Origin of the sequence: Paenibacillus massiliensis 2301065 = DSM 16942, from assembly GCF_000377505.1 — a bacterium.
GTDB classification, from domain to species: Bacteria; Bacillota; Bacilli; order Paenibacillales; family Paenibacillaceae; genus Paenibacillus; species Paenibacillus massiliensis.
In genome coordinates this window covers 230,687-288,357 of sequence record NZ_KB898187.1, presented here as the reverse complement: position 1 = coordinate 288,357, position 57,671 = coordinate 230,687, and the positions used below count along the sequence as shown (strand labels likewise).

Below are 57,671 nucleotides of genomic sequence, written 5' to 3'. Positions count from 1 at the left end.
TATGGCTCAACCCCGATGGCTCCATACAAAGACCTATTGTAAGATTAAAACCCAATAGGCCGTCGGATTATCTATCGGCTAAGGATTATGATGTATCTTTAGGAGAGAGCATATCATTTATCATCGACCGCAACACAGCGGTGAAATTTAATTCGGATAAAGAACAACTCGAGTTTGTATTTAACAGGGAATCGAAAAATATTAGATTTATGGAAGAACTAGACGAGCAACCGCTTATCCAAAGTGCTGCTGTACTGTTACCCTTTGGCGGCAAAGATGGAGGAACGTTCCGGTTTACCGTCGAAATTGCGTCGGAAGAATTGAATAGCAAGTTTAACTTAGGTTTGAAATACTTTTATCTCAAAAAGGATCAACCAACCCCAACCGTCCCCGAGCAGTTCTATCCCGTATTTGAGCCGACGCCGGGATTGAAATTATTATTCCGCGTATCCTTGGATCCGACCGACCCGTATAACCGTGAATTTGCTCGGACTCCGCATGCCGGCCTTCGCTCATACATGGCATTTGATCGTACGAAAGATTCAATAATCCCCCTGTTACCCAGTCACTTCCGCACCTCTTTCGGGCATAAGATCATGCTTCTTCCGCAACTTGAGTTTGACAATCAATCCATATCCGAGGAGCCTCGCCCCTTGGCAGACAGCGCCTTACTGGTATTTTCCCACGATTACAAACAAACAGCCTATACAATTCCGCAAGGGCATTTCTCCTTATCCATTGAAAAGTCCGTTCAATCAACAAATCTGCTCTGCGGCACCACAGGAACCGAGTCCGTAATTTTCAATCCCGCTTTCGGTGCTTATGCGGGCGATCGTATGTTGTTTGTGCCTGGCTGCGCTGCCTATTGGCCTGCCGATCCGGCACATTCCGGGGAGTTGTTGTCGGTTCCCGAATTAGAGAACTCCGCTTCTACCGCCTGGATATCGATTAGGCCAAGCGAGAACAGGCTGCCGGAATCGCCGCCGATCGTTTATTCCTCACAGCCAGAAGAAGAGCCCCATCATCGGCCTCTAACGGATGGAGTGAGCAGGTTTCATGAGCCCAAACTATTTGATTGGATGAAAGAGGTCCATAGTGTGCCTCTAGTCCCATTTCAAGGAATCCGGAGGGAAAATGCCCCGGATATGGAGGCGGCATTGTCCTTTGAGCGGTTGGCCATCGCTCCTAACCGAAAACGGCTCATGGACCGTTTTTCCGAGTCCGCAAGCGCCACGCGTACGGCGAATTCATCTTCGGAAAACGGCTGGTCCGCAACTCCGCAAGGGTTGCTCGTCAGCGAATCGGCGGGCTCATGGGATACTCTTGTGCTTGGCCAGAATGACAGGAATCCCGATTCGTCAAAACTTGGACCGGAGAGGGAAAGAGTTGAATTCATGGGGCTATCGAATACTTTTCGCAACACTATGCTGTCCAGCCGCCTCTTTCTTGTGATGTCCATAAACAGCAAGACGCACTGGAATCAGTTTAATAATAAAATCTCTATTTCGGATTGGCCGTTTCAAATAAATATTCCGGAATCTCTTCCGGGAGATCCCGAGAACCGCGATAACCGTAACATTGTAATTATGAAATATGCCCCTGGAAAGCTGGCCGAATGGCTGAAGAAACCCGCCCTCTGGGGAAATCCGGAACAATTTAACAAACAACATCTGGACAAGCTTTCCGATGCGCTGATAAGTTATTGCCGAGTGGACGAAGAAGAGGATCGACTGCCGCCGGAGCTTATTCCCTTTCACCGCCTATGCCATAAACCGGATTGGACAGGCATATTGGCATTGAATGTGGATATTAGAAAAGAAGATATGCCGAATGAGCTTATTGGATTGCTTGGCGGCATCAATCCGCAGAAACCGTTCAAGGCTCATCACATCGGCCTGAATGGCGGCAGGGTCGAATGGAAAGATGACGGATTAAGCATGGACAAGCTAAGTTCTTGGTTTGGGTATATCCACTATCAAGATGATGCCAATGTTTGGGGGAGCCAACCGTTGGGATTTCAGGTAACCGAACTAAAAGCACGTTTTGAAAACTCCAATATCGAAACCTTCGAGTCAAAAATGCAGCTTCTCATTCGGAAGTTATATGAAACCGAGATGTTTATCGGGGATCCAACCCAAGAACCGGTTGTGACATTAACCGGCTCTATCGAAAGGCACGAAGGAGTCCCTTCCTATGTTTTTCAAACAGACAGTGCAACTATTGCCAAAATGAAAGGTACTCACCCGATTTTAGAAGCTATAAAGATGATCAAGGTCAGCTTTCAAACTACGGATGCCACAGATAAAAAGAATATTAAATCGCGATTCTCGATCTGGGGCTGGAAGTCCTTTATCGAAAAATTAATCGGTCCCATTCACGCCATGGACATATTGGGATATGGGAAGGGCGATAACGGTTTATTGTTCAATAATTTGGGAATCACCATGGAATTTAATGTAAGTGATCCTTTTACTCCACCGACCTTTGACTTTGATCCGTTTCAGATCGAACTCGATCCTGACAAAAGCGCTCAGCGCATTAATAGCCTGGGTGATCATTTCCCGCTACGCCTGCGCAAGTTAATGGTTGCAAAAAACATAGATGAATGGAAGCAAGCTGGGTATATGGAAATAAAACTAGACGGTGTAGGCAGTTCTCATCATCATGAGAACTGGTACGGGCTTGAATATGCCATCGATTTGGGAACCTTGGGAAAGTTGGTACCGGAAGGGGCATTAGTCGGCAGCTTCCTTATTGGATGGAATGCACATGAAGAAGTCTATTGCGGGATAAAGATCCCCGGAGTAGATCCCAGCCGCGGGATGATAGCATTGCAGGAAATGCTGAATTTGGTCATGCCGAATGCCTTCAAATTGTCGGTGAGTGAAAATAATACTTACCGTATGGTGACTGAAGCTTCCGTAAATTTGTTCGGAAGAAACTACAGTTTCAATTTTGGATTCTATGAAGATCCTCAAAATAAGAAGCGACTTGGTTGGTACGCAACGACAAATATTTAAGCAGAGAGGAGTGCAAGGCCGTGAAAGAAGAATTTGCAGCGCTTGGGCAGTTTATTACTTCAGATGAGCTGGATGAATCCCACTCTGTCGAAGCTACGGTTGATAAGATGGAGGAAGTATTTGGACCTGCCGGTGACTCTTTCCCGGATAATCTAAAGTATGACCCCAACAGCGGATGGATTGCCGGGCTTAAGTTTAAACCCCTTCGTTATATCCACTTGGCCGCATTGTTCCAGGATCTGCATAATCGCTACGGGCTTTTTATCGGACTCGATAATGATGGAATGGCTGGTCCGTTCAAGGGCCTGCAGGCAGAAGTGCAATATGAGAAAAGAGAAGGGGCCCCAGGCCGTTTTTCCGGAGCAATTCAACTTCCCGACGCGCAACGTTCAACCGATATGGGAGCCGTAAAAATAGTCATTCCGGAGGTTTCCTTCGATTTGTACCGTAACGGGGACTTTAAGATAGATATCGGATTCCCGGCAGGCCTTGATTTTTCGCGGTCTCTTTGCATTGAAGCGCCTCCGTATATCGGCTGGGGAGGAATTTACTTTTCTCGCAAGAGTAATGAAACCTCGGCATATGCCAATGTCCCCGAGGTTAAAGAAGATGTAGGCCGCTTTGAATCCATCATTGAAGCGGGAATAGCCGTAAAGCTCGGTTACGGTAAGTCATTCGGACAAGGGATTCTGGAAGCGGGTTTAAGTATTACTGGAATTGGCATTCTTGAGGGGGCTATCGCCACATTTAGATCAGCTGGTGACATTTCGAAACACGACAAATTTAACTGGTACAAGGGCGTGCTTGGACTGGCGGGGAATATTTTTGGGCGAGTGGATTTGGAGGTCTTAACGGCGGAAATCGATTGTGAGGTAAGCACCACCGCCAATTTAATCATGGAGGCCTACAGAAGCTCAGATATTGTTTTTGATTTCAATGTGGACGCTTCGGGGGAAATTGAAGTCAACTTCGGATTCACTAAAGGAAAGATAACGAAAGAGTTTCATGAACATTTTGAAATGGACTTTACGATGGGCGAAGATCGGCCCGAAGACGCTCCTTGGTATAGTCCTGCTCTATTGTTGGATGCACCGGAATTTCAAGATGAAGATAAATTGGTCTGGAAGCGGGTTTTCCCGAAAAGCGGAAAAGAGAAAATTTCGCTGTACTTCTTGCCGCATCTGTCTATTCGAGACGAAGGGGGGAACAAAGATGCTCAGTGCGCAGCTATGCTATATATGTCTGCTCCGGGCTCCGAGGCAACAGATCCTTCTTTTTCGAAGTGGATCGAGGGATTATTTCTATGGGCGGTGAATGCGTATTTATTAGGCAGGGACACGAATTATGACGAATTAATGAGTCAGAACATCAGTGGACAGCAGCTGAAGAATATTCAAGATTTATTAATTAAGGACGGGATTTCGCAATCTCCAATTGATTATGAACAACATATCGTCCCTTTTCTAAATGATTATTTCGAATTTCATGTATGTCCCCCCGAGGCAGATGACTGTACGGAAGACCCTGAGGCAGAGATACAATCGTTCGTATTTTTCCCAATGCTTCCTGATTTTAAGTTGACCCTGGAAAAAACGAAGAATGATGGAACGATTGAAGATGACAAGTGGGATTATGACAAAAAAATGCCCCGTTCGAAACAAAACATCCAAAAAATAAAGAACTATATGTACAAAAACATGGCGGATCAACGAACGAATTCCCAGCGGAGATATGACGAATCTCTTCTACAGCCAAGCACGAGTGTATCAGCCCGTTCAAAGACGATGTGTGTGCACTGGATGCAAGACGCGGTAACCCTGGTCATTAAGTCAATCATTAACTTTGCTGTGAGAACCATCGGCGATAAAACGGAGCGTATAGAAGTATTTATCAAAGAATTATTGGAAGCTAAAACGAATGATAATAAGACGACTCTCGTATCCAATCTGGCCGCCATGAAATCTCGGTTTGCGCTGTTTGGACTGCGCGTCACAGAGGGGGGTACCCAAAACTCCATTTACTCCGAAATCGGACAATTATTTGCAATCCAACCGGATGAAATCTCGAAATTAAAGTTTACCCTTGAGAAGGGAAACAAACTAGCGGTAAAAATGAATACATGTACGGAACCTCCTGGAGATGAAGATAAGCTGGAGGTCACTTTCCCGGATTGCGAACTCCAACGTATGCGGGATCTGTTGGATGTGGCAGTTCCATCGCCCGATCAAGAATGGCCCTGTATTCGACCGCTTCGGCCTTATGCCGAAGTCCCGCAATCCTTCCCGGCCAAGCCGGGAGCTAACTGGAGTATTTACTCCAGACAAAGTAAGGGTCTCCATGTATTCTCGGCCGCGCTGGGACGCAGGCTTATAAGTAACGACCCTCCTTTACTAAAGTTGTGCCGCAGAGATCAATTAGAATGTAAGGAAATACAACGCTCGGAATATGATTTGGCAACCTTCGTGGAAGTCAAGCTGGTCAAGACACAGTATGACAACCTTTACGAATTGCGCGGTGCAACCGGCTATGGACAAAAGCTTCTCGAACGACTGGCTCGAAAACTTCCGACAGGTCACTTTCCGGCGGATGAAGTACACTTGAAAAGCGTTCATATCCTGCATTGCGACAGCCAGACAAGCGAATGGGTTTCCCATGATGAGCCCGTGATGATTTTCCGGAGCAATCTGACGACGTTCAGTGAGCCAAAAGATAGTGAAGGACTAACTCTAACCAATAGTAATAATGTACTGGATATCTTTTCCTCTTCGCTATATAAAAGCGGAACCGTAAATTCCGGCGGGTTTTATTTAAAATATATATGCAGCGAGTGGTCCAATTACGGGAACGGCGATGTCTTCGAGGCTCAGCTCCTATTGAGCTACAGCTCGCTTGCGACGCTCGCCCCTTACATGAATGCAGTAGTTACATCCGAACCTGTAACGGACAAGCCGGCCAGTTATTTTTTCCTGGATGAGTTGTTATACCAAAAGGTGCCTATACTCCAGCCCGGTCATGTAGGTTTGGAAGTATATCGTCCGCATCCTGCTCCAACTCCGCAGGGTTCGTTCGATCCGGCCACCTATCTCCGCCGGATGTTTCATTTGATCGGTACGAAAGTAGAAGGAAACGGAGTATTTGACGATCAGGATGCTGCAGATGTACCCATTGCGCCTGTGTCCGTCGTTAATGTACTCCCATGTCCCGCGAATACAAATTCCGCCGAACCGGAGGAATGGCGGAAGTACCGTTCCGTGCTGCGCATTGAGAATATACCGCCTGTATCTGGCCCAGTAGTTGATTGTCAGGAACCCGAATATGATCCGTATTCCCATATCGGGGAGAACTTGCGCCTTAAGCTTACTCCCCGGGACGGATTCGGGAATGTGCTTGATAGCTGGAGTACGCATTATGAAATGCCCATTCTGTACCGGGATTTTGTCGTTCCGGTTCATCAATGGCCGGGAACAACGATGGCATACCGTTTGGAGAAAGGCATGTCGTTAAGCATCAGCCTCCATTTCGATCCGCGGGAGCTGACGGACCCGGAAGTGGCCCAAGATATTTATGCTACGGCATATCATCATATATCGCGCACTGATGTGCAGGCATATATAAGTTCCTCGATCGGTAATCATCAAGTCACGGTAACGACGGATTTGAAACAATATGCTCTGGAATGTTGGTGCAGCCTGAGGTCAATAACGGCCCCAAGCCCAATTACAACAGTATTATCTGCAACAATTGACGTGAATTGGGACATTAAAGAGCCCGTTTTTGAATTCAGCGTGGATCTGTCGATCAAACGAACCGAAGCGAAGCTAATCGATCCGGAGCTCATGAGCATTCCTGAAGCGAAAAACGGATACAGCCGAATTGCTCACGAATCCGTAACCCAATTGACCGCCCAGCCCGGTCAACCTGGAGCTTATGTTCAAGACAAGCAAACTTTGAAGCAACTGGCCGATGTGATAGAGGAGAACCAAAAATACAAATTAGCCCGGGGAGCATGGATTGAGGGGGAGGATGCCAATCGTTTGTGGATAGTCGGCATCGGTGAGCACGGCAACATCAAAATTGAGCTGCAAACCGATACGTTCCTTTACGCGGCGGCCCCTTTAGAAACCGTGAAACATAAACGAAGCTTTCTTGTACAAAACTATGATTCATTCGCGGAGCCGGGAGAATCCGTTAGTGATCCTACCCTTTTTGCCGAGCAAGAGGCAGATTTGGACCAATGGACATTGGAAACGTTTGAGTTTATCGATGAAATGCTTCGACCGCCATTTCTTCAGGTTATCGGGGAGATCGATCAGGGTCTCACTTTAGAATCAATTCTAAAATGCAAGGAAAAAAACGCAAATTCGTTCACAAGTAATGTCAACCACCTAGGGAAGTTATTAAAAGAGTCAAATTCCAGTCAAGATGACTTAGCTGCCGCCCGGAAACGTTATTTGGACGCCATGCTCGTTCAACTATCCGCTTCTTACGATCAAGACACGATTATACAGCAGCCGGTACGTGTCGAATTAGAGAGCGGAGATCCCGAACTGATGGAATCCATTGGATTTTACGGCTTGATTGCGGCGAATGTTACCGGGATAGAGGAGAATCCAGAGCAACCAAGTAACACAAAGGTACAGGCTTCTTTTTCTAAAGCCAAGCTGCCCCTGTCGGCAGGGATGAACCTGTTGTCGTACTTGTTCAATGTCAAAGATGCCGGAGGATATTCCAAGTATATGGCGGAAGGAATTACTTACAAGGTGAGTCATATCGAACATGTCGCAACGGATGAGAAGAGGTTCAAGTCCTCTGCCTGGATTAAGTTAGTCAATCCTTATGAACTCAAATTGGGGGATCGAATGATAATTGTTATGCTTAAAGGACATCCCGTCCCTCCTGAATTAACGCGGCACGAATGGTCCGCTCCGGAGGACTCGAGTAATTTGGAAGAAGTCAGAAAATGGGACTATACCTTTGGCTACAAATTAGGACACGACGCACCTGCCCAGGACGAAATGAAATACGAAATCGAATGGAATGAAGACGACTCGCCGGTTCACTTTACTGCGGATGACAATCTTGCGCAAGCGATGGCCCAGCTTCGGCATATAATGAAAGATATCCGAACCCATATGCTTCTTGACACGGGCAAAGAAAAAGCAGCCGCTTGTTTGCTTAAGGCAGTTCAAGGTATCGCGGACAGCTGGTTGTCAAGGTCAAAGCGACTTCCTAAGACCAAATCGTCCGGTTTGATCACTACATTTCATACATGGTCACGAATTGTTGATCAAGCCGAGGCGGAGGATGGGAATTCAACATTGGAAATAGTACTTGACTCCGTAACCGGGCCTATCCCGGCCTCGGATATCCAGATTCGGCTTGCCGGATATCAGTCCGAAATAACATCGAAATCTGATGATCGTTCGATATTCCGATTTTTCGTCGAAGAGACGTTAAACGACGCGACAGTCAAGCGGTATTTAACGAATAAGGAAAAGCTTTATCTGGCGGACATAGAACAGACAGTTACGATTACCGGGATCGATATTCTTAGCATTCGGAGCGCTCGCGCTTCTTTGTATAAGACTCGGAACGAGTTGTTGCTTAAAGGCAGTTCCACCTACCAAGAGGCTACGGCAGAAGCGTTTGTGTATCGTACTCCCAAAGTGATGCCTGCTGATCCTGTAGCCCCTGTTATTAAAAGCAATGCCGGCATTGATATTTCGGCGTTAAAGTCAAATACATCGATCCGAACGGTGGAGGCCCACATTCAAACGCTGCTCCAGGAATTGTTCAAACCCGGGTCGAATGAGATTTATCCTTGTACGCTTGTTTGCTCGGCCGTTTATCGATACCCGTATTTATGGGTACAAACAACCCGCCCCTTAATGGATGAAGGAGATGAGGCGGAGGTATCTATCCCGATTTGCTTGAAGCACCCGTTCCTTTACACGGATGATGATGTTTCCGTAAAAGCATTTTGCAGCGAGCTTGAGTATTGTATGAATAGGGAGGACGGACCAATCGGGGAACAAGGAAAGTTCGTAATCAATCTCAAGGTTTACCCTCACCAACAAGAGGCTACCAATACGAAGTCCGTTCTGTCCTTGGGTAGGCTTGAGCTCCCATTGAATAAAATTAACTTAAATTAAATGAACATTTTAGATCTGAAAATAAGGTGATTAATGAGATGCTGATGTCCTCTGAAGGGCATCAGCATCTCATTTAATGTATTATTTAAATTGTCGAGGACAAGAACATAGTCCTAGTGCTGGCTAAATATTAGTCTAAGTAAAACTAACAAGATCTAATGCAGATTGCCACAAAAGTATCATTTATAGAAATCCTTAAGACATTATCGTCAAAATAAGGGGTCATTTGCCTAGATTCATAACAGTTGTAGAGTGACATAAATCCCCCCTTCTAATCAACGATAGGGTGGATCGTCTACACTTAGTTGGACAGTTAAAAAAAGGCTTGTAGAATTAACCTATCGAGTTAATGATCGGATCTCCGCAATCCTGAAACGTCAACGAAATACGTTTACAATCGAGTTCAGAAAAAAATGGTGCAGCTTTATGAAAACAGGGAATCTTCCCCAATACAGAACATCTCAATTTGAAAATTATTAGACTCAAAGATGTTGAGTTCTTTATTTGTCAAGCGTTTGATCTAGGGTGGACCCCGAAAGTTAAAGAAAAATCGGAAAATTATGCTGCTGATAGCCGTAAAAATATAGGTTTAGAAACTCTGGAGAAATTGACGGTCAGGGAGATTGAGAATTTTCTATCTTTTCTCGAATATCAGTTGAACAACTCCAGTCATACGATAAACCGCAAATTATCGGCTCTCAAATCATTGTTTGATTATCTACAAAACAAAGCAGAAACCTCTGAGTTGAAGCCATATATATTGCGTAATGTTATGGCGAAATTGGTATTCAACACTGTAAAAGAGACTCAAGAAACCATTGCGAATCGGATTGAAGGGAAAATCCTTAGAGAAGATGACTTTGAGATTTTCCGACAATTTGTTGCTCATGACTATGGTGTAATTAACAAAGAAAACAAACGACTTAAACATTTTCATGAATTTAATCGTGAACGTGACACGGCTATCGTCTCTTTAATCTTGGGATCAGGTTTACGATTGTCAGAAGTCGCTGGCATAAATATAGAAGATCTAGACATCGTTAAAGGTCAAGTTCAAGTATTGCGAAAAGGTAACAAAGAACAGTATGTGTATTTTAGCAAGCAAGCATTGTGGGATTTAGAAAATTTCCTTAAGGTCCGAGAAGAACGATACAAAGCAGAGAAAAACGACAATTATTTGTTTATGGCAGCACCAGTTGGTCGTAAAGGAAAAAGCCGACGATTAACAGCTAGGTCTATTGAGAAGTTGATTGAAAAGTATGCCACAGCCTTTGGGAAACCGTCTTTAACAGTTCATTCATTGAGACATTCGTTTGCTACAAGATATCACATGGAGAATAATGATGTTCCAAGATTGAAGAATCAATTAGGGCATTCATCCATACAAACAACAATGATTTATACACATTTAACAAATGAAGAAATGCGAAATGCAGTTAATAATATGGATAAATAAGACACAAAGCATAAAGGAGTGTGAACTATCAGACTAGAATAGAAGAGCTTTTGACACAAATTCCCCCTTGTATTAAGCGTTAGTGACACAAAACCCCCATTATAATCGGCGGAATGATACAAACCTAACCCAGTGAATGTAAATTCGATCAAATAAATGATATCATGTTCTGTAACGCTGTTAATAAGGGGAAGTTTGTGTCAATAATAAGGGGGGAGGTTTGTGTCAATTTAGAAAGGGGAAGTGAACTCTTAAAAGGCTCTGTGCCAATCTTAATACATATGTACAAAATACGAGTTTTGTGAAGAAGTAGTAAAAAAAAGCACAGTCCAGAATTCTTTCTGCACATTTGTCTGCTTAATTTCAACTTATTGCATTATTGAACTTAAGGTTATTTAAATCCATTTTATTGACCCCGCTTTGCTGTCTTCAAATCGTCATCTGATAAATTTTTGTTGAATAGTATATATCATCGTTGTTTGTGCTATGTGAATGAACTAGTTGATCCTTCAGTTTTGGAACATCATTGGTAGCCTTAATAAGGCTATCTCTTTTGACTGGCTGCGATATTAACTTGCAACTATAAACCAATCGGTTTATACTAATACAAACGGTATAGAAAGTGAGGAAATTTAATGAACAAGCCCCCCATTCATGTTTCTGAGCCAGACTAGCGCCTCACATTATTACAAGTGTGCTGATCTCCTAATAATCACTTCAAACGGAAGTGATTGGGTTAAATTGACAATTGGAAATTGCATATGTAAAATTTAAACGAAAATATAAATGTTAACGGAGGGATTTCCATGGCTAAAGTAAATGTAGGCGAAGAGAATGCGCAACCAATTGAACTGTATTATGAAGATCATGGTGCGGGAAAACCCATCATCCTGATTCATGGCTGGCCTTTGAGTGGACGATCTTGGGAGAAGCAAGTTCCTGCCCTGATCGAAGCGGGCTACCGTGTTATCACATATGACCGTCGTGGATTTGGTCAGTCCTCCCAACCTTGGGATGGTTATGACTATGATACCTTCGCTTCAGATTTACATAAATTGATTTTGCACCTTGATCTACGCGATGCCACACTAGTCGGATTCTCTATGGGTGGCGGCGAAGTAGCACGTTATGTGGGAACATACGGAACAGAACGCGTGTCCAAAGCCGTATTTGCAGGAGCAGTTCCTCCTTATCTCTATATAACCGAAGATAATCCTCAAGGAGGATTGGATGATGCAACGGTTGCAGAATTCCAAAATGGGGTAAAAACGGATCGTCTAGCATTCCTGGATGGTTTCACAAACAACTTTTTCGCTGCAGGAGAACGTACAGACCTCGTAAGCGAACCATTCCGTATATATAACCGGGATATTGCAGCTCTGGCTTCTCCTAAAGGTACATTGGATTGTATTGCTGCCTTTGCCCTTACCGATTTCCGTCAGGATCTGGAGAAATTCAATATTCCAACGCTGGTTATCCATGGTGATTCGGATGCCATCGTGCCTTTGGAGGTGAGTGGACAACGTACTCATGAATCCATTCCTGGCAGCCGTCTGGTGGTTGTCGAAGGTGGACCACACGGCTTTAATGCCACCCACCCTGATCAATTTAATGCAGCATTGATTGAATTTTTGCAGGGTTAAGTTTATTTGCAGGGTTAAGTTTAACTGAACTCAAAATTTATCAAACAGCACAAAGTGAAAAGAGCAGAACGCCCCTCCTTCATATGGGGCGTTCTGCTCTTTTCATTATTACATATGATCTGTTTACATAAAATGTATGTAGGGCCCCAATTAGAGTAACTAAAATTCTACAATTCATGCATAAGAGGCATCGAATCCCTAATGATCGTTGATATACAAAAAGATCCACTATGCATAAGATAGTAGCTACTTGGTACATTATGAATATGAACCGATTCGACTTTTGAGAGAATCCTTAAAAGAAATGGTTTAAAGTTCTGAAGGAATAACCTTTTGTACTGGACTTGGAATATTAACTTGCACTTATAAACCGATCGGTTTATACTAATACAAACGGTACAGAAAGCGAGGAAATTTAATGAACAATTTAACTCCCCCATTCACTCTTGAAACGGCAATCCAAAAAACCCGTATGGCAGAAGACAGCTGGAATAGCCGAGACCCTCAGCGCGTCTCACTTGTATATACTGAGGATTGTTATTGGAGAAATCGGAGCGAATTTATCACAGGCCGCCAAGAAATTGTCTCTTTACTAACTAGAAAATGGGCCAAAGAACTGGACTACCGACTTATCAAGGAACTTTGGTCATTTACGGATAACCGTATTGCTGTAAGATTCGCATATGAATGGCATGATGATAGCGGTAATTGGTTCAGATCGTATGGGAACGAGAATTGGGAATTCGCTGACGACGGCTTGATGCAGCGTAGATTTGCTTCGATTAATGACATGCCCATCAAGGAAGAGGAACGGAAATTTCATTGGCCTCTCGGCTCGCGTCCCGCTGAACATCCAAGCCTAAGCGATTTAAACCTGTAACCTGCACTGTTTTTGAAAAATCTGACGTAACTCCTCTCGTTACTGAGGTCTTTCGTGAGTAGGTTATGAAGGTGCATCCTTTAATAAAGTGACTTTATGGGAGGTTCAAAATCTTGAGTAATTTTGTGGTAGATCAATTGGGATTTGTTCGCCGTCAAGCAGTTGATTATGTGAGGAGCATAAGTGAGTCTGCCGCGGAAATTATTCCAGCAGGATTGAAAAACAATATAAAATGGAATCTAGGCCACATGTATGTTGTACATGAGAAGTTCGCTTTCCAACTTACTGGGGAAGAAACTAGATATCCTACTAATTTTAGCAAGTTGTTTGATCCAGGAACTAAACCTTCTGACTGGGATATAGACTCTCCAACGATGTCTCAAATAACTGACTTGTTAATTGAACAAATAGAACGGGTTGAATCGGTACTTTCAAGCAAATTGAAAGAAGAAATCAAACCTCATTACAAGTCGTCTACAGGACTTACCTATACAACGGTAGAACAGTTACTGGGTTTTCTGATTTATCATGAGGCAATGCACTTTGCGACAATTAAAAATATCAAGAGCATAATTAACAGTTAGGATTAGTAGTGCTATCCCCATTTCTTTCTTTTATGTATGCTTGCCATGGGTGCTATCCGATAGAGCTCAAGTAATGGAAGCAATCGGTACAATTCTTGTCCTTGGGTTGGAACAAGAATTTGTACCGATAAAATAAAAAAACCGCTATAATAGCGACTTCAATGGGAACATGTTGGAATCATTCATTTCTATTTTCTTTCACCGCTTTGTTCCGAATGGTCTGCGGAGTGGCTCCGTAAGCCTGTTTGAACTTTTTATAAAAAAAGCTCATGCTTTCATATCCAACTTGTTTAAAGATAGCTTCAAACGACAGCTGCGTATTTACGACTAATGAATAAGCTGCGTTCAGTCTGATGTTCGCGATCATTTGCGTGTACGTTAGACCGGTTACTTTTTTCAACTTATTACTCAAGTACGTACTGTTATAGTTAAATTGATCCGATAATTGCTGCAAGCTCAGGTCCCTGTAGTGCTCTTCCATGTAATTTAGAATGGCCGTTATGTTGCTTTCCTGTTCATTCAATCGAATGTTGTGCTCGCTCTTCAATACGCGAACCAATTCTCCAAACACAATCTGTAAGTATGACTTCACCAATTCCATCGAATCATCATGCTCTGAAAAGTATTCTATCAAAATTCTTCGCAAAATGTATTGCAGGTTCTCGTGACCCTGTGAATTGAAAATAATGAAATGATCATGGTGTTGATGCTGCAGCACTGAGTTGGCTAGAAATTCACCGATTACGCTTTTTTTCTTCGACAACCGTTGCAGGAACAGCGAAGAAATCGTTTCCCTTTGCAATAAAATATTGATGAGGATATCGTTCTCTCCTAGAGGGGCGATGCTATGAGGTACATCCCGATCCAGAACGCACATCTGGCCTTCCTCAAGCCGAACTTCCCTCCCTGCTATGATCTGGTTGCATGTCCCGGAATATACATAGTTCAACTCGATGAATTCGTGCATGTGCTCCAACATCGGAGCGAAGCGGTTGTGCTTGTTGATGAAAATATCGTGTTTATCAAAGAAAAACGATGCTGGCATGCGATAAATGTTTCGCTGCATGTCGAAATATCGTTCATCCTCCGATTTTGCAGAAAGGTCATTGAAGACCTCATTGTTCTGTTGTTGCAGCAGTTCAATTTCTGTTTTGGTTCGCAGCAACTGATCCAGATCTTGAAGCTCCACTGATGTCCCTCCTACGACGATAATGAAAAAACGGGCAGCACCGGTCCGCCCGTTGATGAATGTAATTTTTAAATGATGCCTAGTCTCTCCTCTAGTTTACGCGATTTAGCTTAAGGATGCACGTCTGGGATGCTGAACCTGCTGTTGGTACTTATAATTGAATTCGTATTGGCCGGAACCTACCGTAAATGACAATGCGTGCTCTCCACTTTCTTGGAAAATTTTATCGTTCCCATCAGCCCCCATTGTACTCGCCAACTCCAGCGGAATGCTTACTGGCGGGTTCGCAATCGAAGGATATTGCTTAGCAATGGTCCGCTCCAATTCGTCTCTATCCACTACACCTGGTAGCGTGATGTGAGCTGTTGTATTGTGAGGGATATGAACCCTACACCGCATTTCTTCATTCTCAATTTGCCAATGAACCTTAAGGGCTCCATACGGTGTTTCCAATTCACCATTAGCTGACGTTAAGTTCACGGGTGGTTTGGGTGCTATACGTGATTTTTTGTAGCCTGCTTCAATCAGGTCAATTCCCGTAATGTTCCGGTACATGAAATCGCCGACTGAACCATATGAATAGTGGTTGAAAGAGTTCATCGCCGTGCTCCAAAACGATCCGTCCTCCTTGATGCTGTCCCAGTGCTCCCACATCGTTGTTGCTCCCCGTTCAACTTGATAAAGCCATGAAGGGTAATCATTTTGGAACAATAGTGTATAGGCTACATCTGCATAGCCATGATCGGATAAAACCAAGCAAAGATACGGAGTACCGACAAAACCGGTATCCAGATGCATATTTTTCTTTTCAATAAGACTGACAAGCTCTTGAATGACCTGCTTTTTATACGGTTCAGGCACCAGATCGAAATACAAGGCGATAACCTGCGCAGTCTGTGTATTCGAAGTGAGCTGGCCTGCATCATTAAAATATCGGGTGATAAAAGCAGCTTTAATGCCTGCATGTAACGATTGATAGCTTTTGTAGTCGCTATAACGATTGAGCAGCTTCGCCGTTTGAGCTACGATCTGCGTTGAATACGCAAAGTATGCCGTCGCAATCAATGTTCCGTCCGTTGCTCCGAAATAGCTTCCTTCCTCACTGTCCAATGCCAGCCAGTCCCCAAGCTGTAATCCGGTGTCCCACAGATACTCTTCGCTTCCTTGTGTACGAATATAATCAACCCAAGCTCTCATACTATCGTATTGCTGGGCCAAAATCTGTTTATCCCCATAACACTGATAGATCGTCCAAGGACAAATGACGGCCGCATCGCCCCAAGCTGCTGTCGTTCTACTTATGCTATCTGCAAAGGTTCCCTTGAGAACGTCTGGAACAACAAAAGGAACTGCCCCGTCTTCCATCTGATTGTAAGCCAGATCTCTTAGCCATTTGCGAAAGAAGGACGTTGTATTCATGTTGAAGCTGGCCGTTCTCGCAAAAATTTGCGCATCCCCCGTCCAGCCCAGCCTTTCGTCGCGCTGCGGGCAATCCGTTGGTACATCTAGGAAGTTCCCTTTTTGTCCCCACACGATGTTATGCTGCAGCTGATTGAGCTTCGGGCTGGATGTCTCGAACGTGCCAATTGCCTCCATGCCGGAATGCAGGACAACACCAGTGAAATCTTCAATGCTGATCTCGTCCGGGAAGCCCTCAAGCTTCACGTATTGAAAGCCTTGGAACGTAAAATGCGGGCGATACGTCTCCGTGCCTTTTCCATTACAAATATAGGTAATCTGCTGTGCTGCATCCCGAATGTTATCCCGATAGAAGTTACCGTCCTGATCCAGCACCTCGCCGTGAACCAGATTCAACACCGTACCGGCTGGTGCCTTAACTTTAAATTCCAGCCATCCCACCATATTTTGGCCCACATCAAGTACCCGTTCACCTTTAGGGGTTCGAATGAGCTCAACGGGCTTGAGACGATTCATAATCCGCACCGGCTCGTTCTCCTGAGCGACGAGATGACTCAAAGGAAATGATAAGACTTTCATCTTTTTCCGTTCCATTGTCCGTTCGTTGGTGGGATAATCTTCCTCTTCCAATAGTTCTAGCCTCGCATCATAGATTTCACCGTTATAAATATCCGACATGAGTATCGCAGAGCCCGTTTCCTCCCATGTGGCATCTGAGCAGATCCATTCAGTACGACCATCTTCATAGCTGATTTTCATTTGCAGCAGCAAGGCATTCGTATCCCCGTAAGTATCTTTACGTTTTTGCCACCCCAGATAACCACTGTACCAGCCCTCACCCACCGTCGCCGTAATTCGGTTATGCTGCTGACCCATGAGATCCGTAACGTCGTACGTCTGCACCTGGACACGATTATTATAGTCCGTCCATCCCGGGGTGAAGTACACATCGCCCACTCTTTGCCCATTCAACTGCAATTCATACAACCCGAGGCTAGTCGCATACATGACGGCTTTGCTAACCCTGCCCTCTACCGAGAAACTTTTCGTTGTTGCAAATGGTGCCCGCGCCTGAAAGCCCTCATGTATGCTTCGCTCCTGGACAGTGATCCATTGTGCTTTCCAATCCCGCTCATACAATAAACCCATTTCCCAAAATGCTGCATCACTCCACGCCGACTCTTCCGGCTCCGCGTCCCCCGCCCCTTGGGCCCACACTTTGACCCGATAATAATATCGTTGCCCAGATTCCAATGGGGGCCCTTCATATGGAACAAGAACGGATTGCTCCGAATAAGTGAAATGGTTCCAGAGCAGCGAATCGAATTCACTATCTAAAGACACCTGTAGCTGAAACCGTTTTTGGGTGACATACATCTTATCCGATTCGATATGCCAGCTTAATCGTGGCTGCAGGCAGCCTAGTCCAATTGGGTTGTTGAAATGTTCGCATCGAAGCATATTCACGTTTAGCATGGTAACGACCTCCCCATAGTTCTCTTGCTTAGCTATCTTAATTAAAACGTTTCCAAACGAGGGAGGTCAATGTTCTATCTCTGCATGTTTAGTGCTTGATTTACAGGTAAGGTGAAGCTTCTATAGGCTTTTGAGGGATTTTAAGGGTTCTAAAGGCTTCTAAAAAGCTTCTAAAGGCCTTCATATAAAGGGAATTTTGACGTCATTTCCTGTACACGCCCCGCTACATTCTCTTTATTCTTCAAGCTTTTTGGATTTTTAAAAACAAGACTGATTAATTGTGCGACCTCTTTCATCTCCTGGGCTCCAAATCCTCTAGATGTCATGGCGGGGGTACCAAAACGAATACCACTCGTTACTAATGGGCTTGCTGTATCATGAGGTATTGCATTTTTATTAGCAGTGATCCCTATTTCATCAAGTAAAGTTTCTGCTTCCTTCCCAGTCAATCCAGTAGGACGTAAATCAACCAATACCATGTGGTTGTCTGTTCCACCTGATACCACGGTCAGCCCTTCAGCTATTAGTGTGTCAGCCAATACTTTTGCATTCTCTAGGACTTGCTCCATATACGTTTTGAAATCCGGCTGCGAGGCTTCACCTAACGCCACTGCTTTTCCAGCGATGACATGCAGCAGCGGACCACCTTGTGACCCGGGGAATATCGCTTTATCAATGGCTTTTGCCCATGGTTCCTGACATAAGATGATTCCTCCTCTAGGGCCACGCAGTGTTTTATGTGTTGTTGTTGTGACGAATTGCGCGTGTGGTACTGGATTAGGATGCAGTCCGGCTGCCACAATACCGGCAATGTGAGCCATGTCTACAAAAAACAGAGCCCCGACTTCGTTCGCGATTTCTGCGATTCTTTCAAATTCGATGATTCGCGGATAGGCACTTGCACCTGCGACGATCATCCGTGGTCGATGCTGAAAGGCACTTTTTCGAACCTGGTCATAATCAATATATCCCGTTTGTTCATCAACCCCGTAAGGCACAAAGTTATAGAATACTCCTGAAAAATTCACTGGACTTCCATGTGTAAGATGACCGCCATGAGATAGATTCATACCTAAGATGGTATCTCCTTCCTTAACTGAAGAGAGATATACGGCCATGTTCGCCTGAGAACCTGAATGTGGCTGCACATTAGCATGATCTGCACCAAAGAGCGATTTCGCACGTTGGATGGCAAGCAGCTCCACCTGATCAACATAGTCACATCCGCCATAATACCTTTTACCAGGATAACCCTCAGCATATTTGTTAGTCAGGACACTGCCTGTAGCCTCCATAACGGCTCGGCTCACGAAATTCTCAGATGCTATAAGTTCAATTTTATTCCGTTGTCGTCCAAGCTCTTTTTGGATCGCCTGAGCTATTATTGCATCCTGTTGCTCCAAATGGTTCATATGTAACTTCCTCTCCGTTCCTTTTTTGAAAAGCTTCAGCCCTTGACACCCCTCTGAATATAGATTCAGTTGTGTTGCTACAGCTTGATGCCGTTGCGGATGTAATGATCGCTATGCTAGTATATCAATCAATGGATTGGCAATGAACATCCATAATTCATCTCTTCAAGCAATCCATAAATCCATGAAGCAACCGGTGGTGACAAAATGCTCAAAGTAAATCGTGATGATAAACGCCCCATTTGGCAGCAACTCCTGGATCAAGCTATTCATAATATTACTACTGGAAAGTGGCCTCCTGGCGAATTGCTACTCCCCTCTCGTGAGCTTGCACAGCTAATTGGTGTGTCACGTTCCACCATACAGATTGTGTATGAGGAATTATTTAGCCGTGGATACACAGTCACCTCGCGTCGAGGTGGCACTAGAGTAAATGAATCAATCTATACCGCCCCTTTCTCAAAGGGAACAGAATTGAATGAACCTGCTTCACCCGAATTGCCATCCTTAACATTTTCTATTGACCATCTGCACAGCTGGTTTGGTAATAAAGAAAAGCTAGAAACAGATATTGATTTCAATCCCCACGAGCCTTATGTAGATGATCCATTTCAAAAGAATTGGCGGCAATCCTTCTTACATGCTTCAACAAAAGCAGATGTAAGCATTTGGTCTTATGGTGATCCAAAAGGTTTTTTGCAGCTTCGCAAACAAATTCAAAGATACCTGTCTCTTGAGAGAGGTATTGACGTACATGTTGATCAAATTTTGTTAACTTCTGGAGCCCAACATAGTATTGATTTAATTTCTCAAGCCCTTTTGCAGAAAGGTGATACGGTTACGGTTGAAGATCCGGGATTTCCTGCTGCATGGATGACCATGAATTATCGACAAATGATCATTGAACCAGCCCCAGTCGATGAATACGGTCTTTGTGTCGATCAGATTCATCCCCAATCAAAGCTTGTGTTCGTAACGCCATCTCACCAATGCGCTGCAGGAGTAATTATGTCGGAGCCTCGTCGTCAGCAATTGATCCATCTGGCCGCACAATCTCAATTTTGGATCGTAGAAGATGATTACGACAGCGAATTTCGGTACCGTGGAGACCCACTCCCTACTTTATTTAGCCAGCGGCCCCAGAATACGCTGTACATGATGAGCTTTTCCAAGATGATCGCTCCTGGCATTAGAATATCTGCGGTCATCGGTCCGCATGAAGCTATTCATCGAATGACTCAGGTCCAGGAATTGACCTACCGCCACCTTCCTATTATGGAGCAACTCACGCTTGCCCATTTTATCGAGACAGGCCACTTTATGCGTCATATGAGGCGAGTACGAAATGTGTACCGACGTAGGCACGAAGCCTTGTCTAAAGCCATAACCACAACGGGATTAAGCGAACATTTTAAGCTAAGTGGAGTAGAAACTGGACTGCACATGCTTCTAGAGGCAGATCCGTCTTTTGATGAAAAAGCAGTTACACAATTAGCTATGGAGGATGGTATTCGTATTTATCCACTCAGCAAATACTGTTATACAAGTGACCGAAAAGGGTGGGTCCTCGGATTTGCTAAAGTAGATGAGGCTACCATTGAGGAAGGAATTAAACGTCTGGCAAGGATACTTATTCCGTAAGTACCTTGCCATGTAAGTGTAAAACAACACAAGCTATGCCTGCCATATTACGCTTCGAAGAGTTCTCATGCGCAGCTTTCTCTATAAAATTGCAGCTGTAATGGCTGCTCCCTAATCCAGCCGTTGGATATTCTCATTCCAATAGTAGCCGTCCGGTAAATATCGCTGGCCGAACACACTTGTCCCTACTCTGATCATCGTGGCTCCCTCTTCAATGGCCACTTTAAAATCAGCAGACATACCCATCGAAAGAATATCCATGTTCACCTTCGGCATATTTTTTTCTTTAATCTGTGCTTGTATATTTTTAAGCAATCGAAAACAACGCCGGGTTTCTTCGTCAGTGGCATTAAATTTGCCAATGGTCATCAAGCCTTTTATGTTTAATGTGTCGAATTGGGACAACTGTTCTACCAGTTCAACGGCTGTCTCGGGAGCAGCTCCAAATTTACTTTCCTCATAGGAGGTGTTGACTTGCACTAATATATCCATGCTTTTATTTTCCTTCATGAGCTGATGGTGCAGAGCCTGGCCCAGCTTCAAACGATCTACTGAATGAATGAGCGTCACATACTTCACTACATCCTTCACTTTGTTCGTTTGCAGGTGACCAATAAAATGCCATTCTAGTTGTTCATGTTGCTGCATAAGTGGGAACTTGTCCCTTAACTCCTGAACCTTATTTTCACCAAATAAAGTTTCACCAGCCCGTATAGCCTGTTGCAGCTTTTCTAGTGGAACTGTCTTCGTGGCCAATAACAATGTCACATCCTCAATTTGGCGACCAGATGTGCGACAAGCCAGCTCCATTTGCTGTCTGACGGTTATGAGGTTCTCCTCTACAAGTTGGTCCATGCTCTTCTACCCTCTTTCAGATATTAAATACGTCAATCCCTGTGCCAGTATATCAATAAGTGGATGGGTGAGACATATCCAAAAACAGAAAAAAGAACAGTCCAAAAAGGAAAGGAACTATAAGGCGATTAATGAAACCATAGTGCGATGAATGAGGGTTTACATAAATACTTCTAGTAAATTCTACTTCTCCTGCTCCTTTATGACCTGCTCAATTCCGAGCAAAATCAGCTTCAAGCCAAATTCGAACGCACCATCGCTCCCCATCACCTTGAATAGCCCGCTCCTGTAGATGCTTCGGAACAATCCTGCTTCCGACTCACTCATCGAATCCAGCAGACCGTCCATCTCCCCGATCGGAACCACACCCTGCTCCGTTAGGATCGCAGTTATATTGCGCTCATGCTGATAATTGTCCAGAACGAAATAGAAAACATAGTTCACAAGCGTAAGAACCGCCTGCAACTTCTGCTCTTGCTCAAGTGGTGTCGATTCCATGCAGAGTAGCATACGGTTGGTGAACCGGATCATGTCAGGCTCGTGAGGCAGCGTCATCATCATCAGTTGCGTGGAGCACGGATACCGACCAAGCACACTCCTTACCGTTACAGCCAGCCCCGCCATCTGCTCCTTCCAGTCTCCATCGGAGTGGAACTCCTCCAGTATTATTTTCGATATTTGATTGGCCAGGCGCTGATAGAGATTCTGCTTACTTTTGAAGTACCAGTACAAAGACGGGGCCTGAATTCCCAGACGGTCGGCCAATCGTCTCATGCTGAATTTCTCGATGCCATCCTCCCCAAGAAGCTCCCAGGAAGCTTCCAAAATTTTATCCTCCGAAATCTGTGGCTGCTGTTTTTTCATAGCTATCCATCCTTTTATCTAACGGTGTAAGTTTATGCTTTACAGGTTGATTAGGTTCATGATATCATCTAACACTGTAAGGCGCAATCTAACACTGTTAGTCTGTTGAAAAAGCACTCCAGAGTAGCTGAAGCAAAAATAAATGAAGAAGGTAGTGACTCCACATGGATGCAGAAAATCTCTATTATTTTGAAAAGGCACCAATCGCAAAAGCCGTAGCCCACTTCGCTGTACCGATGATGCTAGGTACGTCAATGAGTGTCATATACTCGATATTGAATGCCTATTTCCTTGGCACGCTAGGCAATACTTCCATGCTTACCGCACTCACACTAACCTTGCCTCTATTTGCGGTCATTATGGCGCTAGGCAATCTGATGGGTATGGGGAGCGGTACATTCATCTCCCGATTGCTTGGAGAACACCGATACGATGACGCGAAGCACGTGTCATCTTTCGCCTTTTACAGCAGTCTGGTTCTCGGTCTTATCGTCATGGCCTTGGGCCTGCCGTTGATTGATCCTGTCGTTCATGGACTGGGAGCAACGCCTGAATCGTTCGGATTCACGAAGGACTATGTCATGGTTATGCTGTTGGGTTCACCATTCGTTGTATTATTCTTTACGCTGGAGAATATCGTGCGCTCGGAGGGTGCAGCGATCACTTCGATGATCGGTATGCTTCTCAGTGTGGTCGTTAATATCATTCTCGATGCACTAGTCATCTTCGTCTTCCATTGGGACGTGATCGGGGTGGCGTCTGCTACGGTCATTTCTAATGTGGTTGCGAGCACATTCTACGCCCTCCATATCGGAAACAAGAGCCCCTTTTTAACCATCTCCCTAAAATGGTTCAAGGCTACTAAAGACATTCTGAGTAATGTATTCAAAATCGGCGTCCCCGTCTTTGTTATGAGCATCTTCTTGGGTGCCATGTCACTCATCGTGAATCATTTTCTGATCGAATATGGGGAACAAGCCATAGCAGGATACGGTATTTCATCACGGTTATTGCAATTTCCCGAGTTCATTTTGATGGGCTTATGCGAGGGAGTTGTGCCGCTCATTGCCTACACTTTTACAGCGAACAAATTACGCATGAAGCATACCATTGGATTTACAATCAAAGTAATTGTGTCATTAGCCGTCGTGTTCGGCGTCATCGTCTATCTCACCTCCGACCACTTAATTAGTCTATTTACGAAAGATCCGCTATTCATTGAAATGGGTAGCTACATTCTTCATGTGACGTTCTTATCCCTGTTCATCTCAGGAGCTACCACCTTGTTCACGGGGATCTTCCAAGCAACAGGGCAAGGAACCGCCGCCTTTGTGATGTCTATTATTCAAGGAATTACACTGATTCCTGTGCTCTACATCGCTAATCAAATGAGCGGCCTGCACGGTGTAGTCTGGTCGCTTGTCATTGCAGATGTCGTTGCTTTCCTCGTTGGTGCCATCATGATGTATGCGCTGCGGACCCGATTGCAGCCGGATATGGACCATTTCGCCCAGCCACAGTAGCTTCTCCCCATGGAACAGGAATGCATAGAGGCATGCATAACAAGAACCCATCACATACACAGAATAAAAGAAGAAGGCTTAACGTGTGCTATATGCCTACGTTAGGCCTCCTTCTTGTTCACAAGAGCGAGGATTCCAAAGTTATTTTTTGTGAGGGAATACTGTCCGTTCTGCTAGTTCAACTTCGTATTGTATAACCTCGTCATACCCCAGACCTTTGGATTTAGTCATCATCTCTTCTTTGAGGCTATTGTATTCTGCTTCATTCTTGGCAAAAATCATTTTCCAGGAATATTCCTTGATAATTTTACCGATACCGTCGAGCTTTTGCTGAAGCTGGGCCGGTGTTGTAGCAGGAGTCTCCGTTGTGAAGAACGGTTTTGACACCTCGATCATATCGTTATTCAAAAAATACTCTTTCGCAGTGGTAGCTCCCATGGCTTCCCGCCAGCTTTGGGTTACGGGGTCCGGGTCATGATTCAGCGTTGAATTCCAGAGGTTATAGTCATACGGCTCACCTGTTTCCGGGTGAATATTGGTAAGCTTCAGTGTCGTGTTATTGATCTGATTCATGCCATCCTTGAAAGTACCGCCTCCATATTCCGCTGGAACTGGCTCCGAGCTCGCAGGTAATGCTTTCCATCCATATTCTGTGACGAATGGTTTGCCTTGATCGTCAATGTCCCATGCGAGCCCTTTAGGGCCGTAATTGGATTCCATCACACCTTCTGGAGAATACAGCCAGCTCAGAAATTCCATAATTCGCTCCGGGTTCTTCGCTTTAGACCCGATGGCCCATATTCGGTTCCCACCATACGGACTCATCCCGTAGGATGTGATCTTCTCCTCTTCAAAAGGCACCAAAGCAAAGCCTTTACCTTCAGCAGTACGTTCCGAAGTGTTGTACACGTTATCTACCCAAGGGAAATGGGAGAAGAGCACTTGTCCATCCTTGACCTTGTTGGAGACATCGGAGAACTTTTGCGTCAAAGAATCGGGATCAAGCAACCCCAGCTGATTAGCATCATAATAGAATTTAAGACCTTGAAGGTAATACCCGTCTTCATCGAGGATGCCTTGCCACTCATTCTTATTCTGATGCGTCAAAGTCAGACCTGCCGGGTTAAGTCCATCGCCTTCATTATAACCATGGAACTGGGCAATGACCTTGGCAAGTGTCATGTAGTTGCTGTCCCAATCGGACCAGAGCGATATTCCATAGGTCGGACGACCAGATTCACTTTTAGGCTCCAGTTCTTGCATTTTCTTCAATACCGGCAAGTAATCATTCAATGTCTTGATTTTGGGGCTGCCAAGCTTCTGGTACAAGTCCCAGCGCAGATTAGGCCCATAGCTCATCGTTACACCTTCTGAGGGCCCCTCTCCTGTACCCACGTCAAAGCCCACTCCGTACACGCTCGTACCGCCACCGAATTGCGTCTTGTTGGCTTCGATTGCTTCAGGAGCATATTTCAATAAGCCTTGACCATGTGTGTCAAGCAGCCCATCCTGAGTCCAATCGAGCAAAAGTCCTGCCTTGATTGCGTCTTGATAGTCCTTACCATTCGTGCCAAACACAACGAGATCGCCTAGATCGCCAGAGGCCATCATGGTTGCGATTTTTTGCTGTCCGCCAGCCAGATTGGAAGAGATGATATTTAACTTAAGATCAAATTTGTCCTCGACAAGCTTGGCGAACCATCCAGGCTGCTCACCGGCATAGTTAGCGAGCATGGAGAATACGTCGATTGTCAGCTTTGTGGAGTCTCCTGCTTCGGCTCCGTCATTATCCTTGCTGCTGCAGGCTGAAGTAAATATAAATATGACGCACATAAGAACAAGTAGCACCGGTTGATATCTTTTTTTCATGTACATACGTCCTCCCTTATGTGTAATCCTTCTTTTGCCACGCAAGCCCGGAGATATCACTGTCTATAGATTTCAATAATTATAAATGTCATCATCATTTCGTGTAGCCTTCCTCCCTTCAGGTGAAGTAGCTGAGATTAACCCTTAACGGCACCAATCATGATTCCTTTAACAAAAAAGCGCTGGAAAAACGGATACACGAGCAGAATAGGCAGCACAACAACCATGGAGACCGTAGTTCGGATGGAGGTCGGAGTAGCCATGTTGGCCAAGTCCAGATCCATGCCACCTGTAGATTGCTTCATTAACTGTGCTATCGACGTGGCTTCATTCATGTATCGATACAATATAAATTGGAGCGTGAACAGACGCTGGTCCGTAATCAAGAACAGGGTATCAGTAAAGCTGTTCCACTGGCTGACGGAGGAGAAAATAGCAATGGTCGCTAGAATGGGTGTGATGAGCGGGAAGATGATGGTTGTAAAGATTTTGAAATAGCCTGCGCCATCTATTTGTGCTGATTCCTGCAGAGCTAGAGGTGTAGACTCTACAAAGGTTTTGACAAGGATAATAAAGAATGGTTGGACGATGGCAGGCAAGATATAAGCTAAGAAATTGTTGGTTAGTCCCAGATGTAGCATCGTTAAATACCACGGAATAAGACCGGCATTAAAGTACATCGTAATGACGAGAAAGCGATACCAAAATTTTCGTCCCCACATGTGTGTGGTGAAGAGATAACCGAGAAAAGCAGATGCAAGCACCGTTAATGCGGTACCAATTAGCGTACGACCAACAGACACAAGCGCTGCTTGACCCAGACCTGGAATTTTGAAGACATCCGTGTAGTTGGTAAAGTGCAAGCCTTTCGGGTAAAACATGACCAGCCCTCTACTGCTCAGGTCATTGTTGCTGATCGTATTAATAAACAGATAGTAAAATGGAAATACACATATGATCGTGATGATCGTAAATACCGTATAATTGATGAGGTGAAACCATGTGAATCTCTCTTTAATCGGCATGCTGCAATTCCCCTCCTTTACGCTGTTCTCAGGATTTAGAAGATACTTTCTTTTCGAATAACTCTGGACAGATTGTTGGCTACGAACAGCAGAAACAGACTGACCAGCGATTTCAGTAAACTAACAGCCGTGGCAAACCCAAAGTTGGAATTAGTCATCCCGATATTGTAGACGTACAGGTCCAGCACTTCAATATGGCTCGTGTTCATCGCATTTTGGAATACATAGAACTGCTCCATACCGTTATTGATGAAGTTCCCAATGGAGAGTAACAATAGTACGAAAAATGTTGGCATAAGCCCTGGAACAGTCACATGCCACATCAAACGAAAGCGTCCTGCGCCATCGACCCTCGCTGCTTCATAGATCTCTTGATCGATTCCTGTAATGGCCGCGATATACATAATTGCGCCCCATCCAAGCCCCTTCCACACACTCCATAACGTCATCGCCAGCCAGGTATGATCATCGGAGGCCAGAATATTCAGCGGCTGGGAAATCCAGCCCATCTCCAGCAGAAAGTTATTGAGGAAGCCATTGTCTACAGAAAACAACATGAACGCGAACGAGTATACAAGCACCCAGCTGATGAAGTTCGGCAAGGTTGTGAGTGTTTGTACGATTTTTTTGAACTTCGTGCTTCTGAGCTCAATCAGAAATACTGCAAAGATTACTGGTAATATGGAGGTCGCAATATTTAAGCTGCTTATGGCAACTGTGTTGCGTAGAACCCTGATAATTTCCTGACGTTGTATATCATTCGATACCATTGAGGCGAACCATTCAAAACCCATGTATTCCGAAGTAGAGAGCGGGATGCCTGGCCGATAATCATAAAAAGCATAAATCCATCCGTAAAGAGGCAAGTAAGAAAAGAGAAAGGCCAACACTAGAAAGGGTAACGCCATTAGAAATAAATGATATTTATCTCTTCTGGGCCTCTTTAATGATTGTGTACCGATCAGGGGATCTCTAGCGTTGTTCATGTCATCATTTCCCTCCAGTATTGCGTATTTTCTCGATACAATACAGATATGACTGGATACTTCCATTCATTGGATTATTACTGTCACTTCTAGGATTATTTCCTGTCCACCCTGTCTATTCCAATCTTTAAAGAACTGCTCAAATTATTCTAGAGGAGCTGCCCCTAAAATGATTTTTAGGAAGGTCTCTTTTCGAGATTTTGAAGTGGCAAAGACAGCTCCCTGTCCTCTCAAAAGCCTAAAACCTCAACAGAGCAGCGATTCTTCACTAATGTGAGAATCGCTGCTCTGTTGAGGTCATTTGTAGTAAGTTTAACCTGCTCGTTGTTTATTTACGTTAGTGGATGATCAGACAGTTCGACTGTACATTGCAGCACGTCTTCTCGTAAATAACTGTTTATGCCCCATTCGTTTGGTGATTTGAGGCTCTGCTGCCTTCCGGGCAAGTCAATTTATTAATTCGCTGTTTGCAATGTTCTTAATAGCTCGAATATTTGTCCTCTGTGATGAGCCTCATGCTCAACTAAATGATAAACAACCCATTCAGGAGTGACATCATAATCTTCCAGGTGCCTTGGCGTTCTCCAGTCCGTCAGATCAATCTGCCTAAAATGATACAGTAGCCTGCCACGGACAGTCTGCAAGCGAGCAAGATGTTGTTCCAGCGTTTCTCCTTCCACATGAACCAGAGACCCATTCTCCAACCGGTCACTTAGCTGGAACAAAGAACGAATTTCCGGCTCATATTCGGTTTCAAGCACCTCGACATATAGCCAATCCGCCTCAATCAGCGCAATATGATACAGCAGCGAGCCGATGCTGTGCCGACCGTCAACTTTTTCATCCAGCAACTCTTGATCTAAGCCCTTCAGCTTGTTCACAATCGTCCTGCGCACATCCTCCAGACACCAAAGCCACCGTCCTATCTCAGGCTCGTATCCAGGCAAGACACCAATCTCTAATGTTGTTCGCCCCATATGCACTCACCCTCCTTGTCTGACCTTAATATTCGCTATACGCTCTATTTCCCCCTTTTTATTCATGAAAATTAATCATTGTGCAAAATGCTGGATGAACCATCATCTCGCTGCTTCCAGTACAAAGTTCAAAAAAAAAGATCAAGCCAAGATCATTGCAAACGATGTTTGCAAGACGGCTTTGATCTGCTCTGGAGCTACACCGGATCTACCTAAGGTTCTCGCACCTAGTATCGCATTGTTCAGATAAGCTGCCAGCTCCTGGCTAGTATACCGCTCTGTAATCAACTGCTGTTCCTGACCATTGCGAATGATCCGCTCGATGATCTGCACTGACTCTACGAACAACAGCTCCACCTCGCGGGAGATCTGGGCGTCATCTGTCCCGAATTCCAAGGACGTATTGACCATCATACAGCCACGACTCATCATCTCATCGCTCAGCAGCGAGTCTAACAGTGCTTCCAGCTTACTCAACGGAGACTTGTCCTCGGCATCTAGTTCCTTCAGCACTCCAATACTATAGCTGCGGTAGTGTGCCAAGGATTTCAAGAATAGACTGCGCTTATCATTGAACACACAATACAGACTTTGCTTCTTAACTCCTGTAGAACGAGTCAAATCCTCATAGGAGGTTGACTTGAAGCCCTTATCCCAGAATACTTCCATACATTGGTGTAGCACGTCATCAACATCAAATTCTCTCGGTCTGCTCATGCATTCATTCTATTGCTTGTTGACCCAGTAGTCAACAAAATTGCCTTATTGTATCGTTCGAACAAATTCGTGACGAGAAGAACCCCTGCTAAGACTTGATAATCAATTCAGCTAAATGATGGCTCTCGATCACACGATCCGCACTGATCAGGCAATCCTCTGGACGCTCCAGGGTCTGGAGGAATTCATCCACTGCACCTGCAAAGCCGCGTCGATGCAAAATACCATCCCAGCTTCCGAACGTTTCTTCCTGAGGAAGGGAACCTTTCTCGTAATATAGCGCCTGCTCCATATTTGTGATAATCGCCGATCGCCCGCCGCCATGCAACTCCATTTTCTCGATGTCCGTTCCAGCTTGCCGCACCATATCGAAGGTACTGTACGCACCATCGCTTAGCTTTACAGCACCAGCACTATGCAGTAATCTTCCTGCATCGTCTGTGCGAGCATAATGATGCAGCAGCTCATAGTCATCCTTGGTCATCCACACCAGTAAGTCCAGCATATGAATCAGATCATCATAGATGGTCTCTTTGGCCGGACGATTATGGAGCCCCGTGCGATGCTTGATGACAGATAAGGACTCCAGTCGAGCCCCCTCCTCCATCCACGCTCTAGCTTTCTTGTATAATGGAGCGAATCTGCGGTTGAAGCCGACAGCCAACAGAAGCCCCTGCGCTTCTGCGAACGCTGTCATCTCTTCCGATTCTCGAATATTATAGGAGAGTGGCTTGTCTACATATACCGCAAGTCCACGCTCCAGACACTGCATAACCAGCTCGAAATGAGCCTCGGTAGCTGTATGTATAAAGACTGCATCCAGATCCCACGACAGCAACTCTTTAATATCTGTAGTACCCTGTTCAATACGATATAGCTGCTGCATGCGTTCGATCGGTTCTGCGGACCGGTTCATGAGCCCTGCTATCTCTACGTGGGCATGAGCGGATAATAGTGGCAAATATACTTTCTGAGCAATGCCTCCCAAGCCTATGATTGCAGCGCGTGTACGCTTAGTTTGATTGTGCATAGCGTATTCTCTCCTGTCGTGACATTATTCTGACTTTAATGTGAGCATAGTGCTATATAACAGTGTACCATTCGCAGCTTAGTAGAGCATAATCTTTTTAAAACCCACGCTCTATCATATACGATCACACATTGACAGCGCTCATGCTTCCGATTTATACTGGTAACCGCAATGGAATACTAAAACCTGTTTTAGGCTGTGGACTTTTCTAGAGCTATCTTGATGAGCTATCTCTATTTTCGCCACACGAATGTTCAATAGAGCATTTGTGTGGTTTTTTTGCGTTCAAAATAAGGAGGATTATGTGATGAAGTTATGGCATTATGCACTAATTGTATTTTTGGGAGGATGCTGCTACGGCGTTTTATCTACTTTTGTGAAGCTGGCTTATGCCGCTGGATTCTCCGTTACCGAGGTGACAGGAAGCCAATATATGTTCGGGGCCTTACTTACATGGATCGTGGTTATGTTTACCAGACGGAAGACGTTGCCTTTCAGACCGACATTGAAGTTACTACTATCAGGCATTCCATTTGGATTGACAGGTATTTTCTACTATCAATCTCTACAGACGCTTAATGCATCACTTGCCATCATTTTCTTATTTCAATTCGTGTGGATCGGTACACTGTTTGAATGGATCTTCTACAAGAGAAGACCAACTATAGCCAAGCTGATATCTATCGGGATTCTTCTGATCGGCTCAGGTCTGGCCGCGAACATGGTAGCTCAAGAAAGAGTAGTCCTGACCTGGCAAGGCTGCGTCTGGGGAATGCTTGCTGCACTTACCTTCACGACGTTCATTTTTCTTAGCAGTGCTGTAGAGCGAACTACTCCGCCGATATTGAAAAGCGCTCTGCTTGCCACCGGGGGTATGATTACCGTATTTGCAGTGTTTCCACCAGTGTTCTTATTGAATCCATCCGTTCTGCTGGAATTGGCACCTTACGGGCTAATGCTGGGCTTCTTCGGGGTCGTGCTACCTCCTCTTCTATTCTCGATCGGCATGCCGCAAGTAGGCCCGGGGCTCGGTACCATTCTGACAGCCTCTGAGCTGCCGGTAGCTGTCTTTATGTCATCTCTTGTGCTGGCAGAGCAAGTGGGCTGGCCGCAATGGCTAGGCGTTGCTCTCATCTTGGGAGGTATCATCGGGGGTAATGCAAGACAGATCATAATGAAGAAGACTGCGGTCTATACTCCTAAAAATACTGCTACCTAATGATAAAGCATTGCAGGGCAATCATTGTCGACGCAATAATAAACACCTCTCTGTGAGCAGACCTTCTATTAAAAGAAGTGTCTGACAGCAGAGAGGTGTTTTTGTGCTTAATTTACTTGTAATTGCTCATAAGTCACTTGTGTACTACTCCTGTGTCACGCTAACGTTCAGCGTATCACTCGTCACCGTTCCATTCTCATTGATCCATTCCACGTAATATTCATATTCGCCTGAGGCTCGATCCGTAATGGTCACCTTAGACTCCTGAGCTCCAGGTGATGCTGTATCAAGCGACTGTTCATGAAGCAGTTCGCCGTTCTCGTACAGACGATAGGAGCTCGCATTCGTTCCCCACCACATATTGATGGTAATCGTATAATTTCCGTCACCATCCCAGTTGTCAGCCGAGAGGACCGGCTTGGTCGGGGCTGCATCGCGAACTGTCACCGTTAGTGGGCTGCTCTCCGTCTTACCTTTTGCATTGATTAGCTCAGAAGTGTATACATAGGTGCCATTGGAACGACCAGAAATGTCCGTCACTGCCGTCTGAGCAGCAGGTGTCGCGGCTGTAAGCTTCTGAGTATCAATGAGCTCTCCGTTCTCGTATAGCTTGTATTCTGTCGCATTATTTCCCCACCACATGTTCATTGTTATGGTGTACTGACCATCAGCTAACCCCGTATCATGGCCGTTATTGTCGGACAGAACAGGTGCCCCGGGTGGTCCATCCACCTGATCCGCTGCTACGACGGTTATCTCAGTCGTAAGCTCAGTTACTAAGCCGACGCCATTCTCAGCCCGTGCGGTGAAGGTATGCGTTCCTAGCAGACCCTCCAGGCTAATCTCGTCACCAGAGCTCACCGGCTCACCGTCCCATGTAAGCTCAAATCGGACGATACCAGACTCAGGATCTTCTGCCCTGACGTCTACCTTCAATACCTCATCCTCGCTCATTCGCTCTGCAGGCATTCCCGTAATGACAGGTGGCGTAGTATCCTCCGGCTCCGTTGGGGAACCGACATAATAAATGCTCGGTGCAGGTGGCTGAGCCATGCCCACTCCCAGATGGAAGCCTGTATGAGGTGGCTGATTGTAGGCTACATTCTGCCATGCAACGCCGAGACGATAGATCGGATCATGCATAAGTGTTCGGATCCTTACATCCGTCTCATCTGTTGTCGTGTATATACGCAAATGCGAGCTGTCTTGACTGCGCAAGATGACCTCCTCGCGCCAATCACCGAACAGATCGGCTTGCAGACTCGGATTGGCCTTGGTTCCGTTGTTAGAGGCTGCTCCGGTGGCTGTCAGTAGATTCACAGTTGTCTGATTGTTGTAATCCCATTTATCGACTCGAATACCATCCTGCAGTTCACGCAATAGATCACCGTCCCACCAGATACCAAAATTCGTGGAGGAAGGGATTTCTGTTGAGATCAGCTCACCTTGAGCACTGTAGAGTCCTGTAATCGGAATATGCTGTTCATTGGTGATCGTAGCTGCCCATACTTCCGCTCCAGGGTAATTCGGGTCAATATCAGCAGCCATGCCTCGACCTGTATCGAGACCCGTGTGCACCCCCCACAGTATCTCGCCTGTAGCTGCATCGCGCATTTCCATACCGTACTCAGAGCTTTTATTCTCATGAACTCCGAACACTTCCAGTCCCGCTCGGGTCGGATCAAGATCACTCAGATGCATGGCATCGCCATGTCCCAGCTTCGTGTTGTACAACGGCTTCCCATGATCATCAATTGCCATCGCCCCAAATGTGATCTCATCCTTGCCGTCTCCATCTACGTCACCAACGGACAGATTATGATTGCCTTGCCCCGTATAGCCTGCATACCCTTCGTCATTGGTGTCAAAACGCCACACCTTGCTAAGCTTGCCATTGCGGAAATTATAGGACACCAGCACCGTACGCGTGTAATAACCGCGGCTGAACATGGCGCTTGGATGTTCTCCATCCAGATAGGCTACTGCTGCCAGGAAGCGGTCCACGCGATTGCCGTATCCATCTCCCCATGCTGCGACATCCCCGCGCGGAGGATCATAGTCCACCGTATCCAGTGCAGCTCCCGTCTGCCCGTCGAAGACTGTCAGGAATTCGTCCCCAAGCAGCACATAACCTGAGCTATTTCGATGATCTGCATTGGCATCGCCAATGACCTTGCCTTGACCATCCACCGTACCATCTGCTGTGCGCATCATCAACTCGGCTCTGCCGTCACTGTCAAAGTCATAAACGAGAAACGGAGAATAATGAGCCCCAGCTCTAATATTCGGTCCCATCGTAATGCGCCACAGCTGGGTTCCATCCAGCTTATAGGCATCCATATAGACGATGCCAGTATAACCTGAATGGGAGTTGTCCTTGGCATTCGTCGGTGTCCACATCAGCACGATTTCATACTCCCCATCACCGTCCAGATCGCCGACACTGGCATCCCCGGCAACGTAGGAATATGGCTGCCCATCCTTGGTGTAGGCATCAGCAGGCTTCTGTAACGGAATGGATAAGTACGTATCCTCCCAGACACCGAATTCCTTGGTCACTGCTTTTTCCGTATTGTTATCCACCATCATGATCCGATATCGCGATGAGGCATCCCCTTCGCTGTCCACAAAGTTCGTGCTACCCGAGATCGGTTCGTCATTCAGATTTACACCATCCCGGTACACGTTGAAGGTCACAGACTCGGGGTCCAGCCCAAGCATACGCCAGCCGATATAGTTGCCTTCCTCTGTGCGAACAGCAACGGGAGCACGATCCAGGTATTCCATCGCACGGTTCAACTGTGTGACCGCCGGAGTCTCAAGCGCAGTCGATAACGCAGATACTCCGCCTGCATTGACCGATGCGACTTTATAATAGTAAGGAATTGTGCTCAGAATCGTCGCATCCTTATAGAGCGTTGCTTGTGTCCGCCCAATCAGTTCATAGGGTCCCTCTACGCTGTTCGAACGATAAATCTGATAAGCGCGTGCTCCAGCTACCTCGGACCAGCCTATCGTAGCATCACTTTTGTTGACACTCACAACATTCAGGCCAGCAGGTACCGCAGCCTTCTCGACACTTGGGTCTAACGTAGATACCTCCAGTGCATTCGAAGGCACAGATTCCGTGCCATTCGCGTCAACGACAGTCACGGTGTATACATATTTCATTCCCAGGTCGATCTCACTGTCGACATAGCTAGCTACATCCGTTGTTGCCAGGAGCTCAGGGTTCGTGGCACCAGCAGACTGACGATAGACCTTATACTGTGCATTATCGCTAGTCGCTTGCCAGGATATCGTAGCTGTAATCGGATCGGTACCCAACTCCAGCTCATCCAGCTTCAATTGAGATGGAGCAACCATTACAGGTGTGATCTCAAGCCCATTAAGATGGGCCGTCTGGCCACTGAATACCAGATTCATCTGTCCATCCTGGACCTGGATCTGATTGTACACCTTCTCTGTTATATTTTGAGCACCAGAGGATACGGTCCCGTAATCCTTTCCTTCAATGTTCACATTGGTCCGCGCGGACCCAATCCAGTCTCCTGTGTACGTCTTCACGGCGTAGGTTCCATTCGGAAGATCTACTTTGAATTCGTAGGAGCCGCCAAAATAAATGACGAAATCCCTACGCAGTGCATCAGTCGCACCGCCGCGATCCCGATCTGCCATGTTGGCTGATGATGTCAGCCCGTAGCCGCGCTCCGGAGTATAGATCGTATTCCGGTTGACCTCTGTATATCCTTCAGCTACCGGCGATCCTACAGGACCGAAGTCATAACGATAGGTTGCGGACTTCGTGGTGAAAGTAACTTCATCTGATGCCTCAGATTCCCCGCGTCCATTCACGGCTGTGATTCGGACAGTGTAGGATTGGCCCTCAAGCAGCCCACCGAGCGTAAGTGTAGGTACGGTTGACGTTCCAGCCAGCTTATACGATGACTCGGGCTCTGCAGCTAGCTTGCTATAGACTTTGTAGATGTCCGCTGCAGGATCGGCCGTCCATTTCAATTCGGCTCCCGCGTTACTGACACCGCCTGCTCTGAGATCAGCAGGCTTCGCTGGGAGCTCAGCTGGTATTTCTGCATCCTCAACAGCTGCTGCTAATGGAATATCCAGCTCACGAACAGCATCCGCTACGATGCGTGCAAGCTGAATGGCACCATACTCTTGAAAATGAGTATTATCCGTAGCCCCGTTAGGGAACGCCTGATAGATTCCGGCTGGAACATGAAGGAAGACAGACAGTGCTGCTTCAGGACCGATGGAATCATAGTACTCAACGCTCCGTTTGCTGAGATCGATCATAGGCACTTCTTTCTCAGCGACTACCTCTTTCATCGCCTGAACATACTCAGGGAAGGATACATTGAATTTTCCCGTCCCCGCATTGAAATCTCTACGTCCTACTGGAGTAATCATGATGGGTGTTGCTCCACGCTGCTGTGCCCCGTCTATGTAGGTTTTGAGATAATTTTTGTAATCAGCGGGCGAGGCATAGCGTTCTGGATTGCTAATCGTTGCATCATTATGTCCGAATTGCACCAGCAAATAATCTCCAGGACGAATGACACGCAGAATCTCATCCAATCTGCCCTGGAACAGGAACGACTTGGAGCTACGTCCACCAATGGAATGGTTCTTGATCTCTACCGCATCGCTGAAAAAGTCGGGCAGCATCTGTCCCCAGCCAGCCTGTGGCTTCCAGTATGGATCGTAGGTCTGCATCGTTGAATCACCTACAAGGTATACGACCGGCTTGGTACCTGCATCGCGTTCAGGCAGCTTAGTAATCGTAATGGCATTCAGCTTGGCTGCTGTACCAGAGAATACAAAATTCAACTGTCCATCCACCAAAGCAATATCAAAGTCCATTTCCAAATATTCGCCTGCTGCTTTGGTCGTTGGCTGTACCTTGTCCATATTCTCTACTTTAATAGCAATATTCGTGTCTCCCTCTGGATCGCCAGCCATCAGTGAGACGGTATAATCACCATTAGGTAGGTCTACATTGAATCCGGCTCCAGCTTCCAGCACAACAAAATCCGATTGTAGCGAACTGCCTGTGTCACGCGCCTCAGCTCTAACGAGTGTCAGATCCGTGAAGCCGTAGCCTTGCTCTGCAGAATAGGGCGTATAGGCGTCGATCCCGGTATAATCAGCAACCGCTTCCCCAGGCCCGAAGTCAAATTGATGAACGATGGCCTCCAGTGCCTCATTATTATCAGCCGTCCCGCTCACCGTCTCGTTCCCAAATACTGTACCCCATCCAAGACTGGACAAAGTAAAAACGCTCATGAGCAAGATCAAACCCATTTGCCGTATCTTCGCGATCATCAACATCCATCCTTTCGTGTACTCAGCTAGGTTAGGCTACAAGCCAATTCATAGGACAATCATTAAGTAAGCGTTTGCAATTTGAAATGTGACAAATGATCCGCATCCGCTTGACCGTATCCACGAATGCTTTGCCAATTCACTACTCTGGAATCACCTCCCTTTCATCAGGATGATCAGTGACTGCTGCTTACAGCTCCAATATCCATTATTTAGAGCTGTGTGAAGCAATGTGCTTTTTTCGACACCATGATTGGATACGACTTGTCTAATTCTCAATTTTTGTATAACTAGCGATAATGTAGCACATCCATCATTTGGCATACATAATCAATTGAAATGATCATTCAGCGTAGAGGTGAAAATCATTTTTAAGGTGTTCATTTGAGCTTGACGTTTGCTTATTTATGATTTAACATAATTTACACTTCGTAATCCTTTACATACTGTAAACTATAATTGCAGGAGGCCCCATGGAATCTTTCAAACCTTCTAAACCATCTTTTAACCAACATTTTCCCTTGCTTATTTTGATGCTTAATCTCTTAATCGCACTACTGGGACAGGGCATGGTCATTCCGATACTGCCGGATTATCTCAAAGAATTCAATGCCGGAGGTACAGCCGCTGGTTATCTAGTAGCTGCATTTGGCGCCGCACAATTCATCTTCTCTCCCATCGGCGGCCAGCTGTCCGACAAGCTCGGGCGCAAGAAGCTGATTATGTCTGGACTCCTACTAACTGTCATTTCTGATTATATGTTCGCAGTTTCAGGCTCGTTAGCACTCCTTTATATCGCCAGATTTATCGGGGGGATCGGGCTAGGCTTGATGGTTCCCTCTGTAATGGCGTACGTTGCAGACAAGACTACCCCAAATACACGTGCCAAGGGCATGGGTTATCTAAGCGCTTCCATGAATCTTGGTATGGTGCTGGGTCCCGGTCTGGGAGGCATTATTGCCGAGTTCGGAATTCGTGTGCCCTATTATGCGGCAGCCATGCTCGGATTAGTAGCAGCACTACTTACATTGCTACTTCCAGAGAGTCTAGCACCAGAGCTTCGGCAGGCTAACCGAATTGCTTCTACACGCGAGTCGGTATTCCAGCAGCTTCTACAGTCATTTCATACTCCTTATTTTCGATATTTGTTACTCATTCTTGTCATGACCTTCGGGTTAGTTAATTATGAGACTGTCTACGCTCTATTTGTTGAGCAAAAATATGCTTTTGATGCCAAACAAATTTCTTTAGTGATCACTCTGGGGGCTATTGTGGGAATTATCGTGCAAGTCTGGCTCCTAGATCGAATAATCAAGCGCTTCGGTGAAATGCAGGTCATTCGAATTTCGCTCATCATGACTGCATTTGCCCTACTACTCATGCTGGTGCAGGTTAATCTGGGATATCTTTTGGTCGTATCAGCTTTGTTCTTTGCCTTCAACGCTTTTCTCAGACCAACAGTCAGCACCCTGATTGCCAACGCCGCAGAGGGGCGACAAGGCTATGCTTCCGGGCTCAATACGACTTATACCAGCTTAGGCAGCATCGTCGGACCCATTTTTGCGGGCACCTTATTTGATATTCACTTGAATTTGCCTTATATTTTGGGGGCAGCCATACTTTTGGCCACGCTGAGTCTGACTTGGGAACGTCATCAATTGAACAAAGGAAGCGTAGTGAATTATGACTAAAACCTGGCACGATCAATTAAGGAGCAAAAATCGAGAGGAATTACTTGAGGTAGGCAAAAAGCTGTTTTTGGTGAAGGGCTTTGTGAATGTGAGCATCAAGGATGTATGTGCTCTGGCTGGAGTCAGCCGCGTGACGTTCTATAAACATTTTCAGTCGCTGGATGAGCTCATATTCGAGGTACAGATGGACATTCTTCAACATATGACCCATTATCTGAAAAATACAGACACCCCCGAGAGTACAGGTAGAGCGCGGTTACAAGCCATGCTTGAAGCCTGGGTAGATTTTGGTAGGCTATACGCGGAGCATTTGCGTTTTATCCTTCTATTTGACCTCCATTTCCATGCTTACGAGACAAATAAGGAGCTCAAGGAACGCTACGAACAATTTATTCACAGTCAAAAAGAGGAGCATTTTCTCAACGCGGCTCTTGAAGCCGGCATAGAAGATGGCTCACTTAAGGAAGAGCTCAACGTGCTGGAGACAGGACATTTTATATTTACCACCATGATGGGTCTATTACACAAGCTAAGCCTGACGCCTGTCACGGACGATGGTGATGAATTACTACACTATACGACCTTTGGGGACCGCTTCATCGCACTCATCATTCAATCCTTGTCACGGGCCTAGATATACGCCTATCATTTACTTTCTCCCGGTAAATCACTGGATTGGCTCCTGTGTATTTACCGGGAGAAAGTAACCTAGTTCACTCACGATTATCATCAAATGGTCTATAGCTAAATAGCTTGGAGGGGCGATGACCCGCATCCTTCCTGTACTCCGTGCTCTCCTCCACCATATCAGCAATTTTGCGGCGGAAGGCCGGGGCTAGCAGCTCCTTGCCCAGTAATACCTCATACACTTGCTGGAGCTCTGTTAGGGTAAATAAAGGCGGCATTAGATTGAAGGCGATGCTTGTATATTGAACTTTGTTGCGCAGACGATCGACGGCATACTGAATAATCCGCGCATGGTCAAATGCAAGCTGATTACTTGCCACGATTTCGCGAGTTACCGTGTTGGACTTGCCGCTTATCCGCTGCACCACTTTGACCTGGGCTGACAATGTCACTTCCCCATGGGTCAAGCAAAGCTCTACTAGCCGCTCCAGCGTGTAGCCATCCTTCAACGTTGTCTTCTGCTCGTGTACAATCCTGTGCGTCAGGTCGAACCAGCAAGCTTCAGCAGCATCGTCACCTGCCTGCACCTGGAGTGCACTACGATCTACAAGTGCCATATAAGAACAGCTGATCACGCGTGTACGCGGATCGCGCCCCACCTCACCCCAGGTATACAGCTGCTCCAAATGGAGCTGATCGTCATCCAGATTCGTCTCACTCTTCAGTTCACGTCGTGCTGCAGAATCCAGATCTTCATTCATTCCCACGAAGCCGCCTGGAAGCGCCCATTGCCCCAGAAAAGGATGCTCACCTCTCTTAATTAGCAAGAGCTGCAGTGACTTCTCAGGAAGCTTCCTGTAGTTATTCTGTTCCTTGTCTGCTACGGTAAAGATCAACATATCCACTGTAAGCGAAGGCCTGTCATATTGACTAACATCATATTGCTTCAAAAACTGTTCCTCATTCATACCATTACGATCAACGGGCAAGTGCTCCTGCATCGATTCATCACCTGTATTTTCATATTCTTTATTCATATAATCATCATGTTATTAACAAAACAATAGTATACATGTGCCTGTCCGTCAACTTTTTGCGGATTCATAGGCTAAATTTGCGAACTCCGTGCGCAATCTCTTGAGGTGAGCCTCATAGATGGATAGAATAAATTGGAGAAGTATATAAGAGTAGTTATAGATACAGAGCCTGCCGGATCGGAGGAAGCAGCATGTCAACTTATGAATGGGAACAATTAAGAGAGCACTTACCCGCATGGCTTGAAGAAAGTCGTCAGCACCATGTTCATGGCAATGTAGCTTCATACATCCCGGAGCTGTCCAAGGCACCGAGAGATGCGCTAGGGATTTATATCATGGATGGCAAGGGACAATCCATATCCGCAGGTGATTGCGGCCTGAGCTTTACTTTGCAAAGTATATCCAAGGTGTTCACCCTAATCCTTGCACTGATGGATAATGGCGAAGAAGTCGTTTTTTCCAAAGTTGGAATGGAACCTACCGGGGATCGATTCAATTCCATGCTCAAGCTGGAGCTTGTAGAGCCTGGTATCCCCTTCAACCCGCTCATTAATGCCGGAGCCATCGCGATCTCCTCACTCATTGCGGGGAACAGCACCGAAGAGAAGTTCACACGTATTCTTCAGTTCTTCAAGCTGTTGACACAGAACGACTCTCTTGTGTTCGATGAGGACACCTATGCCTCTGAATCTGCCACAGGGCACTTGAATCGCTCCCTAGCCTACTTTCTTACCGAGAAAGGCATTCTCAGGGGGAAGGTTGAAGATGTGCTGGAGGTCTACTTCAGACATTGCGCCATCACTGTGAACTGCTCTGATCTCGCGCGTATGGCTTTGATCCTGGCTTATAACGGCTATGATCCGGTAGCTGGCGTCCCGCTCATTCCCCGCCGCTATGTTCAGATTGCCAAGACCTTCATGACCACCTGTGGAATGTACGATGCTTCTGGTCAATTTGCCATACAGGTCGGGCTGCCAGCAAAAAGTGGTGTGTCCGGAGGAATTCTGTCCATGGTTCCTGGCCGCTACGGGATTGGAGTCATTGGGCCTGCGCTTAATCGCATGGGGAACAGTACGACTGGAGTTCATCTGCTGGAGACGATATCACAGTCGCTGGACTGGAGCATGTTTTGAGTACACAGAGTAAATAACCGTAGATCTAGTTAGTATATATAGCAGCAAAAATAAGACTCCACTGCTAGGGGATAAGGCTGTCCCTCTAAATGTGGAGTCTTATTTGTAGTAAATCCATAGCAAGCAATTAGCGCTTTGGGCCGTCATCTTTTTCTTCCGATAACGAATCAGGACACGTACAATCGGCAATCAATTAATTTCATTAATAATTTATCAAGTTAATAAACTGCATAATTATCTCAATTGGCCGGGAACATAGCTCATGTAGCCCATGTAATTCATGTAGTTCATGTTGTTAATTACCTTGGCGGCATTTACCCGAGAAGATGCTCTTGCTCCGTCACCAGTTGGACTTGAATATTGAATGGGTCCTTGGCGAACCACTTGCCAGCCTGCTCGCTAACTTGATAGCCTCCCTGACGAATTCTATCCAGCACAGCCTGTCGCTCCTCATCATTCGGCAACACAAGGCTATAGAAGTCAAGTCCAGCAGCATTCTCGGGTACTGGTGGTGCCCCCACTCCTGCCCACGTATTCAGACCGATATGGTGGTGGTAACCGCCTGCGGAAATGAACATGGCCATGGAACCATACATGGCTACAATGTCGAATCCTAACGTCTGCACGTAAAATTTCTCAGCATTGCCCAGATCGGATACATGGAAATGAACATGTCCCATCGTCGTTCCAGCGGGAAGCCCAGACCAGGTCTTGTCTGCCGATTCGTCCAGCAATCCTTGGACATCCACCTGCTCCGTAGCCATAATGTAATGGCCATTTTGATCCTTTTTCCAAGTCTCTCTTGGTCGATCTGCATACATTTCAATTCCGTTATTATCCGGATCATTCAGATAGAACGCCTCACTCACGAGGTGATCCCCTTGACCAATCTCCAGATTGTGCTTCGCCAGATTCCGAATTGCCAGGCCGAGAGAAGCACGATCAGGTAGCAGGATGGCAAAATGATAGAGACCCGCTCCTGCACGCTCTGGTAAAATTACTGCATCCTTATGCTCGGTCAGTGTCAGCAATACCGTCTTCCCATCCGCTGTCAAATGAGCAGTCTGACCAGACTCATGCAGCAGTTGGAAGCCAATGACCTCAGTGTAGAACACAATGGAACGCTTCAGATTGCTAACCTTCAGGGCCACCTTGCCAATTCTCGTAGCTGAATGTAATGGTTTGCTCATTAGAACTCCTCTTTTCTAAATTCTTATTGATATGAATTGAACTGACATCGTTTTCTTAAGTTAAAAAGGCTCTCCATAATTTCTCCATTAACTTCATCATTAGCGGCTAATTAGGTCTAGTTATTAGGCTACGCCTAGAAATGGCTATTATTCTGCGGCTTCCTCTGCAGCAGAGTTGTCTCTGAACAGCAGGCGATCCACTGCGAATGCAGTTGCTGGAGCGAACATGAGGTGCAAGGCAATCAGCAGATAAGCGATATCAAGCTCATACCCGGGCATTTGTCCGTTTCCAAGGAACCCCAGCGGCAGCTTCACCGAGATGATGGCTCCCAGCATAATGAGGATAAATCCACCTGATACCACACGCGTCAACAAGCCCAGAATGAGTGCTATTCCTCCGGCTACCTCAGCTGAAGCAACAATATAGGCGAAGAAGCCCGGCAATCCGATACTGCCAAAATAGCCTGCCACATTCTCTATTCCTGTCTGAAATTTGTCCAGACCATGGATCAGGAACATGATCCCCAGTCCCACTCGAAGCAATGCAGATACGTACTTGTTCATTTGTTTCAATCCCCTTTTATCCATTTTTTATTGGTTAATCATTACATTATCCCAACCGTAAGCCAGTCATTCTATGTTGCCTAAAGTAAAAACCTAAGATTACTTCTGTATAACTATGGCTGATTGGTTATTTGTTATCAATAAATTAACACGTAACAAAAAGTAAGTCAATGATAAAATGTTTTATTGTTTCTATATGTATTCGAATTGTTTCTTCTCACTAACAGGTACTTGTTCAGTTAGTACACATGCCGTCTTAAACTGAATTAATCAAATGCAGCCTCACCTACAATAAAAAATCCTCTCCAGACGTGCCATTACAGCACATACGAAGAGGATTATGTATACGTATAACTACCCGAGCCAATAACGCAGGATCATCAAGGTAATGATTCCCGTAATCACCGTTCCAAGCAGGCTTCGGGTGTAGATAGCAACCAACAGCGTCGGAACGGCAGCCAGTACCTTCAGATTGAAGAGATCAAGCTCACCATTCTTGATCCATAGCTCCTGGCCGATCATCGCAGCCATGACAGACACAGGTACGTAATGCAGCCAGCGCATAGCCCACTCAGGCAGCTGGACACGGCTTAACAGCATCAATGGCAGCACGCGTGGAATGACGGTGACAAGTGCACTGCCTAAAATAATGACGAGCATATACCCGCTCACTTCCATCGGCTAATCACCATCCCGACTGTTGCTGCTCCTACCGTAGCAATGATAATGGCCATACTGCCTGACACCAGCACGCTGGCTCCGACGGCAATTATAATAGCACTCGCTGTGACAATCAGATCCACCAGCAGCTTGGAGCGGCTGGCAATTTGCACAGCTAATATGCCGATGAACATCCCTGTTAATGCAAAATCGAGTCCCCATAGCTCCGGGTTGCTAATCCACTGTCCCAAATAAGCTCCAGCAAGGGTAGCCACGAACCAATTGAGGTAGGCCGTCAGGTTCAGACCATGCATCCACTTCTCGCCGAGCTTTTTATGCTCAGCTGCCTTAATCATAGCTACGCCGAAGGTCTCATCGGTTAACAAGGCACCCACGAGACCGTTCCTCGCTGCGCTCAAATGCCGAAAATACGGCGAGACCGCCGCGCTCAATAATAGATGCCTAAGGTTCACCAGAAAGACCGTAAGAATTATTGCCGTTGGTGATGTGCTTGCGACCACCATGCCTGAAATAATGAACTGGGCTGAACCAGCATACAGCAACAGGCTAAGCAGGGCAATCTCCAGGATCGATAGACCAGCTGTCTTGGCAACAACGCCAACTGCGAATCCTATGCTTAAATACCCAAGCAACGTCGGTACACAATCCTTCACTCCCTGAAGGAAGCTGTCTTCCCGAATTACCATATTGGGCTTGCTACGTACATTTATCTGCTCCATTCAATCCTCCGCTCCGTCATCAGAATTTATGGGAGAAATTATGGAGCAAAATAAAGAATGCGTCAACTCTATTCATAGTTCAAGCATGTTGCATAATTCGATTAGTATCGCTATAAAGTGCAATTGAAGACGAATAGAACCATTTTGATCTATCTTTTGTTCATTTAAATATTGCTTGCTGGATTTGAAAAATGCTCAGTTCAAGTAGATTTCCGGTAGCAAGCTCGCTACGGATTCCAGCTCAGAGGACGGGAATGCCAATGCAGCATTCGCTGCAATCAGATAACAAGCGGCAGCAGCTAGGATGGCTGTAAGAATGACTCCTTTTCGTTGCTTGAACATACGACATTCATCCCCTTTCATAGGCTTGCATTTGACTTGCATAGGCTAAAGCTAACGCGGCAATCTATTTTTTCCCGGCATCAATATTCTCAGGTCTCAATCCTTCCCAGATATTTGGTATATTCGCCAGCTCCGGATGCTCGAACACGAGGAACGCCGTTGGCAGGTAACGCTCTCCATACTCGGAGGAAGGCTTATTGACAATTGCTTCGTTGTGTACAAGCACCGTAGAAGAGCCTCCATCCAGATTCGCCGCAATGACGGCCCCCCGCTCCAGCAAAATATTCTGCATGTCATAGAGATCCGCACCAATGCTATAACCTGGCTGTCTTCCGTCAATGATAACGAAGAGTATCGCTCCATCAGCTCGCTGACCCATGGCTGTTCGCGGAGCAATGCCCCACCCTTCTGCATGATTACGAATCAGACCTTTGCCATTCACGATCAGTCTTGGCTGAAAGGTTACAGCCTCCTGAACTTCCATCCGGCTCAATTCTTCCAGAGAATAGTGCCCTGCGATCATCTTGCCCTGCTTATCGATTCCGACGATCTGGGTAGAAGCTTTCTTACCCAAGCCGTTATAAAATAACTTCCCTTGAGAAATGACGACACCAATCGGCTTGAAGCCATTGCCTTTCCAATTAGGATCTGCAAAGCCGCCACCATTCACTCCAGCCACAGCACCCAGACGCTTGACCATGCTGGATACCTTCTCACCTTTGCCCTGCTGTGCTGGGACACCTAATCTGATCTTGGTAGGATCGTGGACGGTCATTACGAAGCCATGATAGCTCTTCCCAGATACTTCCTCAATCTCAACCAGTGGCTTCTCCTCTTGTACAGCTGCAATAGGTATTGCAGGAGTCTGAATCGTATGATGATCCGTCTCTTCGCCCATTTGCTCGAATCTGGCCTTGTATTCAGCCACTCTTTTATCCAACTCGTCCTGTCCAATAATGTACTTGGCCCAGTGTCGATGCTGAGTGGTTATAAGCGTATCCGCTATACGGTAACGGAGCTCCTCCCCTGAGGATGTGAACATGAGCCAGCCGCCGCCTGTTAGACCAGCTATGAGGAAGAAGACGAGCACATGTAGCATGGCTTTTCGCAGCCGTCTTCGTTGCTGTCGTCTGCCAGATTGTCGTCTAACAGACCTGTTGGGTAAGGGACGCTCACTCACCCTGATCATCTCCTTATGCTCGTTCTACACGATTGTTGGATTGGATGCATAATGACGAAATGTGCAATAATTACGCCTATCATAAACCAATACAATTGGCGGAAAGTTTCATTTTTTTAACATAATTGATACCTTTTCCTGCAGAAGCAAAAGAAAAGTCGAAGGTGAGCGCTTCCTGCGAAGCCTTCCTTCGACTATATTAGCTCGGGATACATCCTATTAGACTCAGAAGGTGAATAAAGAGAAGTAACCTTGAGATACATGATGCCTTGCTTGTAAGATTTATTTTGCTCACTGGACTGTAAGCAGACTCTATATATCACTGTTCTTGCTTTTGTAGCGTCTGCTCTCGGCATTTCACAGCAGCCTGCTCAACAGCTCGAATAATTCCACTGTAGCCTGTACAACGACATAGATTGCCGCATAACGCTTCTTCAATGTCCGCTTTCACGGGGCTAGGATTCTGATCAAGCAGTGCTTTGGTGGACAGGATCATACCCGGTGTACAATAACCGCACTGAAAGCCACCCTCTTCCACGAAAGCTTCCTGGATCGGATGAAGCATAGACTTCTTTCCTTGGATAGCGATCACGCTCGTGTTCATCTTTTGATCATCTTCTGCTGCTGAATCTCTGGCGATTGCTTGATCAGCGCCGTCTGCTGAACCTAAACCTTCTATAGTCATGATGCTGCGGTCCTGACACTGATAAGCCATGAGCAGGCAGGAATTCATTGCGACCCCGTCAATCAATACCATGCATGCTCCACATCGTCCAATCTCACAGGAGATCTTCGTTCCTGTTCGTTGCAGATCTGTACGTAGTATATCGATCAAACGGCGGGAAGGAGCTATCGCAAGCTCGATCTGACGTCCATTCAGCTCTGCTCTCCATAAATACGCTTGCTCACTCATCCCCACTTCACTCCTTTCTCCTGCCCTATGAGCGAATCAAGCGGTCTCATGAGCAGCTCTCTTCTGACTGGTAGGTGCTTCACTCGCACACCTGTAGCTTGATATATAGCCTCAGCAATCGCAGGAGCCAGCGCCACTGATCCGACCTCACCTACACCACGTGGTCCGTAAGGATCCCCCTCCGGCAGTTCTTCAATCGCCTCTACCTCCAGCGAGCTGTGGATGTCCCGCACCGTCGGAATGATATACGTATCCAGATTCGGTGTTGCATAGCGGCCGTGTGTCATAACCGCATCCTCTGTCAAAGTGAAGCCCAGTGCCATGACACTGCCGCCCTCGATTTGTCCCAAATATCCCATGGGATTCATAACTGGCCCCGCAGCTACGATATGACGGGTATCCTGTAGCTTGGCTTCGCCAGTCAACAGATTCACTTCCACCTCTGCGATGACGGCTGCATAAGTATATAGAAAATGGCCCCCCATGACCGCATCTGGGGTGGTCGGATAATCGAAACGTGTATCGAACACAAGCGGCTCCGTCGCAGCTGCCACAATCTCTGCATAAGTCACGCGTGGACGTAACAGAGGCGCAGCCATACGCTTGTATTCCTCCACCTGCCATACACCTCCGGGTCCCGTAACCAGCTGCTCTGGAATAATACCTGTCAAGGCCGAAGCAATCCCCAGGATTTGCTTCAGGAAAGGGTCCTTCAGCCGCTGCAGGGCCATCCATGCCATTGTTGTAGACCGCGAAGCTGTACTGGACCCGCTGTGCGGCACGAGGTCTGTATCCCCAATGACGATGCTAAGATCCGAAGCGGAGCAGTTGAACAGGTCAATCAGCATCATTTCGAGGGTAGCCACCAATCCTTGACCGAATTCCTCGTAGCTGAAGGCCACCTCAATAAATCCCTTTTCGGTAAGTGATAATCTGCCACCTGCTGGATCAGGTAGTCCATAGCCCAGTCCTGCTCCATGCATGGCTAGTGAGGCGCCGATCCCCCGACGTATCCATGGTAAAGGCTTCTCTTCCTCTATACCACCTCTCCTGCTCTGCCACAGCGAAGAGTTCTCTACGGCTTCCCACACCTGAGCTAGCCCCTCCGTCTCCAGTATTCGCTGCTCCAGGGGGCCTGGGTCACTGCTACTCCGCATGTTCCTACGCCTGAATTCCCACGGGTCCATGCTTAGAAGGGCAGCAAGTCGATCCATCTGTCCTTCTACGGCGAATATCGTCTGATTACCCCCGAAGCCTCTGAACTCGCCTGCCACACCATTATTCGTGTATACAGCCATTCCTTCTACATCCACATGCGGAATGCGGTAAGGCCCGAGACAGTGCTCTGTCGCAAAATTCAGTACGGGAGCACCCAATGTCGCATATGCCCCGGTATCCGAGATCATTCTTACCCGATGGGCAACCAAGTAGCCTTGTTCATCCGTTCCTGTCATCATCTCGATCTTCATTGGGTGTCGCTTGAGTCCTGCCCGGACAGATTCCTTACGTGAGTTGTGAAATTTCACTGGACGCCCACAACGCAGAGCAAGAAGCGCACCGTATGGCTGTACATTCAACTCGTCCTTTCCACCAAAGGAGCCCCCGATCGGACTGGAAATCACCCGAATCGCTTCCTCAGGCAGGGCAAGAATGCGGGATAGCTGCATTCGATCCTTGTAGCCGTGCTGAGTGGCAGCATACACCGTAAGTCTGCCATCCTCCTCAGGAACGAAGAGGCCTCCTTCCAGCTCCATGTAAGTATGCATTTGCCGCGGGGTATAATATGTTTCCTTTACAACATGTACACACTCCGCAAAAGCGGCCTCAGCATTGCCACGCTTCACCTCAGTACGGTGTAGTACATTGCCTTGGGGATGAAGCTTCGGTGCCTGGTCTACCAGTGCCGCTTCGGGTGAATCCACAACCGGCAATTCCTCATAGCTAACCTTGATCAGCGCCAGAGCTGCTTCCGCCAGTTCAGGAGTGTCTGCTGCAACAGCAGCTATCGCGTCTCCTGTATATCTGACCAGATCTTCACAGAAGACGGGCTGGTCTGGTGTGGCGATGCCAAATCGATTCAGACCGGGTACATCCCGCCATGTAAGGACTGCACGTACACCGTCGAGACGTAGCGCAGCTTCCAGATCAACGGCTACAATTCTGGCATGTGGATATTCACTTCGTAGCACACGACCATACAGCATATCCGGATGGGATAGGTCGGTCAGATATGAAAGACGGCCTGTGACCTTCTCAGGTCCGTCAGGCCGCTTATACCAGCGTGCGCCGCTGTTCTCACGATTCAGCAACATTCGGCTCACTCCTTTGCTTTGTGAATACTCTCCAGACTCTCAAATAATCCAGCGGTAAGCAGATTAGCGGCAAGACTGCTCCGGTACTCGGCTGAAGCGAACACATCTGTATTCGCCGCAAATTCCTCTTGTATCGTCCGTGCTAGCTTACCGTAATCTGTCATCCATGGCTGCATGGATAACAGTAATTCCTCCGAACGAGGGAGTCTTGCTGGGATACATGCACCGCCACCAGCAGCCAGAGCAGCCGATATCCACTTTCCTGCCGAATCCTGGACTCCCTCAAAAGCAACGCTCACAAGGGCAGGGGTGAAAGCCGCTCTTCTGCCTACTTTTTTGAAAAAGCTCACTTGGGGTTCAGCCACTCGCGGGATATGTGCGGCACATAGAACAGCTTCACGATCAATGCCACTGCTACGAGCGCTATCTAACCAATCCCTAAGAGATTGTCTTATGAAGGTCTTCTCTCCTAGCCATTCCAATTCGGCATTCATAACCAGCAGAGCTGGCAGAGCATCGCCAACCGTGGATACAATGTTACCGCCGAGCGTGGCTAAATTCCGAATGGAAGGGGCAGCAATGTGACGAACTGCCTCTGACAGTAGCGGCGCACATGCTACAACGGCTGTATTGCTAATACAATCCTTCAGTCGTGTCATCGCACCGATACGTAGAGCACGTTCTTGTTCAGAGATTCCGTGCAGCTGCTCAAGCGCATCCAAGGCGATCAGGTTGGACGGGACAGGAACTGCGCCCCCTTCCCATTGGGTCCGTAGCAGGGTTCCTCCTGCCACAAAGGTTGCCTGGGCACCCAATACTGATCTGGTATGCAGGATCTCCTCCTGCGTCGTTGGCAAGCTCACAGTCGGCTGGCTCATGGAAGGAAGGATCGAGTGGCTATTCATTTGCACAGCTCATCACCCTCCTCTCCTGTTCTCGAAGGTGCATGAGCGCTGTCTCCGTATCTGCATCCATGAACAGATCAGCAGAGTAGTCACAATAGATACCTCTGTATCTATCGCTCTTGAGCAGTATGCCTGCACCACAGTCTCCCTGTAGCTGTCGCACTGCCTCATACATGGTGGATGTCAATATAACCGGGGGCTGGGGGGAGGCTCCGTTACGGGCCGCAATATAATCGAAGCTCTGCTCTGGTCGAGTGGAATTATGGACATCATCATAAAGCTGTAATAATGCATCCAGGCTACTCGCCTGCACGAAAGGCTGGTCAGCCAGCAAAATCATGATCGCTTGCGCTCCCCGACGAATAGCCCCTTCCAGCCCACATTGCAGGGAAGCAGACATGCCAGTGCCAGCCTTTGTACAATGTAGATATTCTGCTCGGTCTTGTCTGAGTGCTTCATCGAAGATGGATGTAAGCCAATCTGGCTGGGAGCATTGCCGTCCCACTACAAGCACATGGTCAAGTCGTGAATTCAGGGCAGTATCTACGACCCTTGCTCCGATAGTACGACCATCCAGCAGTAGCTCCGCCAGCTTGTCACGACCCAGTCGCGAACTTTGGCCAGCTGCCAGAATCACTCCGGTGACGCTCATAATACCACCCTTCCTTCAAGGGCTGTGACTGCGCCTTGGCTTTTCCCCTTCGAATCGCAATCAACTCAGCCATAATGCTGACAGCTATCTCCTCCGGTCCATCTGAGCCGATGGGTAGCCCAACAGGAGAATGCAAATTCAAGAATGTGGGCAATCCCTCCAGCAAGCGTGCTGTTCGTCCCTTCGTTCCCATAATGCCAATGTACGCACATGTGCTCTCTGCCAGCAGCTCTAGCAGCTCACGCTCACGCTGATATTGATGGCTCATGAGGAGCACAAAATCCGTCTCCATGATACGAAGCTGTCCATGCAATAATTCCTGTGGGAAGCCATGGATCAGATCAGCTCCTGCAAAATTCTCTGCAGTTAGCCGCGCTGTCCTCCAATCCGCCATAACTACACGGAAGCCTGTGGCAAGAGCCAGCTTACATACGGGCTCCGCATCCGGTCCAGCACCGAAGATCACAAGGCGTGGCTGGGGCCGATAAGTCCTCACGTAGCTATCTGGCCAAAGCTGATGCTCTGTATGTGCGAGCATCAGCTCATGGCTATTGTCTATATGAACTGCAGCTAATGATGCCAAATTGCCTGACGCATCTAGCTCATTGTCAATAGCATCCCCGGCAATTTCCAGCCTATATTCTGCATGCTCAGCAAGCCAATCATAGGTACGCGTGAGTATAACGTGATGCCCTTTCTCAAATAGATCAACCATCGTCTCCATGGCCATCTGGAGCTGCTGCACGACTGGCTCCAGCACCAGGTGCATCAGTCCACCACAGCCAACATGCTCACCCCAGGACAGATCGTCTACTGGTCTCATATCATAGGGGACTTTGGCAATCTTCCCTGTAGCCAGCACCTCGCGAACCCGCTCTCGAAGATCCTCCTCTATACAGCCCGGACTAATGCTCCCCCAGGCTCCCCCATCTTCCCCGAGCAGCATGGAAGCCCCTTCTTTGCGGTACGCATGACCCTCAACATATACGGCTGTTACCAGCACCTTTCGTTCTCCGCCTTTGACAGCATGAACACATAATTCCGCCATATCCATACGAGGCTTCCTCCCTTCAGCGTGGTATGCACCTTGGCTACACTTGGCTACGCGAGCACTATATACTTCGTAATAATCTCTAAAGCCAACGATTCAGAATTTGCAACAATCTCATGAATGCCCATCAGTTCACATCAAGTAGAAATGAAAATTACATCGTACGTATCAACCTTGCAATGGATTTATCCGCCTCCTGCAATACGATGCCCCGATCAATGGTTGTCACCATACGATTCTCAAACACTATAGCTCCGTCAATAATAACTGTGTCCATATTGCTCCGGGTGGTGGAATAGACAACGCGGGAATAAATGTCTGTATCATACGATGGGTATGTGTGATAGTCATCCAGATCCAGCAAGATCATATCGGCCTTCTTCCCAGCCTCCAGGCTGCCAATCTCTTTGGCCATACCCAGTACCTCAGCTCCGCCCATCGTCGCCATTCTTAGGACAGTACGGGCATCCATTGCCGTTGGACCATGTGGAATCTTCTGAATGAGCGCAGTCAGGCGCATTTCCTGGAACATATCCAGATTGTTGTTGCAGGGTGCTCCGTCGGCACCGAGTCCGACATGAATATGGCGGTTCAGCAGTTCAGGAATATCCGCAATGCCTGAGGAAAGCTTCAGATTGGAGCCCGGGCAGTGAGTCACCTTCACCCCGCGTTTACGAATAATCTCCTTCTCCTCCTCACTCAGCCAGATGCAATGCGCCAGAATTAGTCTTGAATGAGCCAGACCAATATGATCCAGGTAAATAATATTTCTCATACCGCGCTCGGATTCAACTAGCGCAATCTCGCCCTGATTCTCTGAAGCATGCGTATGCACCCGCACATGATACTGAGCTGACAGGTCACGTACCTCGGTCAGAAGCTGCTCAGTACAGGACACTACGAATCTTGGACAGAAGGCATACTGGATACGTCCACCACCAAAGCCATTCCATTTCTCCAGCAGGTCTACACTTTGCTGAATGGAATCCTCTGTACGCTCACGTAGCGGGAGGGGCACCTCATCCCCATGATCCATCATCACCTTGCCGGAGATAATTCGTATGCCGCTCTGGGCCATGGCCTGAAATGCAGATTCGGTGTGATGTACCGTCTCCATATCCAGCACTGTAGTGGTCCCGCTTGATATTAGCTCTCCTATGCCTAGCAGAGCCGAGTAATAGACGGATTCCTCATCGTGAGCAGCCTCCAGCGGCCAGATTCTTTGGCGAAGCCAATCCATCAGCTCCATATCGTCTGCGCGCCCGCGAAACAGGGTCTGACACAGATGAATGTGCGTCTGCACGAAGCCTGGCAGCAGTACTTTGCCGCAAGCATCAATGACACGATCAGCTTGTGCTTCAATGTGTGGCCCAATCTCCTTAATCATCTGATTTTCTATAAGGACGTCTCCAATGAATACGTCCTCTTCGGCATTCATCGTAACGATCTGTGCTCCCTGTATTAGAATACTCGCCATATGTGCTCCCCCTTCAATGCTTACCCTTGATACACATCCAGCGCTGCCTGTACAGCTTCTCCCGCTGGTGCACGATACCCATTTCGAACCAATACTGCCTCAAGTGCTCCAAGCGTATGCAGTATATTTGTCTGCCTACAGCTATAGCCCATCGCACCGATTCTCCAGATTTTTCCCTTCAATGGCCCAAATGAGCTAGCAATCTCGATCCCGAAATCATGAAGCAGCATCGAGCGCACCTGCTCCCCATCGACTCCCGCCGGAATATGAACACAGGTCACTACGGTAAGCTTGCTTGCAGCATCCCCGTACAGCCGCAGGCCCATCGCCTGAAGTCCGGCCATCAGCGCCGCTTCATGCAGCCGGTGTCTGGCAAAGCGTGTCTCCAGTCCTTCATCCAGAATGATCCGCAAGCCCTCATGCAATGCATAGAGCATATTGGTCGCTTCTGTATGATGATTCAGTCGCGCTGGACTCCAGTAATCCTGAAGCTGGCTCAGATCGAGATAATTGCTCTGAATGGGGCGGCACTCGATTGGGTCCGTTAGTGCTACCTTAGCTTCCTCACTCGGACTTCGCAGACCCCGTTCCACTCGCTTACGTGACAGAATCCGCTGCTCTGCGCGCTCATTATAGGTTAGGGGAGCCATTCCTGCCGGGACAGACAAACATTTCTGTGTTCCTCCCATAACTGCATCAAGCTTCCAATTGTCGGTCTCGACTGGCACTCCTCCAATGGTAGCTACAGCATCCACCACAAGTAAAATGTCCATCTCCCGGCAAGCTGCACCGATCTCAGCGAGCGGCTGTATTTGGCCCGTAGAGGTCTCGCCATGCACTATGGCCACTAGATCCGGCCTTACTCGCTTGGCCTCCTGAATGATATCTTCGGGGTCAAAGACCCCTCCCCAGTCCCGCTCCAGGATACAGACTTCCGCTCCGCAGCGCTCGGCAAGCTCCACCAGCAGATGACCGAAGCGTCCAAATATAGGAACCAGCACCTTGTCTCCCGGACGGATCAGACTGGTTAGGACCGCCTCAATGCCTGAGCGTGATGTGCCATCTACCGGGTAGCACCACTGATTGTTCGTCTGATATATAATGCGCAGCATCTCCATCGTCTTGTTCATCAACGCTGTGAATTCCGGGTCAAATTGCCCCAAAATCGGATAAGACATCGCCCTTAGCACTCGTGGGTCTACCTCTACGGGACCTGGAGTCATTATTGTCCGCGGTGATGGAGAAAGCTCTCTGTAACTACTCAAGCGCCTGCACCCCCGTAACCTAGTTCATATAATGCTGATGCTAGTACGCTGTAGCCTAATATTAAATGCTCGGGGGCCGTGTATTCGTCCGGGCTGTGGCTAATGCCTCCACGACTTGGTACGAAAATCATTGCCGTAGGGCAGACATGCCGGAACATCTGTGCATCATGACCCGCACCACTAGCCATTACGCGGAAAGCCAATTGCTTGCTGTGGCACACTGCTATCAGAGAGTCCATCAGTTGGCGGCCCATGGGGACAGCAGCTGCATCCAGTGTCTGAATGCTGACGAAGCTGACCTCATCTTCCTCTGCCACTACTGAAAATTGTCGCAGTAGCTCTCTGCTATGCCGCTGCAGCTCCGCATCCTCTGCATGGCGAATGTCCAGTGTGAATTCAGCTCCACCCGGAATGACGTTTGGCGTTCCTGGCGTTACAGAGATACTCCCTACAGTAGCTACCAGTCCATCGTCCGTCTCCAGTGCATATGATTGGGCGGCTACAATCATCCGGGCGGCACAGGTCAGGGCATCCTTTCGATGGTCCATCGGTGTCGTTCCTGCATGATTCGCCTCGCCATGAAGCTGAATGCGATACCGCTGCTGAGCGACAATCGCCGATACAATACCGATCGGAATGTTGGATCGCTCCAGCACGGAGCCCTGTTCAATGTGCAGTTCCAGATAAGCACCCAGTTTCCTCGCGGGCTCAGCATATGAACTATCAGGCCCAAAGCCACATTCTCTTGCAGCCTCCAGCATGCTGATGCCTTCACGATCCCGGAGCAGGCCAACATCCTCCCAGCGGACACGCCCAGCGATACTACCGGAGCCCCAGTAAGCGGTAGGGAATCGACTACCCTCCTCTTCGCAAAGCGCGACTACCTCCAGTGTTCTGGTTGGTTTACCATATCGCTCCTTCAGCTCAATCAGTGCCAGCAGGCCAGCTACAATACCTAAAGCACCGTCATAATCGCCGCCTGATGTCACCGTGTCCACATGGGAGCCTGTTACGATCGGAGCCAGATCTGGATCTGTTCCTTGAAGTCTGCCAGTAAGGTTACCAGCACGGTCAAAGAACACCTCCAATCCGGCCTCCTTCATCCATGTCATAAGCTTCTGCTGTGCGGACAGCCATGAGCTCGTGTAAAGAAGACGAGTAACGCCCCCAGTCTCATCTCGACCAATGTCCGCCAATTCCTTCAACAGCTCAATCAGCCGGGTGCTATAAGTCTGTTGTTCTTCATGTCCATGGAGTGAGGATACTGCTTGCTCATGAGCCTCACGCATAACGCTCCTCCCTTGGCTCAGCCCCAACCGGCCTTGGCTGTAACCAGCTTCCTGACCGACTCTCGCTAACTCCATGCTGCTTGTCATATACCTGATTTCCCCGGCAAAAGGTAGCCGCAATCGAGCATGGAAACGTGTGATTCAAATAAGGGCTCTGTACGTGGGTATAAAGAAGCTCCTGAGCCGTTAATGTAAAAGCCTTGTTGAAATCTACCAAGGCAAAATCAGCGTCCTTGCCAATCTCGATACTTCCCTTGCGGTCGTCCAGCCCCATTCTGGAGGCAGGTGCCAAGGCAACGATTCTAGCAATCTGTTGCAGTGAGAGACCTCTGGCGAGATATCCCTCCTCCAGCATGAGCAGCAGTGTACTCTGAGCGCTGGAGATCCCGCCCCAAATTTCGAACACATCATCAGATTGCTTCAGCGACGGTGGGCATGGTGAGTGATCCGACGCAATGATATCCACTGAACCATGGAGCAATGCATTCCACAACCGCTCCCGGTTATCCGTGCTTCGCAGCGGCGGAGCACATTTGGCCACCGCTCCGAGACGATCAGCATCCTCATCAGTGAGCAGCAAATAATGAGGGCAAGTCTCCGTACTGACATCCATCCCGCTGGTTTTTGCTGCATCAATCAGCTCCAAAGCCTCCGGCGTACTTATATGAACAAAATGCAGTCGACAGCCCGTATGTCTTGCGTATAGCAAAGCACGACTAACGGCCTCCACCTCAGCGATTACAGGTCTGGATTCAATATAATCCTGCATGCCCATACGCCCTTGCTGCCGTATTAAAGCCGTGGACGCCTGCACAATATCTTCACTTTCTGCATGCAAGGCCAGTAGACCGCCTATTGAGGCAATCTTTTTCATACCTTCCAGCAGGGTAAGCTCATTCGAGCGTGCGAAGATCCCTTCGCCCTCGCCACCAGGATCGGACATAAAAGCCTTGAAGCCGACGACCCCTGCCGCTGCCAGCTCATCCAATGCCTCGATATTGCCCGGAACAAGCCCGCCCCATAAAGCATAATCTACACAAGAGCGCTCCTGTGCTCGTGCAAGCTTCAGGTTCAGTGCCTCTCTGTTCACCGTTGGAGGAACCCCATTTAGCGGCATATCCACATATGTCGTGCACCCGCCAGCTGCGAGGGCTGCAGAGCCTGCTGCGAAGCCTTCCCAGCTCTCCAGACCAGGCTCGTTGAAATGAACATGGATATCGACCGCCCCAGGAAGTATGGTCAGCCCTGCTGCATTGAAGACCGTCGTTTCCTCTGCAATGTGTTCAAGGTGACCTATAGCAGCTATTTTGCCATCCTTAACAGCGATATCTGCCTCTATGCATACCTCTGGTAGCACAACCAT

At 47.2% G+C, this 57,671-nt stretch carries 40 protein-coding genes (2 of these 40 running past the window's edge); 12 read left to right on the top strand and 28 right to left on the bottom strand.

Translation table 11 applies throughout. From position 1 onward, the window contains the following. The 6 genes from D328_RS0107820 to D328_RS0107795 all read left to right on the top strand — a co-directional run. Nucleotides 1-3,020 carry the 3' portion of a hypothetical protein gene (locus tag D328_RS0107820; RefSeq protein ID WP_018884426.1) on the top strand. Its footprint begins 244 nt before the window's first position, so 3,020 of the gene's 3,264 nt are visible here — the last part of the coding sequence; the start codon falls outside the window, past its left edge; the stop codon is at nucleotides 3,018-3,020. 20 nt (nucleotides 3,021-3,040) lie between these two features. Then, a complete protein-coding gene (locus tag D328_RS0107815; protein WP_018884425.1) occupies nucleotides 3,041-9,172 on the top strand; it encodes a hypothetical protein in 6,132 nt (2,043 codons plus the stop codon). A gap of 502 nt (nucleotides 9,173-9,674) precedes the next feature. After that, on the top strand, nucleotides 9,675-10,628 hold the full coding sequence (gene xerS, locus D328_RS0107810; protein WP_233426174.1) for a tyrosine recombinase XerS: 954 nt from the start codon (nucleotides 9,675-9,677) through the stop codon (nucleotides 10,626-10,628). A gap of 806 nt (nucleotides 10,629-11,434) precedes the next feature. After that, complete coding sequence (locus D328_RS0107805) at nucleotides 11,435-12,271, top strand: alpha/beta fold hydrolase (RefSeq protein WP_018884423.1); 837 nt, start codon at nucleotides 11,435-11,437, stop codon at nucleotides 12,269-12,271. Between the two features lie 418 nt (nucleotides 12,272-12,689). Then, on the top strand, nucleotides 12,690-13,151 hold the full coding sequence (locus D328_RS0107800) for a nuclear transport factor 2 family protein (RefSeq protein WP_018884422.1): 462 nt from the start codon (nucleotides 12,690-12,692) through the stop codon (nucleotides 13,149-13,151). 113 nt (nucleotides 13,152-13,264) lie between these two features. Continuing rightward, a complete protein-coding gene (locus D328_RS0107795; RefSeq protein WP_018884421.1) occupies nucleotides 13,265-13,735 on the top strand; it encodes a DinB family protein in 471 nt (156 codons plus the stop codon). Between the two features lie 178 nt (nucleotides 13,736-13,913). Here D328_RS0107795 and D328_RS0107790 read toward each other — a convergent pair whose 3' ends face one another. The 3 genes from D328_RS0107790 to glyA all read right to left on the bottom strand — a co-directional run bounded on the left by D328_RS0107790 (nucleotide 13,914) and on the right by glyA (nucleotide 19,231). Continuing rightward, nucleotides 13,914-14,924 (bottom strand): AraC family transcriptional regulator, encoded by a 1,011-nt coding sequence (locus D328_RS0107790; protein WP_018884420.1) that lies wholly within the window; start codon nucleotides 14,922-14,924, stop codon nucleotides 13,914-13,916. Nucleotides 14,925-15,029: 105 nt separating this feature from the next. After that, a complete protein-coding gene (locus D328_RS0107785) occupies nucleotides 15,030-17,819 on the bottom strand; it encodes an alpha-L-rhamnosidase (protein WP_018884419.1) in 2,790 nt (929 codons plus the stop codon). A 170-nt stretch (nucleotides 17,820-17,989) separates the two neighbouring features. Next, nucleotides 17,990-19,231 carry a serine hydroxymethyltransferase gene (gene glyA, locus D328_RS0107780; protein WP_018884418.1) on the bottom strand — a complete coding sequence of 414 codons (1,242 nt, stop codon included), beginning with the start codon at nucleotides 19,229-19,231 and terminating at the stop codon, nucleotides 17,990-17,992. Between the two features lie 207 nt (nucleotides 19,232-19,438). Between glyA and pdxR the strand changes: the two genes are divergently transcribed. After that, the gene (gene pdxR / locus D328_RS0107775; RefSeq protein ID WP_018884417.1) at nucleotides 19,439-20,872 is read left to right on the top strand and encodes a MocR-like pyridoxine biosynthesis transcription factor PdxR; all 1,434 of its coding nucleotides are present in this window, start codon (nucleotides 19,439-19,441) and stop codon (nucleotides 20,870-20,872) included. A 111-nt stretch (nucleotides 20,873-20,983) separates the two neighbouring features. On the opposite strand, the gene D328_RS0107770 is transcribed toward pdxR, so the two are convergent. Together D328_RS0107770 and D328_RS0107765 are read right to left on the bottom strand one after the other, a co-directional pair. Continuing rightward, a complete protein-coding gene (locus tag D328_RS0107770) occupies nucleotides 20,984-21,727 on the bottom strand; it encodes a YggS family pyridoxal phosphate-dependent enzyme (RefSeq protein WP_018884416.1) in 744 nt (247 codons plus the stop codon). Nucleotides 21,728-21,910: 183 nt separating this feature from the next. Beyond that, nucleotides 21,911-22,591, bottom strand: coding sequence for a TetR/AcrR family transcriptional regulator (locus D328_RS0107765; protein WP_018884415.1), 681 nt, complete (start codon nucleotides 22,589-22,591; stop codon nucleotides 21,911-21,913). 164 nt (nucleotides 22,592-22,755) lie between these two features. Between D328_RS0107765 and D328_RS0107760 the strand changes: the two genes are divergently transcribed. Further along, on the top strand, nucleotides 22,756-24,114 hold the full coding sequence (locus D328_RS0107760) for an MATE family efflux transporter (RefSeq protein WP_018884414.1): 1,359 nt from the start codon (nucleotides 22,756-22,758) through the stop codon (nucleotides 24,112-24,114). 141 nt (nucleotides 24,115-24,255) lie between these two features. Here D328_RS0107760 and D328_RS0107755 read toward each other — a convergent pair whose 3' ends face one another. From D328_RS0107755 to D328_RS0107730, 6 genes are all read right to left on the bottom strand, one after another. Further along, nucleotides 24,256-25,983: an extracellular solute-binding protein gene (locus tag D328_RS0107755; protein ID WP_018884413.1), complete on the bottom strand. Its 1,728-nt coding sequence runs from the start codon at nucleotides 25,981-25,983 to the stop codon at nucleotides 24,256-24,258. A 137-nt stretch (nucleotides 25,984-26,120) separates the two neighbouring features. Further along, nucleotides 26,121-27,008 carry a carbohydrate ABC transporter permease gene (locus D328_RS0107750; RefSeq protein WP_018884412.1) on the bottom strand — a complete coding sequence of 296 codons (888 nt, stop codon included), beginning with the start codon at nucleotides 27,006-27,008 and terminating at the stop codon, nucleotides 26,121-26,123. 35 nt (nucleotides 27,009-27,043) lie between these two features. Beyond that, a complete protein-coding gene (locus D328_RS0107745; RefSeq protein ID WP_051091106.1) occupies nucleotides 27,044-27,994 on the bottom strand; it encodes an ABC transporter permease in 951 nt (316 codons plus the stop codon). 455 nt (nucleotides 27,995-28,449) lie between these two features. Further along, nucleotides 28,450-28,971, bottom strand: a complete 522-nt coding sequence (locus D328_RS0107740) for a DinB family protein (protein WP_018884410.1) — start codon at nucleotides 28,969-28,971, stop codon at nucleotides 28,450-28,452. Nucleotides 28,972-29,112: 141 nt separating this feature from the next. After that, a complete protein-coding gene (locus D328_RS0107735; RefSeq protein ID WP_018884409.1) occupies nucleotides 29,113-29,688 on the bottom strand; it encodes a TetR/AcrR family transcriptional regulator in 576 nt (191 codons plus the stop codon). A gap of 88 nt (nucleotides 29,689-29,776) precedes the next feature. Next, entirely contained in the window at nucleotides 29,777-30,718 is a 942-nt protein-coding gene (locus tag D328_RS0107730; RefSeq protein ID WP_018884408.1) for a Gfo/Idh/MocA family protein, read from the bottom strand. 307 nt (nucleotides 30,719-31,025) lie between these two features. Here D328_RS0107730 and D328_RS0107725 point away from each other — a divergent pair, with 307 nt between their 5' ends. Beyond that, nucleotides 31,026-31,937: an EamA family transporter gene (locus tag D328_RS0107725; protein WP_018884407.1), complete on the top strand. Its 912-nt coding sequence runs from the start codon at nucleotides 31,026-31,028 to the stop codon at nucleotides 31,935-31,937. Between the two features lie 144 nt (nucleotides 31,938-32,081). Here the strand turns inward: D328_RS0107725 and D328_RS31805 are convergent, their stop codons facing one another. Next, the gene (locus D328_RS31805; RefSeq protein WP_018884406.1) at nucleotides 32,082-37,280 is read right to left on the bottom strand and encodes a rhamnogalacturonan lyase family protein; all 5,199 of its coding nucleotides are present in this window, start codon (nucleotides 37,278-37,280) and stop codon (nucleotides 32,082-32,084) included. A gap of 473 nt (nucleotides 37,281-37,753) precedes the next feature. Here D328_RS31805 and D328_RS0107715 point away from each other — a divergent pair, with 473 nt between their 5' ends. Beyond that, entirely contained in the window at nucleotides 37,754-38,971 is a 1,218-nt protein-coding gene (locus D328_RS0107715; RefSeq protein ID WP_018884405.1) for an MFS transporter, read from the top strand. After that, nucleotides 38,964-39,605, top strand: coding sequence for a TetR/AcrR family transcriptional regulator (locus D328_RS0107710; RefSeq protein WP_018884404.1), 642 nt, complete (start codon nucleotides 38,964-38,966; stop codon nucleotides 39,603-39,605). The genes D328_RS0107715 and D328_RS0107710 overlap by 8 nt, the downstream gene beginning before the upstream one ends. Before the next feature lie 79 nt (nucleotides 39,606-39,684). Here the strand turns inward: D328_RS0107710 and D328_RS0107705 are convergent, their stop codons facing one another. Continuing rightward, entirely contained in the window at nucleotides 39,685-40,599 is a 915-nt protein-coding gene (locus D328_RS0107705; RefSeq protein ID WP_025677204.1) for an NUDIX hydrolase, read from the bottom strand. A 227-nt stretch (nucleotides 40,600-40,826) separates the two neighbouring features. On the opposite strand from D328_RS0107705, the gene glsA reads away from it, so the two are divergent. Beyond that, on the top strand, nucleotides 40,827-41,768 hold the full coding sequence (gene glsA, locus D328_RS0107700; RefSeq protein ID WP_018884402.1) for a glutaminase A: 942 nt from the start codon (nucleotides 40,827-40,829) through the stop codon (nucleotides 41,766-41,768). Nucleotides 41,769-42,082: 314 nt separating this feature from the next. Here glsA and D328_RS0107695 read toward each other — a convergent pair whose 3' ends face one another. From D328_RS0107695 to D328_RS0107625, 15 genes are all read right to left on the bottom strand, one after another. Next, nucleotides 42,083-42,958 carry a VOC family protein gene (locus D328_RS0107695; protein WP_018884401.1) on the bottom strand — a complete coding sequence of 292 codons (876 nt, stop codon included), beginning with the start codon at nucleotides 42,956-42,958 and terminating at the stop codon, nucleotides 42,083-42,085. A gap of 147 nt (nucleotides 42,959-43,105) precedes the next feature. Then, the gene (locus D328_RS0107690; protein WP_018884400.1) at nucleotides 43,106-43,522 is read right to left on the bottom strand and encodes a DoxX family protein; all 417 of its coding nucleotides are present in this window, start codon (nucleotides 43,520-43,522) and stop codon (nucleotides 43,106-43,108) included. Between the two features lie 354 nt (nucleotides 43,523-43,876). After that, the gene (locus D328_RS0107685; RefSeq protein ID WP_018884399.1) at nucleotides 43,877-44,200 is read right to left on the bottom strand and encodes an AzlD domain-containing protein; all 324 of its coding nucleotides are present in this window, start codon (nucleotides 44,198-44,200) and stop codon (nucleotides 43,877-43,879) included. Next, entirely contained in the window at nucleotides 44,191-44,922 is a 732-nt protein-coding gene (locus tag D328_RS0107680; protein ID WP_018884398.1) for an AzlC family ABC transporter permease, read from the bottom strand. Before D328_RS0107680 ends, D328_RS0107685 begins: the two co-directional genes overlap by 10 nt. 195 nt (nucleotides 44,923-45,117) lie before the next feature. Next, entirely contained in the window at nucleotides 45,118-45,264 is a 147-nt protein-coding gene (locus D328_RS30995; RefSeq protein ID WP_018884397.1) for a hypothetical protein, read from the bottom strand. A 64-nt stretch (nucleotides 45,265-45,328) separates the two neighbouring features. Beyond that, the gene (locus tag D328_RS0107670; protein ID WP_033412464.1) at nucleotides 45,329-46,453 is read right to left on the bottom strand and encodes a phosphodiester glycosidase family protein; all 1,125 of its coding nucleotides are present in this window, start codon (nucleotides 46,451-46,453) and stop codon (nucleotides 45,329-45,331) included. A 310-nt stretch (nucleotides 46,454-46,763) separates the two neighbouring features. After that, entirely contained in the window at nucleotides 46,764-47,357 is a 594-nt protein-coding gene (locus tag D328_RS28565; protein WP_018884395.1) for a (2Fe-2S)-binding protein, read from the bottom strand. Beyond that, a complete protein-coding gene (gene pucD, locus D328_RS0107660; protein ID WP_018884394.1) occupies nucleotides 47,354-49,669 on the bottom strand; it encodes a xanthine dehydrogenase subunit D in 2,316 nt (771 codons plus the stop codon). The genes D328_RS28565 and pucD overlap by 4 nt, the downstream gene beginning before the upstream one ends. Before the next feature lie 5 nt (nucleotides 49,670-49,674). Then, the gene (locus D328_RS28560) at nucleotides 49,675-50,574 is read right to left on the bottom strand and encodes an FAD binding domain-containing protein (protein WP_231505368.1); all 900 of its coding nucleotides are present in this window, start codon (nucleotides 50,572-50,574) and stop codon (nucleotides 49,675-49,677) included. Next, nucleotides 50,567-51,226 carry a nucleotidyltransferase family protein gene (locus D328_RS0107650; protein ID WP_018884392.1) on the bottom strand — a complete coding sequence of 220 codons (660 nt, stop codon included), beginning with the start codon at nucleotides 51,224-51,226 and terminating at the stop codon, nucleotides 50,567-50,569. The genes D328_RS28560 and D328_RS0107650 overlap by 8 nt, the downstream gene beginning before the upstream one ends. Further along, nucleotides 51,171-52,280 carry an XdhC family protein gene (locus tag D328_RS28555; protein ID WP_018884391.1) on the bottom strand — a complete coding sequence of 370 codons (1,110 nt, stop codon included), beginning with the start codon at nucleotides 52,278-52,280 and terminating at the stop codon, nucleotides 51,171-51,173. Before D328_RS28555 ends, D328_RS0107650 begins: the two co-directional genes overlap by 56 nt. 151 nt (nucleotides 52,281-52,431) lie before the next feature. Beyond that, entirely contained in the window at nucleotides 52,432-53,754 is a 1,323-nt protein-coding gene (locus D328_RS0107640; protein WP_018884390.1) for a 5'-deoxyadenosine deaminase, read from the bottom strand. A 20-nt stretch (nucleotides 53,755-53,774) separates the two neighbouring features. Continuing rightward, nucleotides 53,775-55,019 carry a pyridoxal-phosphate-dependent aminotransferase family protein gene (locus D328_RS0107635; protein WP_026281053.1) on the bottom strand — a complete coding sequence of 415 codons (1,245 nt, stop codon included), beginning with the start codon at nucleotides 55,017-55,019 and terminating at the stop codon, nucleotides 53,775-53,777. After that, nucleotides 55,016-56,308 carry a M20 family metallo-hydrolase gene (locus D328_RS0107630; RefSeq protein ID WP_018884388.1) on the bottom strand — a complete coding sequence of 431 codons (1,293 nt, stop codon included), beginning with the start codon at nucleotides 56,306-56,308 and terminating at the stop codon, nucleotides 55,016-55,018. Before D328_RS0107630 ends, D328_RS0107635 begins: the two co-directional genes overlap by 4 nt. Continuing rightward, nucleotides 56,301-57,671: the 3' portion of an allantoinase gene (locus D328_RS0107625; protein ID WP_018884387.1), read on the bottom strand. Its footprint extends 42 nt past the window's final position; the window shows 1,371 of its 1,413 coding nt (coding positions 43-1,413); its start codon lies beyond the right edge, outside the window; it ends in the stop codon at nucleotides 56,301-56,303. The genes D328_RS0107630 and D328_RS0107625 overlap by 8 nt, the downstream gene beginning before the upstream one ends.

Coding starts and splice junctions, on each gene's coding strand:
- D328_RS0107805 (WP_018884423.1), top strand. CDS start 11,435: ATGGCTAAAGTAAATGTAGGCGAAGAGAATGCGCAACCAATTGAACTG.
- D328_RS0107800 (WP_018884422.1), top strand. CDS start 12,690: ATGAACAATTTAACTCCCCCATTCACTCTTGAAACGGCAATCCAAAAA.
- D328_RS0107785 (WP_018884419.1), bottom strand. CDS start 17,819: ATGCTAAACGTGAATATGCTTCGATGCGAACATTTCAACAACCCAATT.
- glyA (WP_018884418.1), bottom strand. CDS start 19,231: ATGAACCATTTGGAGCAACAGGATGCAATAATAGCTCAGGCGATCCAA.
- pdxR (WP_018884417.1), top strand. CDS start 19,439: ATGCTCAAAGTAAATCGTGATGATAAACGCCCCATTTGGCAGCAACTC.
- D328_RS0107770 (WP_018884416.1), bottom strand. CDS start 21,727: ATGGACCAACTTGTAGAGGAGAACCTCATAACCGTCAGACAGCAAATG.
- D328_RS0107765 (WP_018884415.1), bottom strand. CDS start 22,591: ATGAAAAAACAGCAGCCACAGATTTCGGAGGATAAAATTTTGGAAGCT.
- D328_RS0107760 (WP_018884414.1), top strand. CDS start 22,756: ATGGATGCAGAAAATCTCTATTATTTTGAAAAGGCACCAATCGCAAAA.
- D328_RS0107755 (WP_018884413.1), bottom strand. CDS start 25,983: ATGAAAAAAAGATATCAACCGGTGCTACTTGTTCTTATGTGCGTCATA.
- D328_RS0107750 (WP_018884412.1), bottom strand. CDS start 27,008: ATGCCGATTAAAGAGAGATTCACATGGTTTCACCTCATCAATTATACG.
- D328_RS0107745 (WP_051091106.1), bottom strand. CDS start 27,994: ATGAACAACGCTAGAGATCCCCTGATCGGTACACAATCATTAAAGAGG.
- D328_RS0107740 (WP_018884410.1), bottom strand. CDS start 28,971: ATGGGGCGAACAACATTAGAGATTGGTGTCTTGCCTGGATACGAGCCT.
- D328_RS0107735 (WP_018884409.1), bottom strand. CDS start 29,688: ATGAGCAGACCGAGAGAATTTGATGTTGATGACGTGCTACACCAATGT.
- D328_RS0107730 (WP_018884408.1), bottom strand. CDS start 30,718: ATGCACAATCAAACTAAGCGTACACGCGCTGCAATCATAGGCTTGGGA.
- D328_RS0107725 (WP_018884407.1), top strand. CDS start 31,026: ATGAAGTTATGGCATTATGCACTAATTGTATTTTTGGGAGGATGCTGC.
- D328_RS31805 (WP_018884406.1), bottom strand. CDS start 37,280: ATGATCGCGAAGATACGGCAAATGGGTTTGATCTTGCTCATGAGCGTT.
- D328_RS0107715 (WP_018884405.1), top strand. CDS start 37,754: ATGGAATCTTTCAAACCTTCTAAACCATCTTTTAACCAACATTTTCCC.
- D328_RS0107710 (WP_018884404.1), top strand. CDS start 38,964: ATGACTAAAACCTGGCACGATCAATTAAGGAGCAAAAATCGAGAGGAA.
- D328_RS0107705 (WP_025677204.1), bottom strand. CDS start 40,599: ATGCAGGAGCACTTGCCCGTTGATCGTAATGGTATGAATGAGGAACAG.
- glsA (WP_018884402.1), top strand. CDS start 40,827: ATGTCAACTTATGAATGGGAACAATTAAGAGAGCACTTACCCGCATGG.
- D328_RS0107695 (WP_018884401.1), bottom strand. CDS start 42,958: ATGAGCAAACCATTACATTCAGCTACGAGAATTGGCAAGGTGGCCCTG.
- D328_RS0107690 (WP_018884400.1), bottom strand. CDS start 43,522: ATGAACAAGTACGTATCTGCATTGCTTCGAGTGGGACTGGGGATCATG.
- D328_RS0107685 (WP_018884399.1), bottom strand. CDS start 44,200: ATGGAAGTGAGCGGGTATATGCTCGTCATTATTTTAGGCAGTGCACTT.
- D328_RS0107680 (WP_018884398.1), bottom strand. CDS start 44,922: ATGGAGCAGATAAATGTACGTAGCAAGCCCAATATGGTAATTCGGGAA.
- D328_RS30995 (WP_018884397.1), bottom strand. CDS start 45,264: ATGTTCAAGCAACGAAAAGGAGTCATTCTTACAGCCATCCTAGCTGCT.
- D328_RS0107670 (WP_033412464.1), bottom strand. CDS start 46,453: ATGATCAGGGTGAGTGAGCGTCCCTTACCCAACAGGTCTGTTAGACGA.
- D328_RS28565 (WP_018884395.1), bottom strand. CDS start 47,357: ATGAGTGAGCAAGCGTATTTATGGAGAGCAGAGCTGAATGGACGTCAG.
- pucD (WP_018884394.1), bottom strand. CDS start 49,669: ATGTTGCTGAATCGTGAGAACAGCGGCGCACGCTGGTATAAGCGGCCT.
- D328_RS28560 (WP_231505368.1), bottom strand. CDS start 50,574: ATGAATAGCCACTCGATCCTTCCTTCCATGAGCCAGCCGACTGTGAGC.
- D328_RS0107650 (WP_018884392.1), bottom strand. CDS start 51,226: ATGAGCGTCACCGGAGTGATTCTGGCAGCTGGCCAAAGTTCGCGACTG.
- D328_RS28555 (WP_018884391.1), bottom strand. CDS start 52,280: ATGGATATGGCGGAATTATGTGTTCATGCTGTCAAAGGCGGAGAACGA.
- D328_RS0107640 (WP_018884390.1), bottom strand. CDS start 53,754: ATGGCGAGTATTCTAATACAGGGAGCACAGATCGTTACGATGAATGCC.
- D328_RS0107630 (WP_018884388.1), bottom strand. CDS start 56,308: ATGCGTGAGGCTCATGAGCAAGCAGTATCCTCACTCCATGGACATGAA.